This window comes from Gilvimarinus xylanilyticus (genome assembly GCF_024195295.1).
GTDB lineage: Bacteria > Pseudomonadota > Gammaproteobacteria > Pseudomonadales > Cellvibrionaceae > Gilvimarinus > Gilvimarinus xylanilyticus.
In genome coordinates this window covers 1-57,671 of sequence record NZ_JAMFTH010000008.1, presented here as the reverse complement: position 1 = coordinate 57,671, position 57,671 = coordinate 1, and the positions used below count along the sequence as shown (strand labels likewise).

At 54.5% G+C, this 57,671-nt stretch carries 47 protein-coding genes; 12 read left to right on the top strand and 35 right to left on the bottom strand.

The genetic code is table 11. The features are described from left to right. Positions 1–95: 95 nt before the first annotated feature. The 13 genes from M6D89_RS16685 to M6D89_RS16630 all read right to left on the bottom strand — a co-directional run bounded on the left by M6D89_RS16685 (position 96) and on the right by M6D89_RS16630 (position 18,915). Positions 96–3,782: a hypothetical protein gene (locus M6D89_RS16685; protein ID WP_253969228.1), complete on the bottom strand. Its 3,687-nt coding sequence runs from the start codon at positions 3,780–3,782 to the stop codon at positions 96–98. Between the two features lie 48 nt (positions 3,783–3,830). Beyond that, positions 3,831–4,811, bottom strand: a complete 981-nt coding sequence (gene kwaB, locus M6D89_RS16680) for an anti-phage protein KwaB (RefSeq protein ID WP_253969227.1) — start codon at positions 4,809–4,811, stop codon at positions 3,831–3,833. Next, positions 4,808–5,392, bottom strand: coding sequence for an anti-phage protein KwaA (kwaA, locus tag M6D89_RS16675; RefSeq protein ID WP_253969226.1), 585 nt, complete (start codon positions 5,390–5,392; stop codon positions 4,808–4,810). Before kwaA ends, kwaB begins: the two co-directional genes overlap by 4 nt. A 188-nt stretch (positions 5,393–5,580) precedes the next feature. Next, positions 5,581–6,060: a hypothetical protein gene (locus M6D89_RS16670; protein WP_253969225.1), complete on the bottom strand. Its 480-nt coding sequence runs from the start codon at positions 6,058–6,060 to the stop codon at positions 5,581–5,583. 209 nt (positions 6,061–6,269) lie between these two features. After that, positions 6,270–6,860 (bottom strand): Wadjet anti-phage system protein JetD domain-containing protein, encoded by a 591-nt coding sequence (locus M6D89_RS16665; RefSeq protein WP_253969224.1) that lies wholly within the window; start codon positions 6,858–6,860, stop codon positions 6,270–6,272. Further along, positions 6,847–6,975, bottom strand: coding sequence for a DUF3322 domain-containing protein (locus tag M6D89_RS17505; RefSeq protein WP_418930365.1), 129 nt, complete (start codon positions 6,973–6,975; stop codon positions 6,847–6,849). The genes M6D89_RS16665 and M6D89_RS17505 overlap by 14 nt, the downstream gene beginning before the upstream one ends. Before the next feature lie 162 nt (positions 6,976–7,137). Next, the gene (locus M6D89_RS16660) at positions 7,138–7,923 is read right to left on the bottom strand and encodes a hypothetical protein (protein WP_253969223.1); all 786 of its coding nucleotides are present in this window, start codon (positions 7,921–7,923) and stop codon (positions 7,138–7,140) included. 248 nt (positions 7,924–8,171) lie between these two features. Next, a complete protein-coding gene (locus tag M6D89_RS16655) occupies positions 8,172–11,945 on the bottom strand; it encodes a hypothetical protein (protein WP_253969222.1) in 3,774 nt (1,257 codons plus the stop codon). A gap of 2,116 nt (positions 11,946–14,061) precedes the next feature. Continuing rightward, positions 14,062–14,514: an azurin gene (gene azu, locus M6D89_RS16650; RefSeq protein WP_253969221.1), complete on the bottom strand. Its 453-nt coding sequence runs from the start codon at positions 14,512–14,514 to the stop codon at positions 14,062–14,064. 29 nt (positions 14,515–14,543) lie between these two features. Next, entirely contained in the window at positions 14,544–15,557 is a 1,014-nt protein-coding gene (locus M6D89_RS16645) for an ABC transporter ATP-binding protein (RefSeq protein WP_253969220.1), read from the bottom strand. Then, positions 15,557–17,077 (bottom strand): ABC transporter permease, encoded by a 1,521-nt coding sequence (locus tag M6D89_RS16640; protein WP_253969219.1) that lies wholly within the window; start codon positions 17,075–17,077, stop codon positions 15,557–15,559. The genes M6D89_RS16645 and M6D89_RS16640 overlap by 1 nt, the downstream gene beginning before the upstream one ends. Next, the gene (locus M6D89_RS16635; protein ID WP_253969218.1) at positions 17,074–18,111 is read right to left on the bottom strand and encodes an extracellular solute-binding protein; all 1,038 of its coding nucleotides are present in this window, start codon (positions 18,109–18,111) and stop codon (positions 17,074–17,076) included. Before M6D89_RS16635 ends, M6D89_RS16640 begins: the two co-directional genes overlap by 4 nt. Further along, on the bottom strand, positions 18,112–18,915 hold the full coding sequence (locus M6D89_RS16630; RefSeq protein WP_253969217.1) for a hypothetical protein: 804 nt from the start codon (positions 18,913–18,915) through the stop codon (positions 18,112–18,114). Positions 18,916–19,076: 161 nt separating this feature from the next. On the opposite strand from M6D89_RS16630, the gene M6D89_RS16625 reads away from it, so the two are divergent. Beyond that, a complete protein-coding gene (locus M6D89_RS16625; protein WP_253969216.1) occupies positions 19,077–20,231 on the top strand; it encodes a Card1-like endonuclease domain-containing protein in 1,155 nt (384 codons plus the stop codon). Continuing rightward, complete coding sequence (locus M6D89_RS16620; RefSeq protein WP_253969215.1) at positions 20,228–20,935, top strand: glutamine amidotransferase; 708 nt, start codon at positions 20,228–20,230, stop codon at positions 20,933–20,935. The genes M6D89_RS16625 and M6D89_RS16620 overlap by 4 nt, the downstream gene beginning before the upstream one ends. On the opposite strand, the gene M6D89_RS16615 is transcribed toward M6D89_RS16620, so the two are convergent. Next, positions 20,904–21,410 (bottom strand): methylated-DNA--[protein]-cysteine S-methyltransferase, encoded by a 507-nt coding sequence (locus M6D89_RS16615; RefSeq protein WP_336297564.1) that lies wholly within the window; start codon positions 21,408–21,410, stop codon positions 20,904–20,906. The two genes, M6D89_RS16620 and M6D89_RS16615, sit on opposite strands and share 32 nt — an antisense overlap. A gap of 491 nt (positions 21,411–21,901) precedes the next feature. On the opposite strand from M6D89_RS16615, the gene M6D89_RS16610 reads away from it, so the two are divergent. Both M6D89_RS16610 and M6D89_RS16605 read left to right on the top strand, forming a co-directional pair. Continuing rightward, positions 21,902–24,910 (top strand): TonB-dependent receptor, encoded by a 3,009-nt coding sequence (locus M6D89_RS16610; protein WP_253969214.1) that lies wholly within the window; start codon positions 21,902–21,904, stop codon positions 24,908–24,910. A 185-nt stretch (positions 24,911–25,095) separates the two neighbouring features. Further along, the gene (locus tag M6D89_RS16605) at positions 25,096–25,821 is read left to right on the top strand and encodes a DUF599 domain-containing protein (RefSeq protein WP_253969213.1); all 726 of its coding nucleotides are present in this window, start codon (positions 25,096–25,098) and stop codon (positions 25,819–25,821) included. Between the two features lie 9 nt (positions 25,822–25,830). Here M6D89_RS16605 and M6D89_RS16600 read toward each other — a convergent pair whose 3' ends face one another. Genes M6D89_RS16600 through M6D89_RS16590 form a run of 3 tightly spaced genes read right to left on the bottom strand, consistent with a single transcriptional unit; the run spans position 25,831 to position 27,916 of the window. Next, complete coding sequence (locus M6D89_RS16600; protein WP_253969212.1) at positions 25,831–26,730, bottom strand: glycosyltransferase family protein; 900 nt, start codon at positions 26,728–26,730, stop codon at positions 25,831–25,833. 23 nt (positions 26,731–26,753) lie between these two features. After that, on the bottom strand, positions 26,754–27,245 hold the full coding sequence (locus M6D89_RS16595) for a DUF6942 family protein (RefSeq protein ID WP_253969211.1): 492 nt from the start codon (positions 27,243–27,245) through the stop codon (positions 26,754–26,756). A 5-nt stretch (positions 27,246–27,250) separates the two neighbouring features. Then, positions 27,251–27,916, bottom strand: coding sequence for an SDR family oxidoreductase (locus tag M6D89_RS16590; protein WP_253969210.1), 666 nt, complete (start codon positions 27,914–27,916; stop codon positions 27,251–27,253). 73 nt (positions 27,917–27,989) lie between these two features. Between M6D89_RS16590 and M6D89_RS16585 the strand changes: the two genes are divergently transcribed. After that, a complete protein-coding gene (locus M6D89_RS16585; protein ID WP_253969209.1) occupies positions 27,990–28,616 on the top strand; it encodes an SDR family oxidoreductase in 627 nt (208 codons plus the stop codon). Between the two features lie 112 nt (positions 28,617–28,728). Here M6D89_RS16585 and cls read toward each other — a convergent pair whose 3' ends face one another. Beyond that, a complete protein-coding gene (cls, locus tag M6D89_RS16580; RefSeq protein WP_253969277.1) occupies positions 28,729–30,165 on the bottom strand; it encodes a cardiolipin synthase in 1,437 nt (478 codons plus the stop codon). Between the two features lie 128 nt (positions 30,166–30,293). On the opposite strand from cls, the gene M6D89_RS16575 reads away from it, so the two are divergent. Then, entirely contained in the window at positions 30,294–30,917 is a 624-nt protein-coding gene (locus M6D89_RS16575) for a hypothetical protein (protein ID WP_253969208.1), read from the top strand. Positions 30,918–31,280: 363 nt separating this feature from the next. Here the strand turns inward: M6D89_RS16575 and M6D89_RS16570 are convergent, their stop codons facing one another. The 13 genes from M6D89_RS16570 to M6D89_RS16510 all read right to left on the bottom strand — a co-directional run bounded on the left by M6D89_RS16570 (position 31,281) and on the right by M6D89_RS16510 (position 48,528). Beyond that, positions 31,281–32,846, bottom strand: coding sequence for a phospholipase D family protein (locus M6D89_RS16570; RefSeq protein WP_253969207.1), 1,566 nt, complete (start codon positions 32,844–32,846; stop codon positions 31,281–31,283). A gap of 203 nt (positions 32,847–33,049) precedes the next feature. Next, a complete protein-coding gene (locus tag M6D89_RS16565) occupies positions 33,050–35,635 on the bottom strand; it encodes a sulfatase-like hydrolase/transferase (RefSeq protein WP_253969206.1) in 2,586 nt (861 codons plus the stop codon). Between the two features lie 179 nt (positions 35,636–35,814). Next, on the bottom strand, positions 35,815–37,110 hold the full coding sequence (locus tag M6D89_RS16560) for an adenylosuccinate synthase (protein ID WP_253969205.1): 1,296 nt from the start codon (positions 37,108–37,110) through the stop codon (positions 35,815–35,817). 36 nt (positions 37,111–37,146) lie between these two features. Beyond that, positions 37,147–38,322, bottom strand: a complete 1,176-nt coding sequence (locus tag M6D89_RS16555) for an ATP phosphoribosyltransferase regulatory subunit (RefSeq protein WP_253969204.1) — start codon at positions 38,320–38,322, stop codon at positions 37,147–37,149. Between the two features lie 146 nt (positions 38,323–38,468). Further along, entirely contained in the window at positions 38,469–39,344 is an 876-nt protein-coding gene (hflC, locus tag M6D89_RS16550) for a protease modulator HflC (RefSeq protein ID WP_253969203.1), read from the bottom strand. Further along, positions 39,344–40,489: an FtsH protease activity modulator HflK gene (gene hflK, locus M6D89_RS16545; RefSeq protein ID WP_253969202.1), complete on the bottom strand. Its 1,146-nt coding sequence runs from the start codon at positions 40,487–40,489 to the stop codon at positions 39,344–39,346. Before hflK ends, hflC begins: the two co-directional genes overlap by 1 nt. A gap of 146 nt (positions 40,490–40,635) precedes the next feature. Further along, positions 40,636–41,958: a ribosome rescue GTPase HflX gene (gene hflX / locus M6D89_RS16540; RefSeq protein WP_253969201.1), complete on the bottom strand. Its 1,323-nt coding sequence runs from the start codon at positions 41,956–41,958 to the stop codon at positions 40,636–40,638. Positions 41,959–41,975: 17 nt separating this feature from the next. After that, on the bottom strand, positions 41,976–42,242 hold the full coding sequence (hfq, locus tag M6D89_RS16535; protein ID WP_253969200.1) for an RNA chaperone Hfq: 267 nt from the start codon (positions 42,240–42,242) through the stop codon (positions 41,976–41,978). Positions 42,243–42,362: 120 nt separating this feature from the next. Further along, complete coding sequence (gene miaA / locus M6D89_RS16530) at positions 42,363–43,340, bottom strand: tRNA (adenosine(37)-N6)-dimethylallyltransferase MiaA (RefSeq protein WP_253969199.1); 978 nt, start codon at positions 43,338–43,340, stop codon at positions 42,363–42,365. 1 nt (position 43,341) lies between these two features. Beyond that, the gene (gene mutL / locus M6D89_RS16525) at positions 43,342–45,204 is read right to left on the bottom strand and encodes a DNA mismatch repair endonuclease MutL (RefSeq protein WP_253969198.1); all 1,863 of its coding nucleotides are present in this window, start codon (positions 45,202–45,204) and stop codon (positions 43,342–43,344) included. Positions 45,205–45,218: 14 nt separating this feature from the next. Further along, the gene (locus M6D89_RS16520) at positions 45,219–46,565 is read right to left on the bottom strand and encodes an N-acetylmuramoyl-L-alanine amidase (RefSeq protein WP_272496048.1); all 1,347 of its coding nucleotides are present in this window, start codon (positions 46,563–46,565) and stop codon (positions 45,219–45,221) included. A gap of 12 nt (positions 46,566–46,577) precedes the next feature. Continuing rightward, entirely contained in the window at positions 46,578–47,054 is a 477-nt protein-coding gene (gene tsaE / locus M6D89_RS16515; RefSeq protein ID WP_253969197.1) for a tRNA (adenosine(37)-N6)-threonylcarbamoyltransferase complex ATPase subunit type 1 TsaE, read from the bottom strand. Further along, positions 47,047–48,528, bottom strand: coding sequence for an NAD(P)H-hydrate dehydratase (locus M6D89_RS16510; protein ID WP_253969196.1), 1,482 nt, complete (start codon positions 48,526–48,528; stop codon positions 47,047–47,049). Before M6D89_RS16510 ends, tsaE begins: the two co-directional genes overlap by 8 nt. Positions 48,529–48,608: 80 nt before the next feature. Between M6D89_RS16510 and queG the strand changes: the two genes are divergently transcribed. Beyond that, complete coding sequence (queG, locus tag M6D89_RS16505; RefSeq protein WP_253969195.1) at positions 48,609–49,736, top strand: tRNA epoxyqueuosine(34) reductase QueG; 1,128 nt, start codon at positions 48,609–48,611, stop codon at positions 49,734–49,736. A 187-nt stretch (positions 49,737–49,923) separates the two neighbouring features. Then, positions 49,924–51,378: a decarboxylating NADP(+)-dependent phosphogluconate dehydrogenase gene (gene gnd / locus M6D89_RS16500; RefSeq protein WP_253969194.1), complete on the top strand. Its 1,455-nt coding sequence runs from the start codon at positions 49,924–49,926 to the stop codon at positions 51,376–51,378. A 126-nt stretch (positions 51,379–51,504) separates the two neighbouring features. Here the strand turns inward: gnd and M6D89_RS16495 are convergent, their stop codons facing one another. Together M6D89_RS16495 and M6D89_RS16490 are read right to left on the bottom strand one after the other, a co-directional pair. Then, positions 51,505–51,840, bottom strand: a complete 336-nt coding sequence (locus M6D89_RS16495; RefSeq protein WP_253969193.1) for a zinc ribbon domain-containing protein YjdM — start codon at positions 51,838–51,840, stop codon at positions 51,505–51,507. A gap of 78 nt (positions 51,841–51,918) precedes the next feature. Further along, positions 51,919–52,857, bottom strand: coding sequence for an alpha/beta hydrolase (locus M6D89_RS16490; protein ID WP_253969192.1), 939 nt, complete (start codon positions 52,855–52,857; stop codon positions 51,919–51,921). Between the two features lie 192 nt (positions 52,858–53,049). Here M6D89_RS16490 and M6D89_RS16485 point away from each other — a divergent pair, with 192 nt between their 5' ends. After that, positions 53,050–53,262, top strand: coding sequence for a DUF3622 domain-containing protein (locus M6D89_RS16485; RefSeq protein WP_253969191.1), 213 nt, complete (start codon positions 53,050–53,052; stop codon positions 53,260–53,262). 16 nt (positions 53,263–53,278) lie between these two features. On the opposite strand, the gene M6D89_RS16480 is transcribed toward M6D89_RS16485, so the two are convergent. Both M6D89_RS16480 and orn read right to left on the bottom strand, forming a co-directional pair. Further along, positions 53,279–53,965 carry an alpha/beta hydrolase gene (locus M6D89_RS16480; RefSeq protein ID WP_253969190.1) on the bottom strand — a complete coding sequence of 229 codons (687 nt, stop codon included), beginning with the start codon at positions 53,963–53,965 and terminating at the stop codon, positions 53,279–53,281. A gap of 226 nt (positions 53,966–54,191) precedes the next feature. Then, positions 54,192–54,749, bottom strand: coding sequence for an oligoribonuclease (gene orn / locus M6D89_RS16475; protein WP_253969189.1), 558 nt, complete (start codon positions 54,747–54,749; stop codon positions 54,192–54,194). Positions 54,750–54,821: 72 nt separating this feature from the next. Between orn and rsgA the strand changes: the two genes are divergently transcribed. From rsgA to M6D89_RS16460, 3 genes are all read left to right on the top strand, one after another. After that, positions 54,822–55,838: a small ribosomal subunit biogenesis GTPase RsgA gene (gene rsgA / locus M6D89_RS16470; protein WP_253969188.1), complete on the top strand. Its 1,017-nt coding sequence runs from the start codon at positions 54,822–54,824 to the stop codon at positions 55,836–55,838. A gap of 71 nt (positions 55,839–55,909) precedes the next feature. Next, complete coding sequence (locus M6D89_RS16465) at positions 55,910–56,716, top strand: sulfurtransferase (protein ID WP_272496047.1); 807 nt, start codon at positions 55,910–55,912, stop codon at positions 56,714–56,716. After that, the gene (locus M6D89_RS16460) at positions 56,716–57,588 is read left to right on the top strand and encodes a mechanosensitive ion channel family protein (protein ID WP_253969186.1); all 873 of its coding nucleotides are present in this window, start codon (positions 56,716–56,718) and stop codon (positions 57,586–57,588) included. The genes M6D89_RS16465 and M6D89_RS16460 overlap by 1 nt, the downstream gene beginning before the upstream one ends. The last annotated feature ends 83 nt before the right edge of the window (positions 57,589–57,671 follow it).

Sequence of the window (57,671 nt, the reverse complement as noted above, 5' to 3'; positions counted from 1 at the left end):
CGCGCATGGTGGAAAGCTTCCTATGGGGTTAAATTCTAGGCGGTCGAGTTAGGCTTTCTATCTGGCAGAATCAAGATGCTGGCCTAGCAGGTCTTTTACGCCAACGTACGCCGCATGATTTCAAAACGAGTATCAGCAATCAGTGCTGCTGCTCCACCGGACTGGTCGCCACCTGCGTTCAATATCTCAATATCCCTACGTGTACCCGCGTGAATAATTATAGAAGCAGCAATTTGGAGTGCTTTCCTAGACTTGTTCGAGCGAAGCCACTGCTTGAGGATCGCGAGAATATTCTCTCTGCTACGCCCATGGTCGAGATGACGATCAACCCAGTGATCAAGCCAATGTGGCCTGTCATATGTGAGTTCCTTGTCGAGTTCGGCAAGTAAATGCAAATCATTCAGGCCAACCCGCTCTTTCCATTCTCCCAAGCGTGAGTCGAGATATTCACGGCGCAGTCTTATCCATCCTCTCTCATTACATACTTCCCAGAATTGATGGATTGAAGACTCCGAAAGGTAATCAAGATAAGGAATGAGCGCTTGAATCTGGTCAATACGTGTTACTCCTGCGCGTCCCGTAGTTTTGATCCCATAATGCATGTCGATATGCTTAAACATATCTTCTGGAGCGGGGCACTCTCGGATCGTCTCATCTACTAGGGTCAACAAGCGCGGTGTAGCTGCATAAAAGGCGGCTTGTACATAATTTGGCGAGAATCTCATAAATTCCCAGTGCTTGAGCAGAATGTCTTCAAGCACTGAAGTTTCTTGCTCCATGATCAACTCAGAAATAATCCATGCGGATTGCTGGGAGTCTCCCCAGGTCGGACTTGTAGACTTTTCCAGCCGATCCAGATATTCATGGAGTGTGGCAGTTAGGGAATCAGACCAGATATGCCGTGCTGATTGCCACCAGCTACCATGTTGGTCATCGTCAGTTAGGAGCTTCTCGATAAATGCTGGTATCGCGGTTTGATCTGATCGCTCCAGTCGTGCTCGGAGTATGCTGTCTGCTAGCTCGCCAGAGTCCTTCTGAGACCTAAGGAGCTGGGTATCTTCAGGAGCAATTGTCGAGGCCCATAGCCCGAATGCGTGCTTTCGCAAATGTTTGTCGTGAACTTCACTTGTCCAAATTTCCTGAAGTCGCACACGGGATTGCTTGGACATCGTACTATTTCGCTCTCTTTGCCAACGTCTCCAGTGATCCTTCACTGTGCTCTGAAAGATATCGAAACCATTAGTTCCTTCCAATTCTCTCGATCTTTCGGCCATGTAGCCCACAAGGAAAGTAACAGCTTCCGGGTGATCCATGCCGTGGAGCATATATATGACGGGCCAGCGCAAATCATCGTCAGAGGCGCGTTTTATAAAGAATCTCAAAGCCGGTTTGGGCAGAGACCGCCAAAATGCCCAGGCAACATGGTGGGCAGCGAGTGAGTTCCGGGGCGAGGGCATGCCGTTACTTTCTGGGTCGTCTGGCAGCTCTGCCCATGCATCGCAAATTGGTGAGAGCAACTTTTCTGTTTGATCTCCTCCGCACTGCGCAGCGGCCCAGAGGTAGTCATCTAAATGTTTCGCCCTCTGGACGTCGGAGTTCCAGCAGGCTTCAATAGCCGGAGCCAAGGAGGTATCGGCTAGATGACCCGCCAATCGAAGTCCTCCCACGATACCCGTATCTTTAGTTTGAGGATTTTCGAGAAGCGCTTCCAGCTTTTTTGTGAGATTTGGGCCAAAATTAAGTTTTGCATGCTCTATCGCCCGATCTCGCCACAGCGCTCCAGAGCCTGGCTCTATCGAAGCGCATAATTTTACGCCGGATTTCAAATCCCCATTTCGTAAACCAGCGATATTTGCAGACCACGAACGATCCTTAAAATTAGGCAGGATTTTGAGAACATAGGATGATTTCGTTTCAGATAGCACTCCAAGTGCAGCATGCCTCAGGGATTGGTAGGTACACGAATGAGATTCTTTTTCCGTCAGCCACCGGTCTATGGCTTTGATTGTCGCATCATGTGAAGGAAATGACGGTGCTCGAAAAGACTGTAAGGCGTAGAAGAGTGCAAGAGGATTCAGTTCGCGAGCCAGCTCTACGACAGACACTGGCGTGGCCGCATCTGCCAACGCGGCTCCGATTATATCCGCAAAATAGGGGTCTGAGAATATATCCTCTTCAAGGTCGTTGTTTTTTATGGCAGAAGCTGCGGCGTCCACCAGAAGCCACTTTCGGACGCGATCATGCCGGAATACGATTTGTGAGTCTTGGTTGGAATTTGTAAGGCGGATCACTTCACCGTATTTCGTCTGCTCTCGCAATGATGCTAGCAGGTCAGTCGAATTGCTAAACCAAGAGAGTACATCGTCCCATTTGGGAGCCATTTGTTTTTGCTTCAACATCGCCCTCGCAAAGGCGAGAAGGGAGGCTCGGTACTCATTTGCCATATACGCCCCTGTTTGAGAAACGCGCTCGGTGCTTTGGGAGACAAAAGTTGAAATCACGTTGGTTGGCGCTGTTGTGGAATTTAGATCGTGCAGGCCGATCAACAGGGGATCGCAGCCAAGAGCTTCAGCGATTGAATCGGCATCAAGTTCTGACAGTTCAATGTTTGCACGGGCTGCGCGTTTTAAGATGGCTGTGCGAGCTTCTTGAGGGGTAAAGGTGTTTAATCGGCGAGTTAGTGGCTCAATCCGCTTGCGAGTATCGTCTCCAAGGCCGCTGAGCAGCTCAGGCCATATTGGGCACATGATGCGCCAATTTGGACGCTGATCGCTGGTTTTTATACTCGCAGACCATTTTGCTAGCCGCTCGATTAGTACCGAGCTTTGCCCAGACCTAGAGATGTCCTCTACTGTTATTAGAAGAGGTAAGTCTGCGGAGCACAAAGTGCGTGCTTGTGAGCCCGCCCCTTCAGCAAGAGTGGGGTGAAGCTGACGTAGCGTGGCATCAATGGCTTGGTCCAACGTTATTGAAGTTGCCAGAACTTCATGAGGGAGGACCAAACAGCAGCCGCCCAGGGCAAGGTGGCGTGCCAGATGTCGGTAGCATGCAACGCTTTTTCCGAATCCGGACTCTCCGGCAAGAAACCCAATGGGAACGGGCAGATTCTGAATTACTGTATCGGCGCTGGCCCGCGCTATCTGCTCCTGCTCTCTGTCTGGCGATTGATGAGCTGTAAGACTTTTCCGCCCCAGTTCCCTCAGCAGGTCGTAGGATAGCTTTTCCTGAATAATGCCAAGATATTTCCTTCGGAGCCATTGCCCGTTCGGGTTGTTATCAAGGAATTCGGCAATACGAGAACGGGACCAGATATCGAGCGTAATTTGGTGGGAGGCTGCCATGTGCTCGGCTTCGCGGGTCACATCTTCCGGCGGCTCCTCATTTGTGGTCAGAGCCAGCGTCACGTGTAGGTCGGGTGACTTATTTCGCTCCTCTACAACGATAGAAACAGTTTTGACCAAGTCACCGGGTTGCGCCGTGGATTTGCCGCCCTTCGGTGTCTTAACCGTCGTTGGATCGAGGAGCCACTTCTTCCTGAGATCGGCTTGTTTGCAGGTTGTATGATGGACTGCCACCATGTGCCGTGGATCAGCATTTGGGACAAACGAAATGGCATCAACTGGCGATTTAACAGGTTTACCTTCCGCGTTCGTTCCTGGCTGGGTCAGGTTGTTATATAGATCGGAGCGAGCTTCGCGAAGCACTGCTGCGGCAAGATGCTCAAATAATCCTGCGTCCGTAACCTGCGATAGCTCGAGGGCAGTTTCGTTGAAATGGCTCATGCTTTTTTGCCACGCTCCTCAGGTTATGAATAGACGGTTCCGATGCCGTCAGTTCCCTTGCAGATCGCCTTGCGGCTCTTCCTCATCCACACTGTCTTTTGCCACACTGGCATAGTGCAAGTTCGTGAGTTCCGAGGTAAGAAAGTCATCCATCAATAGCTTGATGAGCAGATCCTGAGAAACCTTGGTGTCTAGGACTATTTTGTCCTGCCCTTCATTAAATCGAATTCTCCCGGATAGATTTGGAAAGGTCTGGCAAAACCTGAGGATGTTCTCATTGGAAACGCCTGCTTTCAGCACAGGAGATGACCTCGCGATCTTCGTCAGCCTTCTCGCATATTTGACATCATCCAGCAGCTCATGAAGCACTTCCGGATTCTCGATAAGGCTGATGGACTCAATAGCGGTGACTCCCAGCGCCGCTTCTTTTTTAATGACATCGTGAAAGCCAAAACTTCTTTCCAGTGTCTCAAGATCAATCACCAACAGAGAGCCGTTGATTCTGAGCATCTGAAACCCGGCGCTCACCCGGAGAAATTCGTCATTGATTTTCTCAAGCCGGGTGGCCGCTTTTTTCAGAAAAAAGCTCATTCTGCCAAAGATATTGACGGGGGCCATGGTTTTGTACAGCACCATCTGGCCCACATTGTTACCGATCTCGATCAACAGCGCCTTGATGGAGGAAAGACTCTGATCGTTCAAATCAAGCAAAGGCAGATTGTCCTGAGCAATGACGGTTTCCAGTGCAGCCAACTCCTCGGGAATTTCAAGGTCATACACATAGACTGCATCGAGACGCTCATCCGAGGATGAAAGGTTGAGCAAAGGCAACTCATCCCGGTCAGATATATTGTCGCGCAGGCTTTGAATAAAGAGTGCTTTTAGGCCACCCAGGGCATCGGCTTCAATATCCAGTTTGACCGGGGCAGTATTATCCTGATCCTTGAGAATGGCATACACAGAAACGCCGATATCGTCGTATTCATCATAAAACGCCTGTAAGGACGCCTTGAGATCAGCTACATTCATACTTTTGCACCCTTTACATAGTAAATTCGTTCATCCAACTTTATGTAAGAAACTTTTTGATTTTCTACTAACCTGCTTCGACAAATCAAAACAATCCCGTCACGCTCACCATTCTTGAAACTTCCGCTGGCTCTGTAGATGTGAAAACCGAGAAGTGCTAACGATGGATTGGCGTAAAAGAGATCCGTTTTTATGTAGATAAACCCCATAACCACCAAAAGAAGAGCTAGTACAATCATTTGTCTACCGCTACCAAAGTCGAAGCTGATTAGCGGTACAACATAAGTTGCTAGGAATGTCAGGTGCTCATAATTTATGTCTTCGATTTTGGTAATCTCAAATGGTATGTCCGTCGCTCCGCTCAACTCAAAGTCAAAGCGAAGGTAAGCCCAAAAGCAATACAGTAGCGCCAACATTGAAACAATTGGCAAAGGGTTATTTGCTGCTAGAAGCTTCCACGAAGCTAATTCCCTGTAGGAAAAAGATGATTCTGGAAGCTTAGCTGAAATCACTAGAAAGAAGACGAAAAGCAAGCCTAGAGAAAGCAGATAAAGGTCAATTTTTCGTCGGGTATTATTCATATTCCCTCTCACACATTAATAATGGTTACAACAAGAACTTCCCGCCCCCTCTAACTCGTTTCCAATCTTCGCTCTAACGGGTCACACAGGGTTATCAACTGATCGCTCTAGCGGGAGAGCGAAAACAAATGGCCTCCAACTACCCCTTCATCTTTGCTGTGCGCACAGCTAGATCTCGATTCTACTGGCTACCTGTAAGCGTTCACTTTTTGGATCATGGGCTTGTATTGTACTACGTGCACTGTCTTTCGAATTGTTCGATACAAGCTGTCCGGGCGGTGAAAGTTGAACACTTCACGGGAGCGCGGACTGGGGTCCTGGCCATTGGTGAAGCGGGTGATTACGCCCGTGCTCTCGTACACATAGGGCAGAGGGCCGCCTTTGTTGACCCACTTCAGGTTGGCAGCGGCGTAGGCCTGGGATTGCAGCTCCACAGTGGTGATTTTGTGGCCCCAATCCTCGGGTTTGGCTTCAATGACGCCCACGGCCACTTTGTCGACAAACAGCACGTAATCGGCAGGGCCGACGTCGGTCTGGTACTCGCGCACCGCTATGCCGCGCCCGGCGCTGAAGTCGATGGCGTTTTTGCCTTGGACGACCCAGCCGGCCTGCTCAAGCTGCCGGTCGATGCGGTCCCGCGCTCGCTGTTCGGGGTTTTGATTGACCATCCGGTCACCTTTTTATCTGGTTGCGTTTTATACAGCCAGACAGCCCCGTTGCGCTTTACACCGGGCCACGTCCTTTTTGCTGATGGCGTCTGTTATATCATAGATACGGGGTATCGTCAGGGCTATGAAGGCCCCAGTAGCTTCACTAGTGCTTCTGTCACTAGCATGGCCCGGCAAGTGAAGCGGCAAGGCACTGGTATTTACGACGCTTACGCCTTTAACCAAGCGCGCAGCGCACGCTCTACCGCATTCTGGGGTAAGTATTCTTGCTCTAATCGCCCTCGCTCCTGACTCAATAGGTAGCAGTAAAAACTCGCCTCTTTGTCGGTCAAGCCATCCGGTGCTGTCGACTGAGCGGTAACGGGCTCAGGCACTGCGCTGCCAGCGGCATACTGGTCAAACAGCGACCGACTCATCAGCAGTGGCGTTAACCCCGGGCAGTAGCTCCGGGCCCGGGCGAGCATCAGAAGCCCCCAGGTATCCATATCGCCCCAGTAACCCAGTTTCTTTTCCCTCCACTGAGGAGCACTCAACCACTGCAAGTCCAGCCCGGCGCCCAGGATGGCGACCGTGTCGGGCAGGTCGGGCAACAGGTGCAGGCAACGTTCGTTTTCGACAATCAACACCTGTGCACCGGGCAAGGCCGTTTGGGCCAGCTCTGAGGTGGTCAGCCTCAGGCGCTTGAAGGGCAAAAGAGCCTCGGACAGTGGCGCTATCAACACCCAGTGATCGCTCTGGTCTAAAGCGTCCAGAAAAGTTGTCAGGCCCTGCTCACTGGCGGCATTGTCAAATGCGCTCATCCAGCAATCGCACTAAAAGCCTGCCGTTACGCTCAAAAAACTTGGTGTCCACGCCGTGACCGGTAAGCAAGCGCAAAGGGTGGCCTTCGGCGCAGCCGGGGGATGAGGATAGCACTGGATTATTGAGAAAAGCAGCAAATACACCGCTAACCAGTAAGGCCGTACGGCAAGGGCTGAGAAAAAGGCTTTTCACCGCCGGGAGAAGCTTACGAAAGGTGTATTAGCTGAGATTCATGCAGACTGCTTTCAACATTCTCCCAAAATGAAACGGATGCTTTCATTTAAACCTTAGCGGAAGTGGCTTGCTATATAATTCTTCAATCGAAAAATATTCATCAAAATCACCAGCGGATATTAACTCCAAAAACTCTTTCTCATCAAATAATCGAACAATCTCCTTCACAACAAAGCTCGAGCTCTTTCGTTTATTTCCTACATACACACTAGTTCCTACGAGCTCTGCATATCTCAACTCAGCGCGAGCCCTATCCAATGATTGCCTTAAAGATCCAGTCGGATCAAACGTAGCTGATATTTCACCCCATCCATTGCAGTTGATAAGAACGCACCGAGACTTTGTACTCGAAACAGAATCGACTCTATAGATTCCCGTTTCCCGAGCATGAGACTCTAGCACTGGAGAGATCATAGGAATATGAATAACATGCGGATCACCCAGAAATTCAGCTTCAACTTCAATATCCCGCTCGTGACTAGAAATTATCTTTCTAATATCTCTACCAATTTTCGACTCGGACACTGGTCGACGCAACTTATCCAAAACAGACTCAATCACAGCATTCATAAACTGAGCACGATCCCCGTCGCTATCAAATAGCCCTGCGCCATAAAGCAGTTTTGAAAGATCGCTCCTCTTCAGCTCGAGACTGACTCCACCTTCGCTACATATAGAAAATGCGGATGCAGTTGGGTAATCAGACAAACCTAGATCCTGTAAAATTTTCTTTGCCATCTCTTGTAACAACCGATGCTTCCCACTCAACAGACCGAGCTCATCATCTTCTTCATTGCCGCCATAAATTTTAACAATTATTTGATTCACCACCCTACCCTCACCGATAACAAGATGCAGCATAACAACCGTTCAAACAGTTAATACCAAAGGGGGAGGCATTATTCAACCTTCTAATTATCGTGCATTTTTTGGCTCTATGACTATAGAGGCATGACCATCATGGCGATATAGACATATCAGTTAAGAAAATTATTGATTATGCCGTTAACATGGTATTCGAGAGTGAAATTTACGAGGAAAACAAGGGTCATCTATGATGATACAACCATGATCTTTTAATTCATGGATGAAGAAATTACAAAAAACAGTCTGTTAATTTGTTTTTTTGTGGAGAGGGATCCGCCTACGCGCTTGAGATTCAGACAGATAGACCGCTTTCTCGTTTTTGTGCCTTTTCCTAAACGATGATAACGAGGCCGAACCGATTCCTCTATCACACCCAATCCCTTCAAATGCTCAATTGTTTGACTATCGCGATCCACTCGACCTATAACCCGGAAACTGGCCCGTTCAATCACCATATCAAGAGCCATCAAACATCTTAAAAAGCATATTAGATCTTCAAAATCATAAAAGAAGTAGCTTGTACTTGATGTATGATATGAACCAGCCCACGACAAAACTGCGCGCTCAACTACCCCACCATCAATAGAATTGATTTTATTCAGAGCTTTATCTATATTTTGCCACTCCGTCATATTACGGAATTCACCATCGGAGGCTAGCGCCAGACCTGAATTTAGCGAGAAGCGTTCATACCCCGAAACCCGCTCCATTTTAACGCCCGCCTTTATGACGGCACGCACAACATCAGTATCCACTCCGGTGCGCCTTGCCAAGAGACTGAACTCCTCCCGATACATTGAGTATCTCACGAGAATTCGATGCCTGACCCCAAATAAAATACTCTGCTGAACGCGAGTGTCAGGAACGACAATCTGAAAAGATCTAGCGCCCTGTACTGGATACACAGGAGTGCCATCCTCTCCAAGCTCCAGCATCATCCACCTTTGTACGGCACTGGCCTCTCGCTCCACCTGTGAACGCTGCCTCTTCTTACGCACAGCAGATTCACTCCTTCCTAACACAAGTGCCATAAGGCGATCACTAGGAGCTGGTTCCAATGGAAAGGAAGTTCGATCCTTTCCCAAATCAAAAACATGTACATAACTATGCAAGGTAGTGGCCATATCCGCATGCCCCAAAAGATCACTGATAGCGCGAAGACTAAGCACCCCCTGCAGAGATTGATTTTTTGAGATGCCAGCCAGATCAGCAGGGTCGAGAGGCTCCAATAGAGCACGAGCAATACTGTCAGCTGTCGATTCACCACTCTCAGTCAACACCATCAATCGACTCGCATAGCCATGACGCAGATGGTGAAACCGCAATCGACTGTCACCCGACGCTTGCTTTAATACAGAGTTGACGATTTTACCTATACGGAATTCATCTATAAGAACATTTCGCGCGGGATCCATACATAACAGCCTAGAGCCCGCCTCACCGCTCTCCCCTGTCGACTCGACCGTCGAAAGCATTGAATCCACAAGAGACTTTTCAACCCCAGACAAACTACCGATGAGGGGTATTATTCTAGTAGCGCTAGGTGTTTTTAATCGACGACGGCTATTTTCACACACCCGAACATACAAGCCTGCGGACGTGTCCACAATTAGGTCTCGTTCGGTAAGGTAATATGCCTCTGACCACCTCAAACCAAATCTAAAACCTAAAAAAAGCAACCAAGCGGAAAATCTAAATTCGTAGTTATTCGCGTGATGCTTGACTAAGAACTCGACCGCCGACTGATATTCATCAAAGGTAACTATATTGACATCGACCCGTGAAGCTATATTTTTACTTCCAGCCGTCGCAAAAATATCGTCCCAAACGATTTCCGGAGCATTCCAATTCTCCATAAGATAAACATGGAAGTCGTACAACCTGGAAGCCAGAGAGCTCATCCCGCCTATAGTAGAACCCTCTATGGCACCAAGATAAGCCTGCGCCCACTCATCTTGGTCATACTGCAGCACAAGATCACCTGCCGAGCTTCGGAGACTTTTGGCAATAAGGCTGACGTATTCCACTATTGTTTTTGCCTGAATAGCGTTCTTATAGCGTGTTTTATTTTCGCACAGCCAAGCACCCCAATACCCGATCAACTGCCCTAGCGCAGGAAGTGAATACTGTTTCAAATATTTTTTTATGTGACGGGACAGGTACGCTCGCTCCTCTTTTAAAGAGAGCGATGAGCCCACAATTCGTTCCGAATTTTTATTGTCGCGAATATATCCATCAATTGAATCACGACTCATGGCCTCTCGAAGCGTAACAATAAAACTGGATATTGATTTTATGGGATCAGTGCATTCACGTGAGCTAAGTTGGATTTCTGGCCCTGAAACCACATTAGCCTCAAGTTCAAAAGAGCTATCCAGTGGCTTTCGATAAAGCAATCGAGTCAAAACCTTTAAGTCGATTGCTGTTTGTTTTAGCAAGCCCACCGCCACAGCATGTATAGGTCCAGAGGATTCCAGCCGTGAAATGGCTAATACATCGCGAGACAAGCTTGCGAACAATTGTTTTAAGTTCTGATGGGCAAGCCCTAAATGCCTGGCAACTCGCAACAGCTCAAGACGTCCAGACGTACCGTTACTGTGGGCGCTTGACAATAGCATCCTGGAGAGTGCTGCCGAGTAGGCATCAATCGGGATTGCATTCAAATCCTCACTGCGTTCTGTGGATATTTTTAATAAAAAATTATTCTTTACTTGTATTAGAGTACATTGATTAGCCTGAGCCGCCTCAAAAACATTAACGGTTGACAACCCCGACATGAAAGCTAGAGTAAAAATGCGAAAAGCAAGAGATTCTTCATAACTTAAATCTTTACGCTGTTTTGCTCGCTCCTCCAGTAACTCAAACAATTTTTGACGATGAGATGCTGCCACCTGGTATCTCTGCAAGTCTCGCCGCCCCCAAACTGAGGGCTCCAAACGCTCTGAGCGACTCCAGATCAAGTTAGTAATTTGGGGGTTATCTCTGGACCTCTTCGCTAAATACCTCGCAAATAGCTCAAAGGCGTATTTTAGGGGTACGCTTTTGGCCTTTAGTGTTTCAATTAACTGGTCCCTGAGGTTCTGCATTTTAGCCTCAGAGGAATAAAAGCTCTGCCCCTCACGCTCTAGTGAGCTGACAGTCTCTCTGATAATCGATTTGGCCTCTCTGCGCTTGCTATCTCGCCATTTGAACCGCAGCTCTGGGCCCAGCTCACGCCCTACATCGATAAAGTCTGGAAGACCGTCATCCCAACCATATTGGGGACGAAACTTGCTGGTCACTGCCGTCCACCCCGCGGACAGCAATGCTGGATTAAGTCGCTCAGACACGGCCGCACGTATCTCTAGCTGTGACTCCCGGCAGAAACGGCCGTTCGGTAGGACTGCAGTTTCCATATGCCCCATACAAGAGGCGACCAACCAAGCAGGGGCATTCCTACTGACGAGCTCGGTAGCCAGCCATTTACGATTAATATTGGGAGGAGCGTGGGAATAACGACTGGAAATTCGGCTTAGCGCCTCATAGCCCACCCCCGCTACGCCATCCTTAGTCAGATAGAAGAAAAATGGTAGTGCTGATGCGAAACTGCCTGACAAGCTGCTCTCGAGAGCAGTCCTCAATTCTTTATTACGCCTGGGCCGTAGGTAATTAACCACCTGCGCGAGGTGATCCAGGTAATATCGAAGCTGCTCGCACGCAACATCGGGCAGGTACGCTACCCTGTAGCGCCTTGCTTCATTCGTGGCCTTGTCATCTATAATGACTAGACCAGCCTTTTCGTCCAACTGAGCCCTGTAGCAAAACACATCATCGACCGGGCGATGACCAGAAGCAAACATCAATAGAGACACCACATACTCTGTGTAGGCATTGTGGTATTTAACTAAGTCTCTCCGGTTTACTGATGCGAGTTCTGACTTTAAGCCCGCCGCCAACTGTGACGCTGCCTCTTTAGGGGATACCCAGCTTTTATCCTCGCTCACGGCCAGAGCTCCTCACGCGCCTCGCGGTAGCACTCAAGTAGCTGCATGGAGTCCACAGACACATAATGAATCAGAACAGGCGGTCTCTCCTCTACGCCTCCCGTGAGGAGATAAACAGCCAGAGCCCCTAGGGGCGAGAGCGACAGCTGCTTTCTCAGCGAATGCCGTACGCGCGATTCCGTAAGGTTAAATCGACCGCTATCTCTAGCGCTTGACAAAATGCTCCGACATTTTTCGAGAATTAGGCTCTCAGACTCAAACCCCGCGGGCATTGATAACTGGCCTTCTGGACTAACATGGCGGCTCAACCAGCGTTCCAGCTCTGACGGCAAAGACAGGTGTATTGACCGGCAAACCTCCTTAGGCCCCGCCGCCAATCCGTGAACAACTATGCCAGCAATGTCCGTTTCAGGAAAAACCCGAACAAACTCTCCTGCCACGGTAACCTCATTCCCCGCCCAGTCTCGTAACAGCTGAGCCAAAGAACTCGACGTTAAATAGCTTAATGAGAGCAGGCCACCACAAAACTCTAGGAGTTGATCTTGAGACGCTAAACAGCTTTTAAGTACCTCTGTGAGTCTCCGGCACTCAGGGGGAACCAACACTCCCCGGTTGACTGCAGACACCAACGTTGATTGCTCCAACCAATACGCTGATTTTCGCCTTTTTTGTTGCAGCTCGACATCAAAACCAAACTCTGTCTGATCAACCACTTGCTCGAAGACCGTACTCACCTCTGGCTCGCCACTGGCATCAAAACCCTCATGAAGCGGCTCGAGAACTTCATAAAGCCCCTCCACCGCTAGTTCAGGGTCTGCCATGGTAGATCTCACGGGACGCACCAGAGGTCGTGTTGGCGAGGGACTTGTTATTCTATTTTTTATAACGGTTGTTTTTCGGGGCCTAACTTCGCAGAGGCTCAGCCCCACAAGTCGCCCTAAAGCTCGGATATACCGTTTTTTTGTCTCATTCAGACTAGGGCGCGATGCTTCGTTGCGCAGAACTTCAGACAACCGACCTATATAATCCTGCTCCATGAACGAAGGAAGCCTTTCAAAAACTTCTCGCCTGTGAGGCGGGTTAAGTTTTAGCCCCTTACGTACCTCTGCACAGGATTCAAACAAACTGGAATTGGGGGCTTGCGTCGAGAGCGCATAGCGAATAATCAGCACCTTGAGCCCATCGAATTTATCTCGGTCAGCAGCTGAGGACGGCTGCAATATACACCCCAGTAGCTCGCGCTCTTTAAATTGGCCACTTACCGGATTAGCCTGCGACCCTTGGGGGGCTGGCCGAACAGTGACTGGAAACTCAAGTAGGTATCTCTGGGCATGTTTTTGTATCGCCACCCAATGGGCAGAGTCGGGATATTCCAAATAAGGACTACCGCCTAGACTGAGTCGCAGCACCTCATCCATGTAGACACCTGCAAACTCCGAACGCGAGCTTATTCCGGCCAACCGCAAGAGCTCGTCCGGTGTCTCAATAATCCTCAAATCCGAGTTATAATTTGCGCCCATCTCTGGGACATTATTTCCGGCAGATGTCGATTTCGGCAAAAATGCGCCTCCTTAGATGTCCTTTAAGTTATCTAAATATATAGCCAATATATCAATAACTTACAACACTTAGAGATCTTTTTAACCATTTATGCAACTTAATATACAGCTTTTGAGCATGTATATTATTAGCTTCAGGTGCTAGGCCTCACGGCCGTGGAGGTTCAAGTCCTCTCCTGGGCACCATATTAAAAGAAAGGCTGAATCCTCTGGGTTCAGCCTTTTTTTGTTGGTCCGGCGCTATCCCTTAACGTCGTCGAGGACTACGTCCTGCGTCGCTCCCGGCATCCTGCCTCCCGCGACACTTGCGCATCCCTGCGCATCGTCCTGGGCACCATATTAAAAGAAAGGCTGAACCCTCTGGGTTCGGCCTTATTTGTTGGTCCAGCGCTATCCCTTACACGTTGTCGAGGACTACGTCCTGCGTCGCTCCCGGTACCCTGCCTCCCGCAACGCTTGCGCATCCACGCACATTGCCTTGTATCACATAGTATTAACTTACAAAAAAGCCCCGACCACTGCTGATCGAGGCTTTAATTGAACAGCCGCTTAGGCTATTACTCAACCGTCACCGTGCCTTTCATCAGGGCATAGTGGCCGGCGAAAGAGCAGAAGAAGCTGTAGTCGCCGCCTACTTCCAGCGCGGATGGATCGAAGGTGACCGAGGTGCTTTCGCCGCCGCCGATAACGTCGGTATGGGCGATAACACGCTCATCACCGGGCTTGATGTAGTTGTTGTCCAGGCCGGCGCTCATGCCGTCCATTGCCACACCCTGCAGGTCTGAGGCTTTGGTCAGCACCCAGTTGTGACCCATGACATTTTTAGCCATGTTGCCGGAGTGGGTCAGATTAACGGTGAATTCATCGCACGATGACGGAATGGTCATAGCATTGGTGTCAAAGCGCATCTGATCGGTGCTATCGATGGTCACCTCGCACTCTTGCGCCTGAGCGGCAGAGCCCAATAGCGCGAGAAAACCGATTGAGAACAGTTGTTTTACAGCTTTCATAAACATCTCCTTAACGATTCGGAAACAGATTATTCCCGATTAAATACGGCCAGCGGATGAGTTGTGATCACTTTAAGTTGTACCCGGCTGCCGGGCTCGGCGCGCACTTCGTGGCTTACACGCACTTTTACCTGAGTGCCGTCGTCTAAGTTTACGGCAAAAAGTCGGGTACCGCCCTCGTAGCGTGCCCAGGTGACTGCACCATTGCCTGCGGCGCCGGCAGGGGTTAAGGCAACATCATCCGGGCGCAGCAGTAAATCTACCTCGCCCGTGGCGCCATCCACAGGCGTACCTGGGGCATCGCCTATAGCTGTGACCACACGGCCCTGCTCAAGTTTACCGGGAATAAAGCTCGCCTCACCCAAAAAACGGGCCACGAAACGGCTGGCCGGTTCGCAAAAGCAGGTTTCCGGAGTATCCAATTGTTCCAGTTTACCGCCATTTAAAATACCGACGCGATCACCCACCGATAAAGCTTCTTCCTGATCGTGAGTGACCCAGAGTGCGGGCACGCCGGCGGTTTTGAGCGCGTGGCGGATTTCCCACCTCAGGTTGTCTTTAAGGGCGGCATCCAGATTGGACAAGGGCTCGTCCAACAAAATAAAAACCGGCTCGTGAGCCAGGGTGCGCGCCAAAGCCACCCGCTGCTTTTGCCCACCGGACAATGTGGCCGGTTTGGCATGGCGCAAAGCGCTAAGGCCCAGCAAATCAATCCAGTGATCGGCCAGAGCCGTGTCTTTCAAGCGAAAGCAAACATTCTGCTGCACGGTCAAATGGGGAAATAGGGCAAAATCCTGGAAGACCATGCCCACATTACGCTTCTCTGGGGGCACGGGTTTCTTAGCGCTGGCGCGCCAGGCGCCCAGGGTAATCTCTCCCTCGGAGATAGGGATTAGCCCTGCCAGGGCCTGCAGAATCGTGGTTTTACCGCACCCGGTGGGCCCCACCAGCATCAGGATTTCATCGTCCGCTAACGCCAAGTTAAGCTTGTCCACCACCCGGGTGGAGCCGTAATCGACCGATAGGTTATGCACGCTTAGCATTAGCGTTTGGAGTCCTCTGTTACGTCAAATTCACCCCGGCGCTCGCCGGTCAGCATTAACGCCAAGCCCAAGCCCGACATCAGTACCAGTAATAATCCGGGCACGGCGGCGCGGCCAAAATACCCCGCCTCGTACACCCGCCACAAGTAGGTGGCCAGAGTTTCAAACCCCGTGGGCCCTAGCAGCAAGGTAGCGGGCAGCTCGCGCATCGCCTCTAAAAAAACCAACGCAGCGCCTGCGATCATACCGCGCAGGGTAAGCGGCAGAGTAATTCGGGTAAAGGCCTCTTTGGGGCTGGCGCCTAACAAACGCGCCGCTTTCACCAAACTGGGGTCCAGGCTTTCTGCAGAGGACCTCACTGAGCCTACCGCCAAGGGCAAAAAGCGCAATACGTAAGCAAGCACCAACAAACCCAGGGTTTGATACAAAAACGGCAGCTTGAGCCCCACGTACACCAGTGCGGTGCCCATGACAATGCCGGGCACGCCAAAGCCAAAATAGGTGACCCGCTCCATCAAGCGGCCCGCCTTACCGCTAACCGCGGCGTGGGCTACAGGCACTGCCAGCACGACTGCAACCACAGCGGCCAAGAACGAGGCATAGGCTGAGTTCCAGGCGTAGCTAAACTCGAATCCGCCCGTACCTTCGCGCACCAACCAAAGTCCGAAAATGGCCAAGGGCAAGACAATGGATAATAACGGCACGGGCAAAGCCGCTGTCAACAAGGCGTTTACCTGCCAGCGCGAGGGCCACAGAGTTAAGCGGCGTCCGGGGCGCTCGCGGGTCGCCTTAACCCGCGACTCTAAAAACAGCACCAAGCCCACGATCACCAAAAGCTGCAACGACAACATGGCCGCCTGGCTAAGACCAAAAGCGTTGTACTCGACATAGATAACCCGGGTAAAAGTATCCAAACGCATAATGGCAGGCGTACCAAAATCTGACAGGGTATAAAGCGCGGCTAACAGTGCGCCAGCGGCAATGCCATTAAACACCCGCGGCAAGACCACCTTCCACAAGCTCATGCCTAACGACATTCCCAGCGTGCGGGCGGCGTTCACTAGGCTGGCATCCAAGCCGAGCAGAGAGGCACGCGTGGTCAACAGCACAAACGGGTAGGTATACAAGGTCATTACCAGGGCGGCGCCGGGCAAGCCGTAAAACCCGGGAGTGGGGATACCGGTCAGGTGGTTAATTTCACCGCCAGGGCCAAAGGCGGCGTACAGGGTAAAGGCGCCGATATAACTGGGCATCGCCAAGGGGGCGGCAAACACAATCAGCCACAACCTGCGCCAGGGAAGGTAAACATAGGCGGTCAGTAGCGCCAGGGGCACACCGATAAGGATTGAGCCCAGCACGGTCAGGCCCATTAGCGCCAGGGTATTGCCCAGCACTTTCAGGTTATGGGTATCGAACAACTGGGCGGTGTCGCTGGCCAAAGACACCAGCACCCCCACCGGCACCAGCGCAAACAGCGCTATCAATAGCGCCAGGGGGTAAGAGCCGGGCAGTCGGGTCATAGCACTCCGACGCGGCGCATTAAATCCAGTGTGGGGCGCAAGTCCGCCAGCTGAGTTAAATCCATTTTAGGTGGGGAAATGGTATCCAGCGCGGGTAAACCCTGTGGCGGAACCACACCGTCTACCAGGGGAATTTCGTAGGCCTCGCTGGCCAGATAGGACTGAACCTCGCGGGTGAGCAGATAGCGGATAAAATTAACCGGCAAGTCTCCCTCGCTTAACGCCAAAATACCCGAGGCATTCACCAGGCAGCCGGCGTCATTTTGGGTAAAGGCTAAACCTACCCTCGCATCCGGCTTACCGGCTTTTAAGCGCAGGGTGTAGTAGTGATTGGCAAAACCCACATCCACTTCGCCCCGCTCTACCGCCATCACTACGCCCAGCTCGCCGGCGTAGTTCTTGCCGCGCTTATTCATCGCCTTAAGCCATTCACCGGTGGCTTTTTCACCTTCAAGCAAACGCATGGCGGTAATAAAAGACTGGAAAGAAGCGTAGGCCGGCGCCCAACCAATAGACAGGCCGCTGTCGGGCAGCGCCATCACACTGGCGGGGATTTTATCCGCAGTGAGCTTATCGGTGTTGTAAGGCAGGGTGCGAATGCGCCCGGTCACCGGCGACCAGTTATCATAGCGAAAGCCTTCTTTTAACTGGCCGGTTAAGTCGGCTGGCAACTTGCGGGCAAGGCCTGCCTCATCCACCAGGCCAATCGCGCCGGAATCCACCGCCCAAAACACATCGGCGCGGCGCACGCCGGCCTGGGCCTCGGCCACAATGGTATTGGCCAGGGCTGCGGTCACACCGCGGCGAATATTCAGCTTAAAGTCCGGATTGCGCTTTTGAATCGCCTCTAGGACATTTTCATACAAGCCACCCTCGCCTCGCCCCAAATACAGAGTTAGCTCGCCTACCAGGGCGGGCAAGTCGTCCACGGACAGGGCTCCGGGTGTTTGCGCCAGAGCGCGCGCGGCCGTTAATGGCAGGCTGCCGAGTAAGCCAGCACCCGCCAGGGCCTGTAGAAAATGTCTGCGTTGCACTTAAAAAACGTCCTTACGCTCGGATTCGGCTTGTTCTAACAATTCTTGGGCGCTGTTCAGCTTGGTTTGCATATCGCTAACCACTCCGCGCACTTCTTCGACACTGCCATTGCCCGCGATGGCCTTGGGCAGAGTGACGTTAAAATCTTTTTCCAGGCTTTCTACCAACGCCGCGTCTTGCTCAATCAGCGCACCCTCTACCCCTTCAAACAGGTTCAGGTAGGTGTCGTGCACAATCCCGGTGGCCTCATCGGGCAGCTTTTCGGCATACTTGGCCACCACACGATCCAAACGCTGCTTCACCTCATCCAGTGTGGCTACCGGTGTGGTGGGACCTGATGTGGTTTTTACCTGTTCTAGCAAACCGCGCTGCTGATACAGGGCCGCCAGTTTAACCGCACCCAGCGCCTGCCACAACGACTGCTCCAGCGCCGCTTGCTCGGCGCGCACCTCATTGACCGGTTTTTCCGCGTCAATGGCCTCTTTTACACCGTACAACCCCTGCCAAATACTGGCATAAATGGGTACGTAGTTGACTTCAATCGCCGAGTGAAACAGCACCGACTCCCAGATATCCACGACCTTGTCAGATTCCGCCGCCTCGGCGCCTTTGGCCTCATAAGTGTCTACCATGGCGTCGATACGCTCGTTAATCCAGTTCACCTCTTTGGTGTACTTATCCAGATTGTCCTGCAGGTGATTAACATGCTCGCCGATATCGCCGTTGGCAGAGACCTGAGCGGCCGCTAAGAGTAAAGAGCAGACAAACAGTGCCTTGTGACAGCTTTGCAATAAAACCTTCATAAAAAATTCCATTAGTGAGACTTGACCTTCTAAATGATACTTATTATCAGAAACAAGGTAAAGCAGCCTGCCACGTAAAGAAACGAAATATTGTCCTGTGGGCCTACTTGCTCGCTCTAGCAAACGCGGTAGACTGAGCACTCAGGATTAAGGATGCTTTTATGGACAGCTATACCACTCAGTTTTTGATTGTATCCGAGCGCCCCAACCCCAACTTACTGCCACTGATCGACTCGCGCCTTAAGCCCGATGAGATCATCCTGCTCACCCCACCCGACGCGCACCTCAATGACTACCAGCAGTGGCTCATTAACACCTGCCGCCCCATGGGAATTCACTGTACGGCGGTGGACCTGACCGAGCCCTGGGATATCGACGCCCTGCGCCAGAGCCTTGAACAATTGGTGGACGAACGCCTGGCGCGCGGACGAAACCTCACCCTTAACAACAGTGGCGGGAATAACCCAGTGGGCATTATCGCGCACGAGGTATTCTTTTACCGCAACCTTCCGGCTTTTTATGTGCACGACGACTGGGTTCGCTGGCTGAGCAACCCCGAGCAAAAAGCCGCGTTTAACCTGCAAGACAAGATTAAATTGCCCGCCTTTTTGCAAAGCCACGGCCTTGATGCCACCGGCCTTAACCGTCACCCGATCGCCAGCGCTCAGCGCACTGTGGCCGAACGCTGGCTGGCCCGCGCCGACAGCTACAGCAAGGCAATGGGCGCTCTAAACTACTATGCCTCGCGCGCCGAATCCGACCTATCCGCCACGGTGAGCGACAACCACTTGCGAGACCAGACACCTTTCACGCAAATGCTGGACGACCTGCTGGAGCAAAAGCTGGCTCAGCTGCACGGTAATCAACTGCATTTTGCCAGCGAGGAAGCACGCTTTTTTGCCAACGGCGGCTGGATGGAAGAGCTGGTGTTTAGCGAGCTTTTGCACTTGCGCAGCGAGTTTCCGCAACTGCAAGACGTAGCCCGCAGCGTGCAAATTAACTGGCTAGAAAGCCGTCGCCAGCGCCCGGTGCGCAACGAGCTTGATGTCCTGGCGCTGATCGACAACCGCTTGCTGGCCATTGAGTGTAAAACCAGCCGCTTCGAGCAGGGCAGCGGCAAAAAAGTCGTCTACAAGCTAGGCGCCATGATTAAACACCTGGGCGGCCCTAGCGCCCGGGGGCTAATTGTGAGCTTTCACCCGATTAAGGAGATTCACTGCGAGCGCGCCGAACTGTTTGATGTTAGCGTTTGCGAGCGCCGCACGCTCCCCAACTTAACCCACTTTTTACGCACACAGATAAGGCAGATGTTATGAAAACCGCCCTCGCCCTTTATCATATTGATTTTGAAAAACTGGGCACGCTGGAGCCCGTGCTGGCCGAACGAGGCTATCAGCTCGAATACATAAATGCCTGCACCGCCGACTTAACCCGCATAGATGCCAGCGAACCCGAACTGCTGATTATCTTGGGCGGCCCCATGGGTGTGGATGACGGCGACCTATACCCCTTTATGAAAACCGAGCTGGAGCTGGTTAAGCGACGTCTGGAAAGCGGCAAACCCCTGCTGGGCATTTGCCTGGGGGCACAGTTTATCGCCCGCGCCGCCGGGGCGGCCGTAAAACCAAGCGGCGTAAAGGAAATCGGCTTTGTTCCGATCAAGCTTACCCCCGAAGGCGAAGCCTCCCCGCTAGCCGCGCTTAAAGACACCCCGGTGCTTCACTGGCACGGCGATGCCTTTGCCATTCCCGACCAGGCAGTGCATTTAGCCAGCACCGACATTTGCGCCACCCAGGCCTTTAGCTTGGGCGACAATGTACTCGCACTACAGTTTCACCTTGAGGCCGATCCGCAGCACATTGAACGCTGGCTGGTGGGACACAATTGCGAAATCAGCGGCGCCGGCATCGACCCGAGAGACATCCGCCGTCAAGCCGGGCAAGCCACAGGGCTGGCCGCCAAAGCGCGGGAGGTGCTTAGCGCGTGGCTCAATCAATTAGGGCCTGGCTCTCTCGCCTGAGAAGCTCGCGCTTGCGCTCTACCCCCCAGCGGTAGCCGGATAACCCACCATCGCGGCGCACCACCCGGTGGCAGGGTACCGCCACCGCCAAGGGATTGGCCGCACAGGCACCGGCCACGGCACGCGCCGCCCCGGGTTGGTTAATCGCCTCGGCCAGCTCGCGATAACTGAGCGTCTGCCCCGGAGGGATACGCCCCAAGGCTTGCCATACCCGGCGTTGAAACGCTGTACCGCGAATATCCAGGGTTAATGGGTGGCCACCTGCGGGCCGCTCAATCAAACCAATCACCTGGGCGACGGCTTGCTCAAGTTCGGCATCTGCACTTACCAAGGTCGCGCGGGCAAAGCGGCGCTGCAAATTCTGCCATAGCGCGTCCGGCTCATCGCCCAGCAAGATGGCGCACACGCCTTTTGCGGATTGCGCTACCAACACATGCCCCAGTGAGCACTGAGCCTGCGCAAAATAAATGGTCATAGCGTCTCCTTGCGCCCGATATTGACGCGCGTCATAAATAAAATCCGGTCGATCACCCCGTCCATTACGGTGTATACCCGACGGCTATTCGCCCAATTCCTAATCCCTATAATGCCCAGAGAGTATCGCGATGTCACTCCGCGTCTTGCGAATAACGTTTATCACCGGCGCACCAAACGAAGACGCTTTTCACAATCTTTGCCCGCCATTAGGGCAAGCTTGCACTTTTTTACTTGAACGCCTGTTCATTCTGCCCTACCCTCCTGTAACCGTTTACAAAATGTGATGTAGAAAACGGCTTTCCCATTCGTTTTTTTACACGTCAAACACAATAATTCCAAAAATACACCAACTGAGCAGCTTTTAAGCAAAAGCCTGCGGTGCATTTTTATGTGTGAGCTTTGTAACCGGTTACTAAACTGGCCTTTATTGCGCCACAAAACTCCAAACAGCAGTAACGGCCATGCCTATAAAAATGGAGACCCTGATCGATGAAAGTTAGCCATGTACTGAGCAAAAAACGTCTTGCAGCCTGCGTATCCGCGATTGCCGTAGGGGGCACAGCCCTTCCCGCGCTGGCACAACTGGACACCCCGCAACTGGAAGAAGTTGTGGTCACCGGTGTACGCGCCGCGCAACAAAACTCTGTCAACATCAAACGCGATGCCGATTCGGTCGTGGATGCGATTTCCGCCGAAGATATCGGTAAACTGCCCGATGTCACCATCACCGACTCTTTGCAGCGCATCAGCGGTGTGCAAATCCGCCGCAACGCCGGTGAAGGGACCGCACTGAATATTCGCGGCTTGCCACAAGTACTGACCACCTTAAACGGCGAGTCTTACCTGGGCGCCAACTCAATTACTACGGTACAGCCCAACTACAGCGACATTCCCTCGCAGCTGTTCTCCGGCGCCGAAGTGGCCAAATCACAAACAGCCAGCATGAACGCCGGCGGCATTACCGGTATTGTCGACTTGCAGACCTACCGTCCGTTTGATTTTGACGAAGGCTTTACCGTTTCCGGCGCCGTCAACGGCACCTATGGCATGGATACCGAAGAGACCGATCCGTCGGCCAACCTGCTGCTTAACTGGAACAGTGAGCGCATTGGCGTTATGGCGGCGGTAAGTCGTCAGGAAGCGACTCTGGCCAACTACTACTCGGGCGTTATGGGCGATGGCGGCTGGACCGGCTTTACCAACGAAACCGACTACGGCTGGGTCAGCCCCGACAACGATCAATTCGCCGATCGCTACACCGACGGCGCGGTGGATATAAACAACGACGGCGACCTGGACGATCGCTACTGGGCCTATGTGGGGCACACCGCCTACAACCGCGAAACCGAACGCGAGCGCACCGGTGCCAATCTGGCCGTGCAAGTCGATTTGGGAGCCGGCTTTGAGTTTGTGGCCGAAGCGCTGGTTACTGACCTTGAAGACAACGACTATCAGGTGGGCATTGCCAACTCTGACAAATGGCAGAGCTGGAGCTGGTACGACGCCACTCAATCCACCGATCACGGCAGCGTAAACACCGTGCAGGAGTACACCACCTCGGGTCGCCGGATTAAGTCTTACTCCTCTGTGCAGGCGCAAACCGCCGAGTCGCAGAACTACAACATCGAGCTTAACTACGACAACGGCGGCGAGTTCACAGGCTCGTTCCGTTACATTCGCGGCGAAGCCGAGCAAGAGCGCCTGAACAGCTACACCGACGTGGACCTGGCCAACGGCAGCCAGTGGGGCGTGGAGTGTCAGTACTACCCCGACGGCACCGCGGGTGAGCAGGGCGACTGCGCCGACGGCCAACTGCAAACCAACCCCGGCGGCTACCTGGGCTACCCCCAGCTTAGCATTGACTACAGCGGCGACGATCCGCGCTGGAGCGGCTTTGACAACAACGCCAACCTGAGCATTAACGGCGACTCGGTGGGCGAGGCGCGCAGCATTGCCGACTACATGGGCGATGTGAACAGCTACGCGCTGGGCGCCTTTGCCAGCGAGAACAACTTCTCGCGCGAAGGCGAGCTGGATGTCGCACGCTTTGACGGCGAATACCGTTTTGACACAAACTTTTTCACCTCGGTGGAGTTTGGTGTGCGCTATAGCGAGCGCAGCGTCGACAACTTTGAGTTCGACCTGCTGTCTCCGGTAAACGGCTGCGATGTTAAATGGAAAGCCACCGACGTGATTATGGACGGCGGCGGTGTCGACGGCGCCTGTGTCGCCGGCGATGGCGAAAACTACTACGCCGCTGGCGTACCCACACCTTTGGCCGACCTTGACCCCATTCAGGTAAGCGACTTTGGCAGTGTGTCGGGGGTTCCCAGCATCTGGGCGGTAGACCCGCGCGCCATGGCTGATGTTGAGGCCTATCACGAAGCCCTCTACCCCGGCACTCACCGTTCAATCTTCCCCGGCCGCTCCTACGAGGTCGAGCTGGAAGAGCTGAGCTACTACGCCAAAGCCAACTTCGAAACCGGCATTATGAGCGGTAACTTTGGTCTGCGCGCGATCGATTCAGACCTGACCGTGGTGCAAAATGAAGTGGGTGCGGCACAAGCCTATGGCGCTGCCGCTGTAGACGCCGGCGACATCACTACCGAGCGCTCGCTGGATTATCTGCTGCCCTCGCTTAACCTGCGTTTTGACTTGAGCGAAGACCTGATTCTGCGCGCCTCATACGCTCGCACCATGGCGCCACTGGATCTGGCTCAATGGGGCGGTGGCCTATCACCCAACTACGTGCTGGACAGCAACCCCGACAGCGACACCTATAACCAGTTTATCGTCAGCGGCGGTAACGCCAACGGCAACCCCGAGCTGGATCCGTGGGAAGCAACCAACTACGACTTGTCGCTGGAGTACTACATGGGCGGCGCCAGCAGCCTGTCGGTGGGCTGGTTCTACATTGATGTAGAGAGCTTTATCGAAAGCGGCACCGTACAAATGGAGCTGCCCGATCAGGACGGCGTCGTGCGTCGCAGTGTGCCCATCTCAACCAGCATTCAAGGTGATGGCGGCGTACTGAAAGGCGTAGAACTGGCAGCCAAGCTGGCGTTTGACGACTTCTTGGACGTTCCCATGTTGAGCGGCTTTGGTGTCGATGCCAACTACACCTACTCCCCCAGCGAGTCTGGCAACCAGGGGATGGACGGTCAGGAGCTGCCCTTCCAGGACAACTCCGAAGACGTAATTAACCTGGTGGGTTGGTATGAAAATGGCCCTCTGCAAGCGCGCCTGGCCTACAACTACCGCAGCGAGCGGGTAGCGGGCTTCAACCAAACCTGGGGTGAAGGCACCTTGTGGCAAGAGCCTACCGCCTATGTGGATGCATCGGTGAGCTACGACATTAACGATTATGTCAGTGTCTTCCTGAACGCTTCTAACATCACCGAGGAAAAGGAAACTTACTACCTCGAGTACGAAGACCAGTTCGCCTGGCAGAACGAATACGAGGCCCGCTACACCATGGGTGTACGCGCGACCTTTTAAACACGATTTAGGGGCCTTTGGCCCCGCCTCACTGTCGTGTAGCTGTAGGGATTACCCCTACTCTCCTGTTGGGCGCTCGGGCAACCGAGCGCCTTTTTTATGGATGTAAGATTTATTAATGCACGGGATATTTATCGCTCCGCCACTGGGTTAAGATGGGAAATAAAGCCTTAAGGGAGAAATAAGTGACCACCTACGACTGGATAAACATCGGCGCGGCCATTTGGTTTTTTGCGGCCTGGATAGGATACGCCCGCTTCGCCCGGCACCGGGCGCGCACCGATCACTGCCTGGCCTCAGTGCTGCATATCTATCGCAAAAGCTGGATGGTGGAAATGCTCAGCAGGCAAAACCGCATTGCCGATACCGCCCTTATTGCCAGCCTGGAGCGCAACGTCTCCTTTTTAGCCTCTACCGCAATCTTGATTATCGCCGGTTTGGTCACCATCATGGCGTCCATCGATAAGGTGTATATCACCATCAGCGCCCTGCCCTTTGCCAACGAATCCATGACGGCCCGGCAATTACAACTAAAAGTAATATTGCTGTTGCTGATTTACGTGTACGCTTTCTTTACTCTCACCTGGGCCATGCGCCAGTATGGTTTTTGTGCAATCTTGTTTGGCGCGGCACCCGCCCACGATGCGGCCATAGCAGAGCAAGACCGCCGCCGCTACGCTACCAGTACCGCCAAAATTATCGATCAGGCTGGGCACAGCTACAACTACGGTCTGCGCGCTTACTATTTTTCGCTGGCGGTGCTGCCGTGGTTTTTTAATACTTGGCTTTTTATCGCGACGGTGGGTATTGTCGTAGCTGTACTCTACCGGCGGGAATTTCACAGCTCGACATTGCAGGCGCTTCTGCGCGAGATTAGACAGCGAGAGCCTTTAGAGAGCAGCGCAGAATAATCTCGCAATCTAATCTGTTCGCGACACCAAGGTAAAGCGCTGCCCGTCGCGCGCGCTGAACAAATAATCGGCCCAGCGTTTCAGACGGGCATTTGCGGCAGGTACTTTGCGGTACAGAGGCACCTGGGCAAAAGAGAAGTTTCGCAGCGCTTCAATATCGTCCTCAACCGAATGTGAGTGCATCTTCGAGCGTAAAAAGAACTGCGTAATCACATTATTCCATTCCGGTTTATTACCCCAATAATGCCCCACCCACTGGTCCGCTGGCTGCAAGGGCACGGCGTGGTTCAAAGCCAACGAGAACGCAAACTGCTCCAATAACTTGCGCGGAGCGCGCGTGGTGCAAAGGCTATCGCAAACGGCGACCGAATGGTCAGCCACAGATGAGGCTATAGTCGCGGGTAACGCAATCAACCCCGCGTTCCACATTTGTGTACGAGCACGAATACTAACCCCCTGATGCTCTGTGTACTTAAGCGCCTGCCACATGCTGCGGGTAGTTTTCGTATTCAGGTTGGACAGGTTGCCCTCGCACAGGTGCATAAAAGTTCTACCCTCTTGTAGTCCTTGCTGGAGCTCATCCAAACCGCCCGCGCAAAAAGTATCCGAATCTACATAGACTATATGTTCACCCGGGTAGCGCTGAGTCATATCCAGTACCGCCATACATTTAATCCGCCAGAAGAACTCTGCCGAGCCCTGCCATCGCTTTAACGTCTGGGACGATATTTCAACAATAGAAATATGTGCGCTGAACATACGATAAAATTCGGGCACATCGGTGTAGAGGGTAATACGGGGGACTGGGTTTTCTTTCAAAAGCGATAAAATACAAAAGCACGCTTGGTAGTGATTTTGAATATTATCCCCGAAAGTCAGTAACAAAATATTGAGATCGGCATCCTTCACCAAACTGCTCCTATCAATAACATTTACCGCAACATTTTATAACGCTCAATTAACTGAACCAACCGATCAAGCCTTTCGTTACTCAATTGCCGGTAGTCTAAGTAAGGCGATACGACGATATGAGACTCTGAATTCACCGCAAAGTTCGCATCCAACCACTCTAAAGAAGACAAATTTAAACTCTGGGCGTAGGTTTTCCCCGCCACGATGTGCAGCTTATGGGAGTCACCTTGGGGAGGGCTGAAGAGCAGCGCCGTTCGCGAGCCGGGCTGCAGCAAAAACTGATCGCGATAATCCTGCCAGCGCTCGGGCCAGTCAAGTTGCGGCCCCAGCTGATACATAAATTTGGCGTACACGCTAAACAGCTTGCGCCAGTGATTGCTGGTATTTGCGACAATATAGTTTAGCTCACCCGGCGCCAGGGGAACCATCCCATCCAATGTGGGGTAGTGATCCAGCGCCGGGCGATTGGCAATGCAGAAGGCGATACGGTAATCCGGATCGCCCAACCCCACTGGCGCTACCAAGGCAGTTGCTGGCCGTTGGAGTGCCAGAAGGTGCCGGTATTTTGCAGGTTTAATTCATCGATGCGTGCCACTAAACGCTCGGCTGCCTCATCGGGAGTGATATCACCGTGGCCGCCGATCATTTCGGTGCCCACCAACCCCGGGTGCAAAATCGCCACCGCGATACCGCGGTCTTTTAAATCGCACGCCAGTGACACACCGGCGGCATTCAAGGCCGCTTTGGACATACGATAACCGTAACGCCCACCGCTGGTGTTATCGGCAATCGAACCCATGCGGCTGGTGATCAGGGCAACTTTCGCGTCGTCGCTTAGCTGCGCTACCAAGGCCTCGGTCACGCGCAGGGGCGCCAACGCATTCACCTCAAACTGATCGCGGATGGTTTTAATATCCAGCTGCCCCAAACGTTCGTCGCGCAGGATACCCGCATTGTTGATCAACAGATCAATAGAGACACCCTCAAGGGCATTTACCAAATGCTTTAGCCCCTCGTCAGTACCGACATCCACCCCATCGATAATGCGTGCACCCGAGCCTTCCAGTTCGGGCGATGCGCTGCGACAAGCCGCGTAGACCGTATAACCGCGCTGTAAATACAATTGCGTAAATGACAGACCAATACCGCGATTGGCGCCGGTAATCACAACGGTTTTAGACATATTCACCTCTTAAATAGGTTACAGTGGCTTAACAAAATTGCTGTTACTTTAACACACCCCCAAAGGAGCCTTTATGACCACATTAGTCATTGGTGCCGCCGGGCAAATCGGCCGCATGATTGTGAGCAAGTTGCACGAGCGCGGAGAACCGGTTATCGCCATGCTGAGAAAACCCGATGCCGAGCTGGAAGCACTGGGCGTCGAGATTCGTTTTGCGGATTTAGAGCAAGATTTTAGCCACGCGTTAGCAGGTTGTGATCAGATAATCTTTACCGCCGGGTCAGGCGCCAAAACCGGCGCCGACAAAACTATTCTGGTGGATATGTGGGGTGCCATAAAATTGGTGGATGCCGCAAAACAAGCGGGAGTAAAACAATTTGTTATGGTCAGCTCGCGCGGCGCCGAAGATCCGGACAATGGCCCCGCCGCGATTAAACACTACTCGGTTTGCAAAAAGATAGCCGACGATTACTTGTTGGCGAGCGGTGTAAATTACACCATTTTGCGCCCGGGCCGCCTATTGAACGAACCTGCCACCGGCGGCTTTAGCACCACCATGCCCGACACAAAAGATGCGCAAATCATCACCCGCGAAGACGTCGCCGACGCCTGCATTTATTGCCTGCAAACATCGGGCACCCTGAATAAAATCTACCCGCTAGTAAACGGCGACCAGCCCTTAACTGAATCTCTTATTTAATCCAACCCAGATACGGGCACCACCCAGTTGCCCGTATTCCGTTCTCCATGCTCCGCTGTGTGAAGCGGCCCACAGCATCAGACTTCAGACATTCGGCGTCGGACGTTAAAACCTAAATCAACGGACTAAACAAATGGGTAATATTTTCAAAAAAGCGTGACACCACGCTGCGCTCGCGCCAGGACTCGGCACTGACCTTATCGGCATCGGCGCGGTACTCATCCAACAACCGTGATAGCTCACGGGCCGCCTTTTGATCGTAGATAATCATGGTCATTTCAAAATTGAGCCAGAGCGAGCGAAGGTCTAAATTAACCGTGCCAAAAAATGCCAAGCTCTGATCAATAACCACGGCCTTAGTGTGCAACAAGCCGGCGCGGTAGGTGTATATCTCAACCCCCGCCGCCAATAGCCCCGCAAAGTACGAGTGGCTGGCGTGGCGCACTAAAAATGAATCGACTCTTTCGGGCACCACCAAACGCACCGCCACGCCCCGCCGGGCGGCAATTTTAAGGGCCTGCTCCAGGGCCTCGCCAGGTACAAAATACGGGGTCACGATATCCACCGACTGTTTAGCGGTATAAATCGCTTGCAACAAAGCGTTTAAAATACTCTCTTTGGCCGCATCCGGCCCCGAAGGCGCCAACTGCACCAGGGCGGGGGTGGGGTCGGCAGCGAGCTTTTCTTGTAATAAGGGTAAGTCTTCGCCGGTTTCGATATTCCAGTACCAGCGAAATACCGAATCGAACACCGTCACCGCAGGGCCTTCAATACGGGCCATCATATCCACCCACTGGCCCACGCCGGCATCGACTTTAAAGTACGCGGGGTCCACCAGATTAAAGCTGCCCATGTAAGCCACCTGATTATCCACCACCACGGTTTTGCGATGGTTGCGCAAATCGTAGCGAGCCAGTTGCCAAGGGGTCATGTTAATCGGGCAGGCCTTTACGAGCGCCACTCCGGCCTCTTGCAGGCGGCGATACTCAGAGGTGCTAAAAAACGCCGAACTGCCCACGGCATCGAGCATTAAACGGCAATCCACGCCGCGACCGGCAACCTCAAGCAATGCATCCACCACCCGATTCACCTGGCCACCAGCCTGGCAAATATAAAACTCCAAATGGCAAAACTGTTGGGCCTGATGAATGTCGGCCACCAGCGAATCGATTATGGATTCAGTATCGCGCAAAAAAGTCAGCCGGTTTCCCCCCACCGGCGGAATTCCCGAGGTGCGATACTCCAGGTGCGACAACGCCTGCCCGGCGGGGTGATACTCTTGCCACTGAATCGCCGACTCGTTTTGCTGACGGGTCTGCAGATACGCCTGACGCAGCCGCACACTGCGCTGGGAGCGCTTAACCCCCAGAAACCGCTCGCCAAACAATAGGTAAAGCCCTACCCCCACATAAGGTAAAAGCACTAACACCAGCAACCAGGCGAGCGACACCCCCACGGGCAAGCGCTGCATAATCACTCTGACGGCAAAGGTAATCACCAACAGCAAATGCCCCCAGATAAGCAACTGCTGCAAAACGCTTAGTAGCACAGCCAAACCAGACTCCTTGGTTTATCGGTAATGTTTGCGGCAAACACGGACAGAAAAACCCGTTTCGCGCTATTATAGGCAGATTAAGCGATTCATACCCATCCGCACAATCAGCATTAGGAGATCGCATGCGCTATCCAGCCTATGCCCTTTTGACCGCCGCCCTGTTGGCGAGCGGCCCCAGCCACAGCGCCAATTTACAATTTATGGGCCGCAGCGTGGCCAGTGAAATGAGCGCCGAGGAAGTAGCCGATTTCAAAACCAGTATTGCCGAAGCTCTGAACGAGGCCCCGGATTTGCGTACCATTGCCTGGCAATCGGACAACTCCAGCCGCCGCGGCCGGGTAAAAATTAAATACAGTTATGAAAATAACGGGCGGGAATGTCGCAAAGCCATTTTGGATTTGCGCAACGACCAGAATCGGCGCGATTTTTTCCACTTTGACGCCTGTCGCACCAGCGAGGGACGCTGGCAGGTGAGCGAAACCGCCGCCGCTGATTTCACGCCGCAGGAGTGGAACATGCTGAAATCGGTCTTTGTGGACGCCATTGAGAATAACCAGGACGGCGAGCCCGCCCAGTGGCAACGCCAGGAGCACAGCGCCACCCTCACCCCCCTAAGCACCAGCCAGAGCGAGACAAAAACCTGTCGCCTGATGAAAATTGAGCTGGCATCGGGGCCGGAGTCTAAAGCCGAGGGCGTGTATAACTTCTGCAAAGAAGATTATACTTGGCAACGTCAGGCTCCCTAGGGCCTGTTCACGCTAATTAAGTGCGCCTGCTGGAAGCCAGTTTTGTTTCCAGCTAGGCGCAGTGAGCGAAGTTTGGTTGTTCCAAATAAGCGATCGGCAACAACGCTGGGGACAAAACTGGCTCCAGCCCTCGGCAATTGCTCCTGCATTGCTCTAATACCTTACGTCCATGTAAGTATTCGGGTTGCGGCTAAAAATCCGCCACTCTTCGTTGCTCGTCGTTCATTTGGAATAACCAAACCACTCGCCCAGCCACTCCAGGTCTTCGCGGCGCCTTCGGCCCTCGCGCCTTGATTGACGAATTTTTAGTCACAACAGGCTGCATTTAATTAGCGTGAACAGGCCCTAGCGTCAATCGACAGTTTATAGCTGCGACTCTATAGGCAGCCAGCGCAATAGGCTGGCGCCTGTGCGGCGAGTCCAATCAGCGTGGGGCTCGCTGTGGTAAGTTTCCCCACTGTACAGGTCCTCCCAGCGCAGTTCGCCCTCATTCAGTGATACCCGATAGGCGATATTTCCCAACAGTTCGTGCACCCCGGACAGCATTTGTTCAGCCAATTCGGGCGAATCGATAAGTACTCCCATTTCGGTGTTCAGCCAAGCCGAGCGCGGGTCCAGATTAAACGACCCCACAAACACCCAACGGCTATCAATCACGAAGGTTTTGGCGTGTAAGCTGGATGAGGACGACAAACTCCAGGCCTTGGGATCGACATTGGGACGCGCTTTAATTTCATACAATTCCACCCCAGCCTTGAGCAGCTGTGTACGCTTTTTGGCGTAACCGGCGTGTACCGCCACCACATCGGTAGCCGCCAACGCATTGGTGACCACACTCACCTTGAGGCCCTCGGCGGCCTTGCGCGACAGCAGCTCACTGCCACTATCACGAGGTACAAAATAGGGCGAGATTAAAAAGAGCTCGGAATTTGCCTCGGAAAAAAGCGACAACAAGCGGTTAATGACCAGGGCGTTGCTTGAATCGCGAGCTTCCATAGCCGCTAAATCCGGCTTATCGTACCAGAGCTCAATGGGCGCCCAGGTAACGGGCAAGCTGGCGTTTTGCAGCATCTGCAGAATTCTTCCATCCACCAGCGCCTGGGCGTACTCCGTACCCTCCAGCGCCTCGACCGCTTGGTCAATCTGCTCGCTGGCGCGGCTGGTATCCCCCTCGGGTACCACCTCATCGTTGAGCAAATGCAGAGGGAAGACCAATTCGCTGTTCCAGTAACGATCAAACTGTTCCGACACCTGGCGCACCGCAGGTCCGAACAAGAGCGCATCCATATCGCCAAAATTGACCTCTTGATTAGCGGCAAAATACTCGTCGCCCACATTGCGCCCGCCAATGATCGATGCACGGTTGTCGGCAGTGAGAGATTTATTGTGCATTCTGTGGTTCAGGCGCCCAAAATCCGTCGCCAGCTGCCAGCCGCGCCCACCGCGCCAATAAAACGGGTTGTACATACGCACATGGATATTGGGATGACTGTCGAGAATGTTAATGGGGAAATCGTTGGGCCGCTTTTCCATATCATCCAAGAGCAGGCGCACCCTAACCCCACGCTCGGCGGCCTCCCACAACGACCAGGCCAAAATAGTCCCCGTGGGGTCCTGATGAAACAGGTAATACTGCACATCTAGGGTTTCGCTGGCATTGGCAATAATAGCCAGACGCGCGGCATAGGCGCGGGTTCCTTCGCTCAGTAAGTGCGCACCGGAGATGTCTTCGGCAACCCCGTCGCGCTGGCGCAGGGCCTGCTCCATATCATAGATAGGCGATTGCACCGAGGCGGGTGTGGCTTGCTGTCGGCTGATCCCCTGGCGATCGGGGGCCGAGGCGCAACTGACGAGCCCGAGCATTAGAATGACAGCAACCAGTGGTTGCCCCCATCGACGGATGGATTGAAACAGTCGAAACCTCTCCATAATGTTCGGTCCTTAGCTATTAACCTAGCAATTAAGATGCTCGTCCTGAGTAGCTTAATTGTCGCCCCGTAAAACCGGCGGAATTTGCCAAACCCCTTCATTTTACAGGACTCGCACACTCCTTCGGCGGCATCGGCGCACTCTGCCCCGACATTCATACCTGCCGGAGTAACAAGCACGGCTAAAAAAGCGCTTTGCTCAGACTAAGGCAAACGGGCCGCACTGCCAAGCGCCGGCTGCGCCCGCAACAGCACGGGGTTAATCCAGTTAGCGTGATCACAGGCACGATCACCGGCGCTATCAGTGGACAGGCGCACGCTGAACAAGTTGGACACATCCACCTCAGCACTGCCATATTCACCGTTGCGCAGGCGCTTGCTGCGATACAGCGCACGCTCATTGGCGTAGATCGTGAAAACGGCGCCACTGCCACAGGTGGACTCGTCGTCCAACCCAAACCCCACCGTCAAGGTTATATACTCCTGACGCAAGGGCACGGTGTGATTGGAAGCGGCGTGGGTTCCCAAGCCAAAGCCATATACCTTGCCGCCGATGCGCAGGGGGCCACCGCGCACACTGCGGTTAATGTTAAGCTCGCCCCACTCCTGCGAACCGGCAATAGGCAGCTCGGTTAACAGTTGAGCCTGTTCCGATTCGACGTAAACATCGCGCGCGACGTGAGAGCGCAACTTGCCATCGCGATACACCGAAAAACTTACCCGGTTAACCCCCGGCATCAAATAATCGGCTGGCACTTCACTGGCCGAAAAATCGCTAATCACATTATCAAGCTCGCGAATACCGGCACTAGTATACGCGTAGGGCTGGACTTTAAGCGCGATTCGGTAGCGCTCATCCAACTCCCCCAACACCCGAAACGGTAGGGGCTGGTGTTCGCGCAAGCGCTTTGCGCCGATCTCGACACGGAGGCGATCGGCATCGCTCGCCGGGTAAATCCGGTCTTCTTTGAGAAGCTGTTCATTGCGCTGCAAGGCGGCGATATCCTGCTCAAAACGCTCAACCTGAGCGCTCGCAATAGGCGGTTGGGCGCCCCATAGGTTAATACTCTCGCGCGGGTCGTCTGCCAGGTTATATAAATACGTCTGGCCGGTTTTAATCTGGCGCACATACTTATAAGGGTAGCGGATTGAGGCCAAATGCGAACCATCGAACGGCTGCACCAGAGGCACAAAATACTCGTCATCTACCGGCTGGCGCAGTGTGCGCCCTAAAAAATGATGTTCCGTATCAATCGACAGCAAATCCACAATGGTCGGGGCGACATCAAGCTGCGAGCGCGCCTGATCGGTGATTGCCTGCGGTTGCAGGTGCTGCGGCCACCACACCAACAAGGGGGTTTTGAATAGCTCGTTATAGTGGGTTTTGGTGTTGTGGTAATTGCCGTGCTGGCCCATGGGAAAGCCGTTATCCCCCAAAACCACCACCATGGAATCCTGCAGATAGTCCCGTTTGTCTAACTCCGTAAAAAACGCTTTTAAATACTGATCCGTCAGATACATGGAGTTGGCGTAGTTTTGCTTGTGACTGTTTGCCAGAGGATAGATATAGCGTTGCTCCTCGGGAATATCGTCAAACATCATGTGGTTTGTGACACTCATAGTCATCACAAAAAACGGCCCGCTTTCGCTTCGCTCGCGCTGCAGTTGATCCAGATAGGCAAACGTTTTCTGGTAAAAAATATCGTCCTGAATGCCCCAACCAAACTTGTACTTCTGTCGCTCGCGGGGGGTCACAAAGTTATCGTCCATACCGTGGGCATAGGCAAAGTCGTTATTGCTGACAAATTCCCCGGTGTTTTCAAAGTCTAGGGTATGAAATGCCTTCATAAACACATTGGTATAGCCCTGCTCGGCCAAAATTTGCGACAAGCAGCGAAAATTATTATTTGGATAACTGGTAAAAATATTGGTTTTGTAGCTGGGAAACACAGAGCACAAGGTGGCGAATTGTCCCTTGCTGGTTTCGACCGAGGCACTGTAAAACTCATCCACATACAGTGACTGTTTTTTTAGCTGATTGATAAAGGGCGTTACTTCGCGACCATTCTCCTGGGCGTCAATATACTCGGCACTGAACGATTCCAGCATGACAATAAAAACATGAGGGCGCGCGCCATCCGAACCGCGATTGCTATTGCCCGCGGGGGTCAGGTAAGGATACGGGGTTTCACCACTGGCAAAGGCCGCATGCGGTTGCAAATACAACAACACCGAGCCGGCAAATTCGGCATATTCGTTACGCGAGCTGGAAAAAGGTAAGTTAACCAGCAAATAACCCACCAGTAAAATACCCACCGATCGTTTGGGCACTGCGAGACTCAGGGGCGCGGTAAACAAACGGTGGCGACGCTGAGCGTAAAAAAAGCCCGCCACCAACAGCCCCAGCCACAAATAGTCTGCGGCCGAGACACTGCTAAACAAAAATCCCACAGCTTCAAACGTTAAGGCATTACCACTGTTTTTAACCAATAATAAAAAGGTTAACGGCTCCAGACGCAACCAGTGATAAGCCCATAACAACAGATAAACACTCACGGCAACGAGCGTAACCCAGCGCCCCCAACGGCGCGGCAGCATGGCTAGCAAGCCGTACCACAGCCCCCAGAAAAACGTTACCGATACAGCCGCTAAAAGCGCTCCGGCAATGGTTTGCGAGATAGGCGCCGCGCTCAGCCAAAGTACTCTGGCGATCAGGACACTTTGCAGCAGCGCCCACAGCGCCAAAACCATTGCCAGAGCCCGGACGGGAATAAGTGCTTGTCGGTCCATAGTGTGTGCGTGTCACGGTTTGTTATTGTTCGCCCCAATTCCATTGCGGCGCTGTGGTGGGTGGTTATAGCAAAGTTTCGGGGACCATACCGAGATAGAGTTCACCCTCGCTGGGTGTTATCGCTCCCATACTAAAACACCGCCAGCGGCGGTGTTTTAAACAGGATGCAAACGGCCACTTACTCGTCGAAGGGGTGGCGCAAAACAATCGTCTCAACCCGATCCGGCCCGGTAGAAATGATATCCACCGGCGTATCCAGAATTTCTTCCAGACGCTTAATATAATTGACGGCGTTTTGCGGCAACTCGTCCATAACGTGAACGCCAAAGGTAGACTCACTCCAGCCCGGCATCTCTTCGTAGATCGGCTGTACACGATCCCAGCCATCGGCATCGAAGGGAATGGGCATAGGGTTGCCGTCTTTATCCTGATAACCGATACAAATTTTCACCGTTTCCAGGCCGTCCAGCACATCCAGCTTGGTCAGACACATACCCGATACCGAATTGATCCGGTTGGCATGGCGCACAGCCACGGCGTCAAACCAGCCGCAGCGACGCTGGCGACCGGTGGTCGCGCCAAACTCATGGCCCTTCTCGCCCAGGTGCTGGCCCACTTCGCAGCCCAGTTCGGTGGGGAATGGGCCAGAGCCCACGCGAGTGGTATAGGCTTTGGTGATACCCAACACATAATCAAGGTACAGAGGACCAAAGCCCGACCCTGTGGCGGTTCCCCCGGCGGTAGTGTTAGAGCTGGTCACAAACGGGTAGGTGCCGTGGTCGATGTCCAAGAGCGAACCCTGGGCGCCCTCAAACAAAATGCTCTGGCCGTCTTCGCGCGCCGAGTGCAAAATTTCGGTGACATCGGCAATCATGGGTTTTAACTCTTCGGCCCAGGCGGTTACCGTCGCCAACACCTCGTCGTAGTCCACCGGGTCGGTTTTGTAGTACTCGGTCAGGGCGAAGTTATGAAACTCCATAACGTCTTTAAGCTTGTCGGCAAAGCTGTTCATATCCAGCAAGTCGCCCAGGCGCAAGCCGCGACGCGCGACCTTATCTTCGTAGGCGGGACCAATACCTCGCCCAGTGGTGCCGATTTTAGCCTTGCCGCGCTTGAGCTCACGGGCCTGATCCAGGGCAATATGGTAGGGCAAAATCAGCGGGCAAGCGGGCGATAAACGCAGTCGCTCGCGCACGGGAACGCCCCCCTCTTCCAATTCGGCCAGCTCTTTAAACAGCGCTTCGGGTGACAGTACCACACCATTGCCGATTAAGCAGGTCACGCCTTCGCGCAAAACGCCCGAGGGAATCAGGTGCAATACGGTTTTTTTGCCATCGATCACCAGTGTGTGCCCGGCGTTGTGTCCGCCCTGAAAGCGCGACACCAGCGATACCTGATCGGTCAGCAGGTCGACGATTTTACCTTTACCTTCGTCACCCCACTGGGTGCCCAGTACCACAACATTCTTGCCCATGGTTGGCCTTACTCTCTTAACTAAAAAATGAATGATTTACAGCGATGCCACAGTGTAGGCATCGCCTTCTTTAACCAGTACTTGGTCGCAGCCCAGCGCCTGCATTTCGGTGCGGCTGCCTGCGGCCACAACTCGCTCGCCGCGAGCGCGCAGTTCGGCTACCGCCTGCCACTGGGCGTCGCTACCCTCATCGGAGTAACCGATTAGGGAGCTGGGCGCAGCACTTAAAAGCCCCAACTTGGACAGTGCGGTAATATCCACCGCAAAACCGGTGGCGGGACGGCGACGGCCAAAAACCTCGCCAATATGGTCGTAGCGACCACCGCTGGCAATGGGGTTGCCGTAACCCGGCGCAAACGCGGCGAATACGATACCCGTTAAATAGTGATACCCGCGCAGCTCGCCCAAATCGAAATAAAGCTCGGCCTCGGGGTAGCGCGCCGCGACAATATCGGCCACCGCCGCCAATTCGTCTACCGCATTAACCGCGTCGCTGGCCACAGCGGCAAACAGCGTGCGGGCTTCACTTAAAATCTCGCGACCACCGGCCAGCGCTGGCAGTGCCAACAGCACCTTGGCGATGGTTTTATCGGTAATGTTTTCCGCCACCCAGGTGTTCATTTCGGCCACAGCCTTGCGCTGCAGCATGGCGAAAAAGATATCTTTTTGCGCCTCGTCTACATCTACCTTGGCCATCAGCGAGCGGTAAATACCCACGTGCCCCAGGTCGATATGCAGCTTGGGTAAGCCCGCCGCACGCAGCGACTCCAGCAACAGAGACACCACTTCGCCGTCGGCATTGGTGCTGGCATCGCCGTAAAGTTCCAGCCCCGCCTGAATCGGGGTGCGGGTAGCCAGCGGATTTTTGGGGCGGGTATGGACTACATGGCCCGCGTAACACAGGCGATTGGCGCCTTCACGCTTATAGCTGTGGGCATCCATACGAGCGGTCTGCGGGGTAATATCGGCGCGAATACCCAGGGTGCGACCACTGAGTTGGTCGGTCATTTTAAACGTCAGTAAATCGACGTCGCGCCCCAGACCAATTAGCAGGGAGTCGGTGTATTCCAGCAGAGGCGGAATCACCATTTCATAGCCCCAGCTGCGGTAAAGCTCCAGCAGCTTGCGGCGCAATAATTCGATGGGGCGGGCCTCGTCGGGGAGAATTTCTTCAATCCCATCGGGCAATAGCCAGCGGTCGGCGTAGGTCATAGCAGACTCTATCGGTTTGGATCTTGGTTGAAACTGTGCAGCAACGCCAAGGAATATCTATCGGTGCGACACAAAAAAGCCGAGCCTAACGGCTCGGCTGGGGGATTCTACCACCTTTAGACGACAAATGTTGAGCGAAAAATCGCCTATTTTTGTCCGTCCATACTGTTGAGATAGCGGTAAAAATCGCTTTTGGGGTCAACCACCATCAGGTCTTCTTTACCGGCAAAGGACTTCTTGTATGCATTCAGCGAACGCACAAACGCATAGAAGTCGCGATCCTGGCTGTAGGCCTGGGCAAAGGTCGCCGCTGCCGTAGCATCACCCTCACCGCGAATCTTCTCGGCGTCGCGATAGGCGTTGGCCTCCAACACCGCAACCTGGCGATCGGCGTCGGCGCGGATCACTTCGGCCTGCTCGGCACCTTGCGAGCGGTACTCGCGAGCTTCTTTTTCGCGGTCGGCCGACATACGGTCAAACACCGACTGGCTGACATCGTCGGGCAGATCAATACGCTTCACCCGTATATCCAGTACATCAATGCCCAAAAGCTCGTTGGCCGATTCGTTAAGGCTTACCGTTAGCTCGTGCATCAATTCATCACGCTGCCCTGATACCACTTCATGCAAGGTGCGGCTACCAATTTGGTTGCGCAGCTCATCGGCCACCCGGTTAGCCAAGCGGCTGGCCGCCACGGTTTCATCGCCGCCGGTCACTTTGTAGTACTCATCCACATTCTCGATTCGCCACTTGGCGTAAGAGTCAACAATAAGACGCTTATTTTCGATGGTGTAGAAGCTTTCGGGGCGCGCATCGGTGGTCAGAATACGACCGTCGAATTTGCGCAGCTTATCGGCAAACGGCACTTTTACATGCAGCCCGGGCTGTACATCGGGGTTAATTAAGCGCCCAAAACGCAGCACCACGGCGCGCTCGTATTCCGACACAATGTAAACACTGTTGGCAACGACCAATAGCACCACGGCTAAGGCGGCCAAGCCAAAAAAAGATTTGTTAGACATTAGCGGCCCTCCCGGTAATTATTGGCGTTGTTGGTACGGCCTAACTGACGCGCCACTGCATCGCTAATTTGGCGCAGCTGGTCCGCCGTAATGCGGGCTTGCCCCTGCTGGCTTTGGCTCGATTGCATGAGCTTATCCAGCGGCAGATACATCATATTGTTACCACCTTCTACGTCTACCAACACCTTAGAGGCATTGCCCATCACCTCTTCCACGGTTTCTATGTACAGACGCTCGCGGGTAACCTCGGGGAATTTTTCATACTCGGCCAAGAGGTCCAAAAAGCGCGCGGTTTCACCCTCGGCGCGGCTGGTCACTTCGGCGCGATAGGCCTCGGCCTCTTCCAGCATCCGCTGGGCGCGACCACGGGCGGCAGGCACCACGGCATTGGCGTAGGCCTGGGCTTCGTTTTTCAGGCGCTCTTCGTCTTCTTTGGCTTTAATTACGTCATCGAACGCGGCGCGAACTTCTTCCGGCGGACGGCCTTCTTGGATATTTACATCGCGCACCAGAATGCCAGTACCGTAGCTGTCCAGGTACTGCTGCAGACGCTGCTCGACTTCATCGGCAATTTTGCCACGCCCTTCCGAAAGCACTTGTTCCAGCTCGGTAGAACCCACCACATGGCGCAACGCAGAGTCGGCCGCGTGACGCAGGCTGACTTCGGGTTGACGCACATTCAGCACATAGGCCTTTACGTCATTGACGTTGTACTGCACCGTAATCGGCAGCTCGACAATACTTTCATCCTCAGTCAGCATTAGGCCGCGGCTGGGGTACTGACGCTCCTCGGTGACGTTCTCGACGAACACCTCGGTAACCAGAGGTGCGTTCCAGCGCAAACCGGGCTGTTTAATTTCTTTAAACGCACCCAGTTGCAAGACCACGGCGCGCTCTTTTTCATCGACCTGATAAAACCCGGTAAATCCATACAAAAGCGCGGCGATCACGCCAACGGCGACAAACAGAGACGCAAAACCTTTGCCGCCGGTGCCTCCATTGCCATTGCCGCCGGATTTACCGCCGAAAATACCGCCCAGCTTTTGCTGCAGCTTTTTCAGCGCTTCATCCAAATCTGGCGGACCGTCATTATTGCGATTGCCCCAGGGATCTTTATCCCCGCCTCCCGGTTCATTCCAGGCCATAGGTAAACTCCGTTATCGTAAGAATGCGGCGGACCGATCAGCCCGCCGTTTATTGTGCTGGCGCAATTCTAGCACCGGCTCGTGTCCTGTCCAAACACTTGCGCCGGCTATCGTATTTTGCACCTAAAGAACGAGTGAATGGATTGCTAGAACCCAGCCGCCTGATAATCCTCGGGGGCTTCGCCGTGCCATTCAAGTTCGGCAAAACTGAGATTCAGCCCACTCAAGATGCGCATAAAATCACTGTAGGGAATGCGCAACGAGACAATACTGCAGCCATCTTCGCGGTAGCTTTCCTCGCCCACCGCATGCTGCTCAAACAATCGGGCGCGCAAGCGACCATCGGTGGGCGCCAGAATCAGCTCGCCCTCGATCATCTCTTCGCCCACCAACTCGGTAATGGCCTGATAGAGCAACTCAACCCCGGCACCGGTTTGCGCCGACAACCACACCGCAATCGGCGCGCCCTCGTCGTCGCGGTCAATACGCGGCTCCATATTAAGCAGATCGATTTTGTTAAACACCCGCAGCTGCGGGAGCTCGCCAGCACCAATCTCGCCCAGCACCTCATCCACCTGCTCGATGTAGTGCATCCGCTCATCGGCAGCGGCATCAATCACATGCAACAGTAAGCTGGCGTTGCTGGCCTCCTCGAGCGTGGCGCGAAATGCCTCAACCAACTTGTGAGGCAAGTGGCTGATAAAGCCCACCGTATCGGCCAGAATCACCGCACCGATATCGTCCAGCTCAACCCGCCGCATGGTGGGGTCCAGGGTGGCGAACAATTGATCTTCGGCGTAGACGTCTTCGCCGGTGATATTATTGAACAGGGTGGATTTACCGGCGTTGGTGTAGCCCACCAGCGACACGGTAGGGATGGATGCCCGCTGGCGCGAGCGACGCCCCTGTTCACGCTGGGTACGCACCTTTGACAGGCGCTTCTCGATGCTGGAGATACGTCCGCGCAACAAGCGGCGGTCGGTTTCCAGCTGGGTCTCACCTGGGCCGCGCAGGCCAATACCCCCTTTTTGCCGCTCAAGGTGAGTCCAGCCGCGCACCAAACGCGTCGACATATGCCGAAGCTGTGCCAGCTCGACCTGCAATTTACCTTCAAAGGTACGGGCGCGCTGGGCAAAAATATCCAGAATCAGACCGGTACGGTCCAACACCCGACACTTAAGGGCGGTTTCCAGGTTGCGCTCTTGCGAGGGACTTAGGGTGTGATTAAAAATAACCAGTTCTGCGCGGTGCTCTTCAACCAGCCCCTGCAGTTCTTGCAGCTTGCCGGTACCGACAAAGTACTTGGCGTGGGGAGTGTCGCGCTGACCGCCTACCATAGCCACAGGGTCGCCCCCGGCAGACAGAACAAGTTCTTCAAATTCGCGTGGATCTTCGGGCTCTTGCCCGCTGGAGAGCTCCAGATGAACCAGCACTGCCAGCTCACCTGAATCGGGTCGATCAAAAAACAATGACTTACCTCGTGGAATTACTCGCCCTGAGCTTCGCCACCGTCTTCACCCTCAGCAGCGGGGTTTAAGAGCGGTACGCGAACAGCGCGCGAAGGCACCACAGTCGAAATAGCGTGCTTATAAACCATTTGACTGACGGTGTTTTTCAGCAGCACCACAAACTGGTCGAATGACTCGACCTGGCCCTGCAGCTTAATGCCATTTACCAGGTAAATGGATACCGGAACACGCTCTTTACGCAGCACGTTCAAGTAAGGGTCTTGTAAGCTATGCCCTTTTGACATCTTTGTTCTCCTTTTGATAATAAAAATACGCCTAAATCTTTCTAACCAATACGGCCCGAAAGGGGGCGAGGAAAGCATGAAAAACTGACTAGGATTCTCACAGTTGTATTATATGGCCCCCTATGGCAGATATTTCAAGCTAAATCGCACAATTTCTTCGATCTTTAACGTTTTACCCGTCTCATTTTCGGTAAAAACCCAATTTACCCCGGGCCAACCGTTAAGCCATGTAAATTGCCGCTTGGCTAACTGGCGGGTGGCAATAATGCCGCGCTCGATGGCCTCATCCAAACTGCAGCGCCCTGCAAGGTAGTCCCACACCTGGCGATAGCCCACCGCCCGAATCGCGGGAAGATCTTCACTCAAGTCGCCGCGGTTATAAAGTGCCGCCACTTCATCCACCAGCCCCGCTTCGACCATGGTAGTAAATCGCTGTTCAATACGCCGGTGCAGGATTTTTCGATCACGGGGTGCAATAGCTAATTGAGTCACACTAAAGCGATCGTTAAACGTCGGGCCCTGCTCGCGCCTTTGCCGCGCCCGCAACTCGGTCATAGTCTCGCCCGAGCTTAAATACACTTCCAGCGCGCGGGATAAGCGCTGGGAATGATTGGGGTGTATTTCGGCGGCGCACTCGGGATCTACCTGGGCCAGTTGCTGGTGAATATAGGGCCAGCCGTGTTCACGGGCATCGCGCTCAATGCGCTCGCGCACCACTGGGTCGGCTGCCGGCATGGGGGCTAGACCATCCAATAGGGCTTTAAAGTAGAGCATGGTGCCGCCCACCAGTAGGGGGATACGTCCGGCGGCGTGAATGTCGGCGATTTCGCGCTCGGCATCGGCAACAAAGTCAGCGGCGGAATAAGGGTCGGCCGGATCGCGAATATCCAGCAACCGGTGCGGCGCCCGGGCTTGTTCTTCTGCACTGGGCTTAGCGGTGCCAATATCCATGCCCCGGTACACCAAGGTGGAGTCAACGCTAACCAGATCCACCGGCAAGCGTTCGTGCAGCTCACAGGCGAGGTTGGTTTTACCCGAGGCGGTGGGCCCCATCAGCAGATACACGGGCGGTTTTTCGTCTGCGGTCCAGGCGCTCATCCTATTGCCCGCGCATAAAGAGCTTGTCCAGCTCGTCCAGCGACTGCAGGGTCCAGGTGGGACGACCGTGATTGCACTGGCCACTGCGCTCGGTGGCTTCCATATCCCGCAGCAGGGCGTTCATTTCGGCAATGGTCAACTTGCGGTTGGCCCGCACCGAGCCGTGACAGGCCATGGTCGAGAGAATTTCATTCACATGGTGCGCCAAACGCTCGCTGGTGCCGTGCTCAATCAAATCGGCCAGCACGTCGCGCACCAGCTGGTCCACCTTGGCGCCGTGCAAAATAGAGGGAATTTGGCGAATCAGCAGCGATTCGGGCCCGGCGCGCTGCACCTCGAAACCCAGGGTGGCGAAGGTCTCCGGGTGCTCTTCGGCGCAGGCGGCTTCTTTTTCACTGACGGCGAGCGTCACCGGCACCAGGAGCGGCTGCGCCTGAATGCTGCCCCCGGAAAATGCCGTCTTCATTCGCTCGTAGGTGATGCGCTCGTGGGCCGCGTGCATATCCACAATAATCAGCCCCTGGGCATTTTCCGCCAGGATATAAATGCCTTTCAGCTGAGCAATGGCAAACCCCAGCGGTGGAATTTCACCCTCGCCCGCCGATAAATCCGCCATGACCGGACGCGATCCGGCGCTTTGGGGCGGATACGCCTGAGGGGGCGGCGCCTCGGCCACCGCAGCTTCCTGAGAAGCCTGCATAGCGGCGGGAAAATAATTTTGCCGCCAGTCGCCGCTAGGCCGCTCGGCGCCTGCCGAGGCGCCCGCCAAAGCCATGGGCGCCTGCTGTGACATTTGCCCCGGCGCATCGTCGCGCGGGCGCTGATACTGCTGCTGCGCCTGATGATCCAGCCGCTCGCCGGGAGAGACTTCGGCCAGCGCGTGGTGCAGCGAGCTGAAAATAAAATTGTGCACCGTGCGGCCGTCGCGAAACCGCACTTCGTGCTTGGTGGGGTGCACATTCACATCCACCGTGGCCGGATCCACCTCAAGATACAACACAAACGCCGGGTGGCGGCCGTGGTAGAGCACATCCTGATACGCCTGGCGCACCGCGTGGCTCACCAGCTTGTCGCGAATAGAGCGACCATTAACGTAAAAGTGCTGCAAATCGGCTTGCGAGCGGGAAAAGGTCGGCAGTGCGACCCAGCCCCACAGCCTCAAGCCACTGCGCTCGATATCCAGATGCACGGCATTATCCATAAACGCCGGGCCGCACACCTGGGCCACCCGGCGCTCGCGCTCGGGCTGACTGGCGGCGCCGCGCCAATTGTGAATCGCTCGACCGTTGTGGCGCAGGCTAAAAGTCACATCGTAGCGCGACAGGGCGAGGCGCTTAACCACATCTTCCAAATGGTTAAATTCGGTTTTTTCGGTGCGCAAAAATTTGCGTCGGGCGGGGGTGTTAAAAAACAGGTCGCGTACCTCTACCGTCGCGCCCTGTGGGTGAGGCGCGGGCGCCATCTCGGTTTCCATATCGCGCCCGGCGGCAGTTACCTGCCAGCCCGCCCCCGACTCGTCGGTCGCACTGGTGAGCGCCAGACGCGCCACCGAGCTGATACTGGCCAGCGCCTCGCCGCGAAACCCCAGGGTCGCCACAGCCTCTAGATCATCCAGATCGGTAATTTTGCTGGTGGCGTGACGCGACAGGGCCATGGCCAGGTCTTCTTTATCAATGCCCGAACCATTGTCGCGCACCCGCATCAGCTTTACCCCGCCGTCCTCAACATCCACCTCCAAGCGGGTGGCGCCGGCGTCCAGACTGTTTTCCAACAGCTCTTTAATGACCGACGAGGGACGCTCGACCACCTCACCAGCGGCAATTTGGTTGGCGAGGCGCGGGCTTAACAGCTTAATTTTTGACATGAATACTTCTGATTTTAAGAGGTTGGGATGCGCAGCACCTGTCCCACCTGAATTACATGATTATCCAGGCCGTTGTGCTGGCGCAGGCGACTGACACTGATGTTAAAGCGCTTGGCAATCTCGCTCAAGGTGTCGCCCCGGCCAATGGTGTACTCGGTCTCGACACCGCCGTTTTGTTTTTTCCAGGCCAGCAAAGTACCCGCTGGGGGATGCTGATAAAAATACTGCTTTACCCCCGAGACCAACTGATCGGCAAGTTTATTGCGATAGTTGCGACTGCCCAGGTTTTTCGCCTCGGTGGGGTTAGAGATAAATCCCGTCTCCACCAAAATGGACGGCACATCGGGGGATTTAAGCACCGCAAAACCCGCCTGCTCAACTTGGTGTTTATGCAGATGCGCCATCTGCCCCATGGATTTGAGCACATAGTCACCGACCTGCAAACTGGCCCCCAGGGTGGCAGTCATGGACAAATCCACCAGCACACCGGCCAGCACTTCGTCCTTGTCCTCTAAGCTGACACTACCTACCCCGCCAATCAAATCCGATTCGTTCTCGCGCTGGGCGAGAAAGCGGGCCATTTCACTGGTGGCGCCGCTGTTAGACAGAGCGAATACCGACGCGCCTCGAGCCGAGGGTTTGGTAAAGGCATCGGCGTGAATCGACATAAACAGGTCCGCCTGCATCCGCCGGGCGATATTGCGGCGCTCGCGCAGGGCTACATAGTAATCGCCGGTGCGCACCAGTTTAGCGGTGTAACCCGGCTGGGCGTTCAACTTATCCACCAGCGATTTGGATATCGCCATGACTACGTCTTTTTCGCGCAGACCGTTTGGCCCCAGGGCACCCGGGTCTTCGCCGCCGTGACCGGCATCAATAGCGATAATAATATCCCGCTTGCTGCCCTCCACCTCGGGCACCGTAACCGGCGGCGGCCCCTGTTCGGGCTTGGGCTGCAAATCTTTTAAATCCACCACCAAGCGATCCGACGAGCCCGCCTGGCGATGCAAAAAGAAACTGTCGGGGTTAACCTTGACGGCTAAATCCAGCACCACCCGCAGGTCGGTGCCGTTGCGCGGTGAATGGCGAATATTTTTAATCGGGGTTTCGCTTAAATTAAGCGAGGCAAAATCGGCCTTAAAGCGGGTATTACTGACATCAATCACGACCCGCTCTGGCCCCTCCAGAGTAAACAGAGTGTGTTCGGCGGCATCGGATAAATCGAACACCAAGCGGGTGTGATCCGGCGCGCGCCACAGACGCACACCCTCGACCTGAGTAGCAGCCCCGGCGAGACCGCTCAGAAGCACAAGGCCGAGCAGCAGAACGCAAACGCCTTTTTTCATACTGGCTGGGGCCATAGATGTTTCAGCTCATTCATCTGTTTTTATTCGCTCAATCAGCGCAGCGCCCGCATCAGAGCTGGCCTCTAGCTTAACAATTCGGCCGCCATCTTGCACCTTGAGCGTCGCCACCAGATCCGGCGGCGGCAGCACGCCCTCGCCCCGACTGGGCCATTCGATCAAACTGACGCTGCCGGGAACAAAATAATCGCGGATACCCATATATTCCAGCTCTTCGGGGTCGCCCAGGCGGTAGAGGTCAAAGTGATACACCGTGCGAGCGGGCAGCTCGTAAACTTCTACCAGGGTATAAGTGGGACTTTTAACCGCACCTGAATGGCCAAAGTACGACAACACCCCGCGCGTAAAAGTGGTTTTACCCGCGCCCAAATCGCCGCACAAATGAACCGTGAGCAAATCACCCCCCGCCCCCATGGCGCGCCCCAGGCGTGCACCGGCAGCCACGGTGGCAGATTCATCCGGTAAAAAAGTGGACCACTCAGTCACCCAGCAATGCTCCCAGATAATCCAGTAAATCGGTGGCCAGCAAACTCACCTGGCCGTGCTCTTCGACGGCCAAGTCGGCGGCGTGAGCGTGCAGGCTGGCGCCCAGGGCGGCGGCATCGGCGGGACTCATTTTTTGCGCCAGCAATGCACCTAAAATCCCACTGAGCACATCGCCCATACCGCCCGAGGCCATGCCCGGGTTACCGGCGGTGATTATCTGCACAGGCGTATCAGCCGCAGCCACCAGCGAGCCCGCGCCTTTTAAAATGACCGCGCCGCCATAATTTTGTTGCAGTTGCTGCACGGCAGCAAAGCGATCTTGCTGGACCGAGGCGGTGTCAGTTTTTAACAACCGCCCTGCCTCGCCGGGATGAGGAGTTAAAATCCAGTTATCGCGGGTATCGCCCTCGCGCCATAAACGACCGGCAGCGATCAAATTGAGCGCGTCGGCATCCAACACCAGGGGCAAGCCACTGGCCAGTGCCTGTTGCAGCATTTGCTCGGACCAGGGCGAGTCGCCCAAACCCGGCCCCACCACCAGTACCGAGGGGCGCTCGAGCCAGGGCTCCAACTCTTGCCCCGAAATCACCCCGCAAGTCATCACCTCGGGGCGGCGCGCTAAAGCGGCGCCCACATGCTCGGGCCGGGTAGCCAGGCTAACCAAGCCGGCGCCGGTGCGGGCCGCGGCCTCGGCGGCCATAAGCGCTGCTCCGCCGCGACCGGTGTCGCCGCCAATAACCATGACATGACCAAAATGCCCTTTGTGGGCATCCGCCTCGCGCGCGGGCAAACGCGCACGTAACTCGGCGTACTCGGGCCAGGTGATATCGCTTTGCACCTGCTCGTAAATAAATTCTGGGGCACCCAAATCATCAAACACCAGCTCGCCGCACAGGGCCGGACCGCGCCCTGTCAGCAGACCGCGCTTTAAACCAATAAAGCTGACCGTCAGCCCCGCTTTTACCGCCAGGCCGCACTCGGCGCCGGTATCGGCATTGAGGCCCGAGGGGATATCCAGCGCCACCACCGGCAGGCCACTGGCGTTGATTTGCTCGATAACCTGACGGTACTCGGGGCGGACTTCCCCACTGATTCCGGTACCTAAAAGCGCGTCAACGATGACCCCGCTGGTGGGCGCGGGGCCCGGCGGCATCACAATCACCCCCTCTTGGCGGGCGTACTGGTAGGCGGCCTGAGCGGCCTCACTAAACTTTTCCTCATCGCCCAAGAGCACCACGTTCACCGGAATGCGCTGGGCAGCGGCCAGTGCGGCTACGACAAAGCCATCGCCGGCGTTATTGCCGCTACCGCAGTACACGGTAATCTCTTCGGGGTGACTCCAGCGTTCCAGTAGGGCTTCAAAGGCGGCGCGCCCGGCGCGCTTCATTAATTGGGTCGCCGGGGTGCCCGAGGCAATAAAGGCGCTGTCTAGGGCGCGAACCTGGGCGGCGGTGTACAACTGCTTGGCGGTCATAAAAACGTCCGGTGTGTGATCTGAGTGTATATGACAGGTATTATAAGGACTTTGATCCACGACACCCAACCGGAGATCGCTTGAGCGACTTTGACTACCACCAACTGGCCCGCGACATTAAGCGCTGGGGGCGCGAACTGGGCTTCCAGCAGATTGGCATAACCGATGCCGACCTGTCCGCCCACGAGCCCGGCCTGCAAGAGTGGCTAGCCAAGGGCTACCAGGGTGAGATGCAGTGGATGGGCGAACACGGCAATAAACGCTCACGCCCCGCCGAATTGGTGCCCGGCACCGCGCGGGTGATTTCGGCGCGCCTGGACTATTTGCCCGGCGATACCGCACAAATCAAAGTATTAAAAGATGCCGACAAAGCCTATGTCTCGCGCTACGCCCTGGGGCGCGACTACCACAAATTAATTCGCAAACGCTTGGCAACGCTCGCTAAAAAAATCGAAAACGCACTGCCCGATGAACTCAAACCCAACGGCGAGCGACAAATGCGCCCCTTTGTGGACAGCGCCCCGGTACTGGAGCGCCCGCTGGCCGATAAAGCAGGCCTGGGCTGGACCGGCAAGCATACGCTGATTCTTAACGACAGCGCCGGCAGCTGGTTTTTTCTGGGGGAGCTGTTTACCTACTTACCCCTGCCCATCGATAAAAGCGAGCAACCCAACCGCTGCGGTGAATGCACCGCCTGCTTAAAGGTGTGCCCCACCGACGCCTTCCCAGAGCCCTACACTCTGGACGCACGGCGCTGTATTTCGTACCTGACGATTGAGCTCAAAGGCGCCATCCCCGAGGAGTTTCGCGAACCCATGGGCAACCGGGTGTTCGGCTGCGATGACTGCCAGGCCATCTGCCCCTGGAACAAATACGCCAAACCCACCTGCGAGACCGACTTTTTACCCCGCCACGGACTGGACAACAGCGACCTGTTAACCCTGTTCAAATGGAGTGAGGCGGAATTTCTCAAAAACACTGAGGGCTCGGCGATCCGCCGTATTGGCTACCAGCGCTGGCTGCGCAACTTAGCGGTGGGCCTGGGCAATGCTCCCACTCGTCCAGACATTATCGACGCCCTGCAGGCCCGTCTGGGGCAACACGGCGAACTCGTCAATGAACATATCCAGTGGGCCCTGGCGCAGCAGGCGCGCCCCAACAGGCGCCGCAAGCGCAAAATCAAGAACCCCCACGCTAACGCCCGTTAGCGGCACTATTGACCCAATTGAGAATTAAAATCACCTCGCAGCGCGCAAATTAGCGCAATTTCAGGTACAATTGCCGCCCGCTGAAACCGGCACCGCCAATGCCCAGAAAGAATGACGCGGTGATAACCGGTTACACAAGCTCCAAAACAGCTTCCTCTCAAATCACTGACAAAAAGTACGGTTTGCTATGAAAACACTGTCTGATATCGGTTTGGTCGGTCTCGCCGTTATGGGTGAGAACCTTATCCTCAACATGGAAAGCAAAGGCTTCACAGTTACGGCGTATAACCGCTCTGTGGAGAAGGTCACTAACTTTATTGAGGGCCGCGCGAAGGGTAAAAACATTCGCGGCGCCGAGTCGATTGAAGAGCTGGTGAACTCGCTGGAAAAACCTCGCAAAATTATGCTGATGGTTAAAGCCGGTGCCCCGGTGGATGCTTTTATTGAGCAACTGATCCCGCACCTGGACAAGGGCGACATCATCATCGACGGTGGCAACACCCACTTCCCCGACACTAACCGTCGCGTAGAGTATCTGCGCGAGAAAGGCCTTCACTTTATCGGTGCCGGCGTATCCGGTGGTGAAGAAGGCGCCCTGATCGGCCCATCCATTATGCCCGGCGGAGCCCCCGAAGCCTGGGAATACGTTAAGCCTATCTTCCAAGGCATTGCGGCAAAAGTTGAGGACGGCTCACCTTGCTGTGACTGGGTAGGCGAAAACGGCGCTGGCCACTTCGTAAAAATGGTGCACAACGGCATCGAGTACGGCGACATGCAGCTTTTGTGTGAAGCCTACCAGATTATGAAAGAACTGCTGGGTATGAGCGCCGACGAGATTCACGAAGTCTTCGCCGCCTGGAACAACACCGAGCTGGATTCCTACCTGGTAGAAATCAGCCGCGACATCATGGCGTTTAAAGACGAAGACGGCGAGCCGCTGGTTGAGAAAATCCTGGATACGGCCGGACAAAAAGGCACCGGCAAATGGACCGGCGTAGTCGCGCTGGACTTTGGTGTGCCCCTCACGCTGATCGCCGAATCGGTATTCGCACGCTGCATCTCTGCGCTGAAAGACGAGCGCGTGGAAGCCTCTAAAGTGCTGAGCGGCCCGGCCAAAAACTTCACCGGCGACAAAGAAGCCTTTATTGAAGATCTGCGTCAGGCGGTACTGGCCGCCAAAATCGTTTCCTACGCCCAGGGCTACACCCTGATGCGCGAAGCGGCAAAAGAGTTTGGCTGGAACCTGAACTACGGCGGCATCGCCCTGATGTGGCGCGGCGGCTGTATTATCCGCTCGGCATTTTTGGGCGACATCAAAAAAGCCTTTGATAAAAACCCAGAACTTAACAACCTGCTGCTGGACGACTACTTTAAAGAAGTTGTGGTTAATTCGCAGCAAGGCTGGCGCAATGTTGCGGCCACTGCCATCACCAACGGCGTTCCGGTGCCCTGCCTAACCGCCGCACTGAACTACTTTGACGGCTACCGCACCGAACGCTTGCCCGCCAACTTACTGCAGGCGCAGCGCGACTACTTCGGCGCCCACACCTACGAGCGCTTAGATAAACCACGCGGTGAGTTCTTCCACACCAACTGGACCGGTCGCGGTGGGGATACGGCGTCGACTACTTACGACGTGTAAGTTGCGGAAAACGGTGTTTGGGGAACGGGAAACGTTCGCTGAACGCTGAACGCTGAACGCTGCACAGCGAGCATAAAAAACGGGGAGCAGTCTGCTCCCCGTTTTTTGTTTCAACCAAAAAACAAATTAAGCTTTTTTCACAAACTCACTTTTCAGCATCATATCGCCGCCTTTGGCGAGCTTGCAGTCGATATTGTGATCGCCGTCGACAATACGCTTAATGGTGATTTTGGTTCCGACCTTTAACACCTCCGAGGTGCCTTTTACCTTTAGATCTTTTGCCAAGGTAGCACTATCGCCTTCCACTAATTTGTTGCCGTTGGCGTCGCGCACAAACGTTTCTTCTTCAGCCTCACTTTCGGTATTGGCGGACCATTCGTGACCGCACTCGGGGCAAACCAGTAAGGCTTGATCTTGGTAGACAAATTCGGAGTTGCATTGAGAACAGGGCGGGAAAGACATAGCGTTATCTCGGCGTAAATGGGCCGCTATTATCGACGGCAGGCGTGAGATTAGCAAACGCGCCCTGCAGATGAGGGACTACTCGACCATGGATTCAACCGTATCCGCCAAGAGAGTTACATCCATAAACAGCGGATCGATCAGATCAAAGTGATCCGCGCCCGTTATCGGTAAATGCTCACTGGTATCGCCAGCTTTTATGGCGGCATCGACATAAGCCTCGGAAATAGACGAGACCACAATGCCATCCCGTGTCCCGCTAAATAAAACCGTGGGAACACCTGTCGGCAGCATATTTATGGGCGATGTATTGCTCAGCCGGTACTGTAAGGCACCGGGGCTAAGCGCTTGCGCATCGATTAATCGTCGAGCGCTGTCGCCACAGGCCGGGGCTTCCAGATCGGCCACACCCGCGAGGCTGATCGCACCTGCGACGAGCTGAGGATTTGAACGGTAAAGTGGACTGATGGCATCGATATTTTCGCGGCTGGCCAGCCACAGGGCCAAGTGCCCACCGGCGCTGTGCCCCATACTCACCACCCTGGAGGTGTCTAACGGATAATCGACGGCAAGCTGCGGTAAATAATCAGTGGCACTGGCGACATCCTGAAACAATGCGGGCCATTCACCACCCCCACCCAGACGGCGATACTCGATATTCCACACCGCCAAATCACGCGCCGCCAGGGCGCGGGATAATGCATCTTGTAACTCCAGTCCATAGGGCTCGCGCCAGCAACCGCCGTGAATCATCACCACGACCGGCAAAGATGTGCGCTCGGTCTTTTGCGGTAAATACAGATTGCCAAACTGGGAGCTGCGATCACCCCACGAGATTTGCTTAACCGTCAGCTCGGACTCCTCTGGCGGGGTGACCGGCACCGACGACACCGACGACGAGGATATTGTCGCAAGACTGGAGCTCGAGCTTGTGACTGGCGCGGAACTAGATGATTGACCACCGCAACCGGTCAATAAAACCGCGCTACCAATACCCCACAACCAAGCTTTTAGCATAAGCCTCTCACAATCTCTCAACACCTATTGGTTACGACTGAATTGGCCTTTTGGATGCAGTGCCTGGCCTAGCGGGCGAGTGAAAGCAACCGAAGCATTGTATCTAGGCGCCATGCGTGCATAATGCGCGCACCCGGCGTAAACCGCGCCCCTCATTCACTAACGCCACGGGCGTTCACAGAGGTTTTCACTATGGCCACAGGCAAAAAGTTTGACTATCGCGTGAGCGAATCCAATGGCAGCTGGAGCGCTGAGATTACCCGCCGCGCCAGCGCCCGAAAAACCGTTACCTCTAAAGTCCAAGATGGGTTTGCCAGCGAAGCTGAAGCCAAGCAATGGGCCGAGAGCGAACTTAAAGCCATCTTAGAAAATGTGCGCACCCGCCAGGAAGCCAAGAAGCAATAAGGGGGTCGGACCTCGGTTAATCCACCAATGGCAAACAGCGGTTGATAAACGCACTAATATCCACAATCTGCTCACGACACACTTCATGGGCCATTGGGTAGCGATGGGCATCAAAGCGATAACCTTGCGCTTCAAGCGCCGCCTCCGCGCGGTCAGCCAACTCGGGCAGTACTACATTATCTTGCGTACCATGCTGCACCGAAATAGGGATGTCTTTGTTTTCAGCCGCGAAACGGCAGCTATCGCTGGTGGCAAAATACGTGGACAAGGCCATCAGTCCGGCCAGTGGTTTAATGTTATTCAAAGCGACATCATAGGCCACCGCGCCGCCCTGAGAAAAACCCGCTATTAAAATACGCTGACTGGATATACCCGCCTCAACCTGCTCATCAATAATCTCATCAATTGCCGCACTCGCCTGTTTTAAATGCTCAGCGTTAAACTTACGATCCACATCCAGACTTAACAGATCGTACCAAGCGGGCATTTGATAACCGTTATTCACACTGACCGGCATGGTCGGCGCTTGGGGGAACACAAACCGAATCCGCGCCCCCGGCGTCAGGTTAAGCTCGGGCAACAAGTTGGCAAAGTCGTTACAACTGGCCCCTAATCCGTGAAGCCATATTACACAGGCATCACTTTCCCCGGCATTGGGGTTTTCTAAGGTTAAGCATTCTAGGTTTTCAAATGGATTAGGCATTATCACTCGCCTTTTTGGTTAAAAGGTTTTGACCGCCGGTGGCGGACTCGTTATAAACTCGTACTATCAGAGCTGCGATTTACTTTTTCGGGACATAGTAACGCAGCGGTTCATGTGCAATCGGCATGAAGATTCCCTTCACGTCAAAACCTCGCCCCTGAGTATGTTTTCACTGCAACCGATTTAGGGGCGCCGTTACCCATTCCCCGGACACCGTTCTACCTCTCTACTCACCCAAATCAATAAACGTCTCGCGATAATGCACCAACTCCGCAATCGAGTCCTTAATATCATCCAACGCCAAGTGCGCGCCGGACTTTTTAAACCCTTCCAGCGCCTCGGGCTTCCAGCGGCGGGCGAGTTCTTTTAGGGTGCTGACGTCCAGGTTACGGTAGTGGAAGTAGCGCTCAAGATTAGGCATGCCGCGGGCGAGGAAGCGGCGGTCCTGGCAGATGGAGTTACCGCAGATGGGGGATTTACCGGCGGGTACCCACCGCTCCAGAAAGGCGATGGTGTCGGCTTCGGCCTGGGCCAAGGTGACGGTGGAGTCTTTGACCCGCTGGGTCAGGCCGGATTTGCCGTGTTGATTGGTGTTCCACTCGTCCATCCCGTCCAGAATTGAATCCGGCTGGTGAATCGCCATTACCGGGCCCTCGGCGAGCACGTTAAGGTGGGCGTCGGTGACAATGGTGGCGATTTCAATGATGACGTCGTTGTCCGGGTCCAGACCGGTCATTTCCAGGTCGATCCAGATTAAATTATCGGCGTTAACGCTAGGGCTCATAAGACGTTTTTCCTTTACAATGCGGTATCAGATTCTGATACCTATGTTAACACCGCAGACCGGGGCCTGCTTTTGAGCAAACGCAAATTGACCCGCCGCCAGGCGTGGCGCATTGAAAAGATTCAGAAGGAGCGCGAAGAGCGTGTCGCCAAGCGCGACCAAAAGGCGCACGAGACGCTGGGCGAGAGCGATTTGGGGCCTGAGCAGGATGGCTTGATTGTGACTCACTACGGCACCCAGGTGATGGTGGAGGACACCGCCACCGGCACCGCCAAGCGCTGTCATTTTCGCAGCAACTTAGGCGGCCTTGTGACCGGCGATAAGGTCACTTGGCGCGACGGCAAGCCCTATGGGGTGGTAGTCGCCCGTAGCGAGCGTAATACCGCACTGATGCGCCCCGACCCTTACGGTGCCATGAAAACCGTGGCGGCCAATATCGACCGGATTGTGATTGTATTGGCGCCCTACCCCGAGCCTCACTTTAACCTGATTGACCGCTATTTGGTGGCGGCCGAGGCCATTGATATTGAACCCGCTTTGGTGATCAACAAGGTGGATTTAATTGACGATGAGCAGCGCGCCAAGGTGGAGGCGATCCACACCCTGTACGAGGGCCTGGGCTACCAGGTGATTCGCGCCTCGGCCAAGCAGGAACAGGGCCTGGCGCCGCTGCGTGAGTATTTGGCACACTATACCAGTGTGTTTGTGGGGCAATCCGGGGTGGGCAAATCGTCGCTGGTCAACGCCCTGCTGCCCGAGGTGAATTCCCGCGTGGGCGATTTAAGCGAAAAGCAAACCGGCACCCACACCACCACCAGCGCTCAGCTGTATCATATTCCCACGGGCGGCGAGCTTATCGACTCGCCCGGCATTCGCGAGTTTGGCCTCTGGCACATCGAGCCCGAGGACGTACTGGCGGGTTTTAAAGAGTTTCGGCCGTTTATCGGAGCGTGCAAATTCCGCGATTGCTCACATACCGTTGAGCCCGGCTGTGCTATTTTACAGGCGCTGGAAAATGGCGATATTAGCCCCGGAAGGCTTGCAGGCTACCGCCGCATACTGGCAGATCTTCACCCGGGCAGGCTCTAGCAAATGATCCAAACCCGCTGATTCGCCGAAATTACCGTTGTAAGAGATTTAGTTTAAAAGGATTGCCTTATATGTCCCCATTACCCCTAATCCTTGAGCCCGCACAGCTGTTACCTTTATTAAACAGCCCGCAGGCGCCGTTGATTGTGGATTTATCCAGCGAAGACAATTACCGCCGTGGCCATATTCCGGGCGCCGCCCATGTGCCGCCGCAAATGATGCTGTGCAACCGGCCACCGGCCCCGGGCCGTATCGCCCCGGTCGAGCAACTGAACCGCTTGTTTACTTACCTGGGCCTCACACCCGACACTCATGTAGTAGTTTACGATGACGAGGGTGGCGGCTGGGCGGGCCGGTTTATCTGGACCTTGGATGCCATCGGCCACAAAAACTACAGCTACTTAAACGGCGGCCTGCACGCCTGGCTGGGCGAAGATTACCCGGTCACCAAAGAGGTGGAAGACCCCAACACGGGCGAGGTAGAGGTAGAAATTGACCCCGAGCAGCTGGTGGAAATACCCGATATTCTGGCGGGACTGGAAGCGGACAACCTGCAAATTTGGGACGCCCGTGGCCCCCTGGAGTATCGCGGCGAGAAAGTGGTCGCGCAGAAGGCGGGCCATATTCCCGGCGCTATTAACGTGGAATGGACTGAGCTGATGGACCGCGCGCGCGGTTTGCGAATTCGCGAAGACGCCCGCGAGTATTTGGCGGCCAGAGGCATCACCGGCGACAAGCCTATCGTCACTCATTGCCAGAGCCACCATCGCTCGGGCTTTACCTATTTGGTGGGTAAGTCTTTAGGGTTTGATATTAAGGGGTACCACGGCTCCTGGGCCGAGTGGGGTAACCACCCAGATACTCCGGTTGAAGTTTAATGACTCAGTGGCTAAACATCACCCTTCTTAAGGTTGGCGAGTACACTCTCACCAGCGGCGCCTTGTGCGCGTCGCTGGTTATTATTGTCGCGACATTTGTCATTGCCAAGCTCGTCAGCCGCGCCATTACCCGGCTGGCGCTTTACCGCCACCCCACCGTCAGCCATCAAATTTACACGATCAATAAAATTGTCTATTACTTTTTGATTGTGCTGGGCTTTGTGGGCGCGCTGTCGGTGTTGGGGTTCCAGCTCGACAAACTGGTGATTGTGGGCGGCGCTCTGGGTATTGGTATTGGTCTGGGGCTTCAGTCCATTGTTAACAACTTTGTCTCGGGCATTATTATTCTGCTGGAAAAGTCGATAAAAGTGGGCGATTTTCTGGAGCTGGACTCGGGCTTAATGGGCGAGGTAAAAGCCATTCGCCTGCGCTCCACGTTAATTCGCACTAACGACAATATTGATATTCTGGTGCCCAGTTCCGAGTTTATTAGCGGCCGGGTGATTAACTGGACCCTGGAAGAAAACGTCCGCCGGTTTCGCATCCCGTTCGGGGTGGCCTATGGCTCCGATAAACAAAAAGTGAAAGACGCGGTACTCGCGGCAGCCAAGAAAATCAGCTACACCCTCGATGATGACAAACACAAACCCCTGGTATGGATGACCGGTTTTGGCGACAGCAGCCTCAATTTCACCTTGGGCGTATGGGTCGCCCCGGATGCGGTAAAACGCCCCAGCCAGGTTACCTCAGACTACTTGTGGTCCATAGACGACGCCCTGCGCGAAGCCGGGGTGGAAATACCCTTCCCGCAGCGGGATTTGCATTTGCGGTCTAGTAGTATTGAGTTGGGAACAAGAAGGTCGGAGGACTGACGTCAGACGCTGAACGCTGAACGCTGAACGCTGAACGCTGAACGCTGAACGCTGAACGCTGAACGCTGAACGCTGAACGCTGA

Coding starts and splice junctions, on each gene's coding strand:
- M6D89_RS16685 (WP_253969228.1), bottom strand. CDS start 3,782: ATGAGCCATTTCAACGAAACTGCCCTCGAGCTATCGCAGGTTACGGAC.
- kwaB (WP_253969227.1), bottom strand. CDS start 4,811: ATGAATGTAGCTGATCTCAAGGCGTCCTTACAGGCGTTTTATGATGAA.
- kwaA (WP_253969226.1), bottom strand. CDS start 5,392: ATGAATAATACCCGACGAAAAATTGACCTTTATCTGCTTTCTCTAGGC.
- M6D89_RS16670 (WP_253969225.1), bottom strand. CDS start 6,060: ATGGTCAATCAAAACCCCGAACAGCGAGCGCGGGACCGCATCGACCGG.
- M6D89_RS16665 (WP_253969224.1), bottom strand. CDS start 6,860: ATGAGCGCATTTGACAATGCCGCCAGTGAGCAGGGCCTGACAACTTTT.
- azu (WP_253969221.1), bottom strand. CDS start 14,514: ATGAAAGCTGTAAAACAACTGTTCTCAATCGGTTTTCTCGCGCTATTG.
- M6D89_RS16645 (WP_253969220.1), bottom strand. CDS start 15,557: ATGCTAAGCGTGCATAACCTATCGGTCGATTACGGCTCCACCCGGGTG.
- M6D89_RS16640 (WP_253969219.1), bottom strand. CDS start 17,077: ATGACCCGACTGCCCGGCTCTTACCCCCTGGCGCTATTGATAGCGCTG.
- M6D89_RS16630 (WP_253969217.1), bottom strand. CDS start 18,915: ATGAAGGTTTTATTGCAAAGCTGTCACAAGGCACTGTTTGTCTGCTCT.
- M6D89_RS16625 (WP_253969216.1), top strand. CDS start 19,077: ATGGACAGCTATACCACTCAGTTTTTGATTGTATCCGAGCGCCCCAAC.
- M6D89_RS16620 (WP_253969215.1), top strand. CDS start 20,228: ATGAAAACCGCCCTCGCCCTTTATCATATTGATTTTGAAAAACTGGGC.
- M6D89_RS16615 (WP_336297564.1), bottom strand. CDS start 21,410: ATGACCATTTATTTTGCGCAGGCTCAGTGCTCACTGGGGCATGTGTTG.
- M6D89_RS16610 (WP_253969214.1), top strand. CDS start 21,902: ATGAAAGTTAGCCATGTACTGAGCAAAAAACGTCTTGCAGCCTGCGTA.
- M6D89_RS16590 (WP_253969210.1), bottom strand. CDS start 27,916: ATGTCTAAAACCGTTGTGATTACCGGCGCCAATCGCGGTATTGGTCTG.
- M6D89_RS16585 (WP_253969209.1), top strand. CDS start 27,990: ATGACCACATTAGTCATTGGTGCCGCCGGGCAAATCGGCCGCATGATT.
- M6D89_RS16575 (WP_253969208.1), top strand. CDS start 30,294: ATGCGCTATCCAGCCTATGCCCTTTTGACCGCCGCCCTGTTGGCGAGC.
- M6D89_RS16570 (WP_253969207.1), bottom strand. CDS start 32,846: ATGGAGAGGTTTCGACTGTTTCAATCCATCCGTCGATGGGGGCAACCA.
- M6D89_RS16565 (WP_253969206.1), bottom strand. CDS start 35,635: ATGGACCGACAAGCACTTATTCCCGTCCGGGCTCTGGCAATGGTTTTG.
- M6D89_RS16560 (WP_253969205.1), bottom strand. CDS start 37,110: ATGGGCAAGAATGTTGTGGTACTGGGCACCCAGTGGGGTGACGAAGGT.
- M6D89_RS16555 (WP_253969204.1), bottom strand. CDS start 38,322: ATGACCTACGCCGACCGCTGGCTATTGCCCGATGGGATTGAAGAAATT.
- hflC (WP_253969203.1), bottom strand. CDS start 39,344: ATGTCTAACAAATCTTTTTTTGGCTTGGCCGCCTTAGCCGTGGTGCTA.
- hflK (WP_253969202.1), bottom strand. CDS start 40,489: ATGGCCTGGAATGAACCGGGAGGCGGGGATAAAGATCCCTGGGGCAAT.
- hfq (WP_253969200.1), bottom strand. CDS start 42,242: ATGTCAAAAGGGCATAGCTTACAAGACCCTTACTTGAACGTGCTGCGT.
- miaA (WP_253969199.1), bottom strand. CDS start 43,340: ATGAGCGCCTGGACCGCAGACGAAAAACCGCCCGTGTATCTGCTGATG.
- mutL (WP_253969198.1), bottom strand. CDS start 45,204: ATGTCAAAAATTAAGCTGTTAAGCCCGCGCCTCGCCAACCAAATTGCC.
- M6D89_RS16520 (WP_272496048.1), bottom strand. CDS start 46,565: ATGGCCCCAGCCAGTATGAAAAAAGGCGTTTGCGTTCTGCTGCTCGGC.
- M6D89_RS16510 (WP_253969196.1), bottom strand. CDS start 48,528: ATGACCGCCAAGCAGTTGTACACCGCCGCCCAGGTTCGCGCCCTAGAC.
- gnd (WP_253969194.1), top strand. CDS start 49,924: ATGAAAACACTGTCTGATATCGGTTTGGTCGGTCTCGCCGTTATGGGT.
- M6D89_RS16495 (WP_253969193.1), bottom strand. CDS start 51,840: ATGTCTTTCCCGCCCTGTTCTCAATGCAACTCCGAATTTGTCTACCAA.
- M6D89_RS16490 (WP_253969192.1), bottom strand. CDS start 52,857: ATGCTAAAAGCTTGGTTGTGGGGTATTGGTAGCGCGGTTTTATTGACC.
- M6D89_RS16485 (WP_253969191.1), top strand. CDS start 53,050: ATGGCCACAGGCAAAAAGTTTGACTATCGCGTGAGCGAATCCAATGGC.
- M6D89_RS16480 (WP_253969190.1), bottom strand. CDS start 53,965: ATGCCTAATCCATTTGAAAACCTAGAATGCTTAACCTTAGAAAACCCC.
- orn (WP_253969189.1), bottom strand. CDS start 54,749: ATGAGCCCTAGCGTTAACGCCGATAATTTAATCTGGATCGACCTGGAA.
- M6D89_RS16465 (WP_272496047.1), top strand. CDS start 55,910: ATGTCCCCATTACCCCTAATCCTTGAGCCCGCACAGCTGTTACCTTTA.
- M6D89_RS16460 (WP_253969186.1), top strand. CDS start 56,716: ATGACTCAGTGGCTAAACATCACCCTTCTTAAGGTTGGCGAGTACACT.